We start from the raw sequence: 57,671 nt of genomic DNA on the forward strand, positions 1-57,671 counted from the left end.
AATCTCGCTCGACTTGCATGTGTTAAGCACGCCGCCAGCGTTCGTCCTGAGCCAGGATCAAACTCTCTAAATAAATTGCTGGCTTGTTACATTTTGTTACTTTAATGTTGCTTGTCCTAAAGACTCGCAACTAATTTGCTTGGGTTTGTGTGCACTATTCTATTTTCAAATACCTTTTTCAATACTCGGCTTGTCTCTTTCGAGTCAGCTTTTATAGCTTACTTTATTTTGTTTCTTTTGTCAACTACTTTTTATTTTTTACTTAATTTTTGTGTTATTGTTACAATTTCTTGTGACTTTATTTATTATAAAAACATTTTTGCGTTTTGTCAACCACTTTTTATCTTTTTCCATCTTGATTTTAAAATATTAGATACTGTGGCTTGTTTCGACTTTTCCTATTATAGAGACTATCCTTGTTTTTGTCAATAGTTTTTTAAAAAAAGATAAAAGCTTAATCAAGTAGATTATGCCCTTATCTTCTCTACTTGCACATAAAGCACACTGTTACTCGAGATCTTACTTTATATCAGATGTTGATTCACGCTCAATTAGTTTATGTGGAACGTATAAACTTTTTACCTCATCTTTGTGACCGTCAAGCATTTTTATTAACATTCTTGCGCATAGTGCTCCTATATCGTACATTGGTTGAGCAATAGTAGTAATAGATGGGGTTAACCATTCAGAAACTGTAAAATTATTAAAACCTGCAACGCTCATATCTTGAGGCACTTTCAATCCTTTTTCTTCTAATTTGCGAATAGCTCCTAGAGCCATCTCATCATTAAGGGCAAAAACTGCTGTCGGTAAATCCTCTAATTTCAGCAATTCTTCCATTAAATCGAATCCCCCCTTAATAGAGTATTTACCATCAAAAACATACTCTTTTCTATAAGCGATACCCTGTGATTCTAATGCTCTTTTATACCCCTTTTTCCTCTCTATTCCAACAAAAGATGTTTCATCTTCATCATCAAAAAAGGCAATCCTTTTATGTCCATTTTCAATAAGGTGCATTGTCAAATCATAACTTGCTTGCTCATTATCTATGGAAACACTAGGGATTCGATCCTCGCTATCTGTTAATGCTCCAAGCACAACAGGGATTTTACTGATAGCTATTTGATTGATCAATTCATCCTTCAATGACTTGCCAATAAATAAAATTCCATCACATTGCTTTTCAATAAATACATTAAAATACTTTAATTCTTTTTGGGCATCCGAATCTGTATTACATAAAATAATATTATAATCATATATATTACATACATCTTCAACACCTCTTACAACATTAGTGTAAAAGGCCTGAGATATATCAGGTATCATAATTCCTAAAGTATTTGTCTTTTGCATTTTAAGACTTCTTGCAATGGCATTAGGTTTATACCCTGTTTTTTCAATAGCATCTAGTACTCTTTTTTTTGTTTCTTCATTAACCAATGGTATATTATTTAGTACTCTTGATACAGTAGCTACAGATACATTTGCCTCTCTTGCTACATCTTTAATTTTTACACTCATTAAAATCCTCCTCTTAATTAAGTATATATCGTACAAATTACTGATTTGCTATATACTGTCGATACAATCTTATTTACTACTTTATCAATAAAGAAAACGATATTATCAAATATGATATTTATTAAATCGTCTGCATTATCCCTAACTGTAATTTGATCTGCTTCATCTAGAGTAATATCTTCATCAGATAAAATTGATGTTGATTCTATGTCTAAGTTTGTTACTTTAGGACTATTGAAATCTACCTCTAATGGATGAGATGATATAATTCCACCAGCTAAATTAATGCCGTAGACTTTAAATACTTTAGGGCTATTTACAAAGCGATCCGTGTAAAACATTGTAGCTTCACCATCATTTATTCGAATACTTCCGATTACAGCTTCTAAAGGTTCTCCCTTTTTTACTGTTTTTATAGGGATAATCTCATTACCCTCTAAATCTGTGGCTATTAATGTATAATAATCCACTTCTCTGCCATTTTCATCTGCACTTTTACTCCATTGTAATGTATGGCGAATTTTGTCATATCCTAAATTTTCAGCATCTACTAAGGCTAGATTTGGTCTTGAAACAATCTTATGGGCAACTTCAACACCAGATGCTCTTTCCCAATATTCAATTAATTTAGGCAATTCAAGAGCAAGAGGAATTTGCCTGTTTTCTTGGGGGTTTATATTATATATAGAATAATTATAACTACTACTTTTATTTATAGTACCAGAGTAATATCTACCCATAATATCTTCAAAATAGTATATACGTTTTGCCGTTGGCGAACCATAAAATTGGACATAATCCTCAGCTACAATTTCAGTGATACTCCATTCATGGCCATTGACATAGCTTTCCGTTACCTTTTGGAACTCTTCTAGATTTCTAGCTCTGTATAATTCTGTGTCTTTCCATTGTTCAAAGGTTTTATTCTCATATTTTATCAGATAGTATAAAGTGAAGTGATGACCGTATTCATGGGATAGCGTCTTTGCAAAGTCCTCTACTTTATCTTTATCTTTTAGATTGTACAAATCTATGAAGTTGTTTTTACTAAGAACTACTTTTTCTTTACCTAATAGCTGCACCTTCTTGTAAGAAGCATTGTATAATCCTTCTTCCTTTCCACCACTCGGATTACCACTGTATAGATTAATGGTTTTTAAGTAGGCTAATTCTTCGCCATGAGTATTTTTTACTAATTCTTCGTAAACTTCTACTAATCTATTTTCTGTCCAATTATCTGTATAACTTTTTATTGTAATTCCTGTGTCTGATGTGTATTCACACTGTAATACTTCTTTCCCTTGAGTAATACTCGGAAAAAAAAACAATATAAAAAGAGCCATTAGTATTGGTTTATATTTCATTTCTTTTCCTATTTATCTTATCATTTGACATAATCTTATAACTTAGTAGTATATTTATTTTCACAGCACGACTTTCATATTTCATAGTATCTTTCATAATTTTATCCTCCTGCTGCTATTTTATATTATGGATATATTTACAAGCAATACAACTACCCTTATTATACTATATTAATGCTATTTTTATTGAAGATTTTATGATTTAATATTCGAATCAGCAGATTAGCTCGCAGAAATAAGGATATTTTCGTGCTCGCACGAAAAACAAGAAAGGGCCTGCAACGCATTAGTCGTTAGTCACGAGCGTTAGGATATTCCTTTTGGGTCAAGATCCTTCGCTTGCGCTCAGGATGATGGGCAGGAGTTAAGGACAAAAGCAGGACTTTCCTATTACAAAATGAAAACACAGGCTCCAAAAAGAACCTGTGCATCTACTTTACTACGGTATACTGATCCCCATAATTTACTTCATCAAACACAAAAGAATCTCTTATACCTGATGTGAGATATATTTTATGATCTTTTGTAACAAAAATTCCTTCTACATCATCAATGCTTTCGATTAACTTCATACCGTCTTTTAGACCTAAAACAAAGGTGCTCGTAGAAAGACCATCTCCGTCTACAGAAAGTTTTGATAATATGGTTACTTGCCTTATTTCATTATCCGCAGGGTATCCTGTCGCTGGATTAAGAATATGATGGTATCTCTTTCCTTCCACTTCAAAGTATCTTTCATAATCGCCAGATGATACTACAGATAAATCTCTATCGTCAATTACACCAAGATATGCGCCTCTATCTGAATTAGGATCTTGTACACCTATTTTAAAGCCCGAATTGTCTGGCTTGCCTCCAACCAGTAGAACATTACCACCTAGATTGATAATCGCATTTTTTACATCGTTTTCTACTAGTATTTCTTTTACCTCATCAGCAATATATCCTTTAGCAATAGCGCCTAAGTTCGCTATCATGCCTTTATCTTTCAAGAAAATAGTGTTATTTTCTTCGTCAATAATCATATTATTATAATTGACTTTAGATAATGTGGTTTGTAATTCTTCCTCTGTTGGTACGTAACCATTTGGAGGATTAATTGCCCACAAATCTACTAATGGTCCTGTTGTGACATCAAAGAGGCCATTTGTATACTCAGAATACTTTAAGCTTGCTTTCATGACTTCCATCGTTTCCTTAGAAACTTCAACAGGCTTGATCCCTGCATTTTCCTTTACTTTCCATAAGTCACTACCTTCAATGTGTATACTTAGTATTTCCTCTAAAGCCCCTATTCTTTCCATAGCTTTATCAATAACTTCTGCGCTTTTATTGTTGGGATTGTATATTTTTATATCTACAACCGTGTCTAAGTAGAAATCTGTTTTTGACACATACTCCTGTTGTACATCTTGATTACTTTTGTTATCTGTGCATCCAGCAATAGTGAACAGCGTGGTGATAATTGCTAAAATACAAAATAGTTTTTTCAATAAGTACACCACTTTCTCTTTCAAAATAAGGCTTTAGTAGCGAGGGGTCCCTACTAAAGCCTTAATATTTTATAACATTAGATTTTTGCTGTCAAATATTATTTATTTGTTGCAGATTTGAATAACTCTTCATATTCATTTACATGAATAGAAACCCCTGTAATTGCATCCGTGTGACCCTTGTCATCAGTATAGTTTACTTCAAACCCTTGGTTTTCAATTACGAATGCATCCACCTTTTCAGCATTTCCTTTCCAGTCCATACCATAATCCATACCTAGTTCAACCTTACCTAATGGTGCAGTTTCATCTGGGTTGCCATCTTTATCTGCTTTGTAGAACTTAGCAGTATCGTCGCTGAATTCTCCAGCAAAAATAGCATTTAAATTAGAATCCATAATTGTTCCATTTACGATAATTAGGTCTAATCTGTATTCCCATGCATTAGTAGGATCAAATTCTGGATCAGCTTTGTCAACTGGAATCGTTGCAGTTGCTACGTAATCTTCAGGAGTTGTATATGTACCTTCAGCAACTGGACCTGCTTCTAAAGCTTTCTTTGCTAAATCAAAAAACTCTACTACGTGAATTGATACAGTAGAGCCTGCATCTGTCTTAAGTGCATCAGTGTGTCCTTCATCATCTGTGTAAGTGATCTTAGAAGGATCTTGGTTTTCAATTAACCATTTTTCAGCTGCAGCTGCTTGATCATGCCAAGCACCAGCTTTTGCTACTGCTTCCATTCCGTATTCGCCTTTTTCAGAAAGTGTTCTCTTATTGCCTACAGGTTGAACATTTGTTCCACCCCAATCAGCATCAGTGATTTTTCCACCTTCAACTTTTAAAACAACAAAATATTTGTAGCCACTTCCTTCTGCAAAAGAATCCTCTTCAGCAAAGTAGACACCATCTTGTAGAGTAGCATCTGCTTCAGAACCTTTTTCCTCTGGTGCTGTAGGAGCTTGTGAAGCTTTTTCCTCAGTAGTACAACCAACTACAAAAGAGCCTACTAGAAATACTGATAACAGTAATACTAATAGTTTTTTCATTGTGTTTCCCCCTTATTGAATTATATTTATCGACAATGTTATTTTAACATCACTATTAGGGTTGGTCAATATATTTGAACTCATTTCCGCATATTTTTTTTACCCAACTTTAACCATGTAACAAAAGTGTAACAGTAAACGAAATCATGCAAATATTTTACAATAATATACCTTGACAAAGATATTCATTAAGATTAAACTAACATTTAAATAGTTGAATATAAACAATGCAATGAAGAGGAATAGTAAGATTTCTAAAGCTTTAAGAGAGCTGTTGTGTGGTGCAAAACAGTAGCCTAAGCAATCCGAACTCACCTCCAAGTATCGAGCTGAACAAACAGTAGGCGAGACGGTTTCCAACCGATACATTGGAAAGATATGAATATTAAACTCATATCTACAGAGTGCATACAATACCCGTATGAATCAGAGTGGTACCACGTGAGAATATAATCTCTCGTCTCTAGTAATTTAGAGACGAGAGATTTTTTTTGCGCGAACTCAACGAGAAAGTGCCTTTGGCACTTTAGTCACTAGCGTGTGGGTATTACTTTGGGGTCAAGATCCTTCGCTTACGCTCAGGATGACTGCCGGGAGCTAAGGTCTTTACCTCACGTAAAGGCCAATATGCTTTTTTCAGCTTTCTGCTTTCAGCATTTAGCTTTTAGGTTTTTCCCATCCAGCGAACCAACGGACCAACAAATAAATAAATGAAAGAGAGGAATTAGAATGAAAAATTACGGCAAATACAGTAAATCCTATTTTATGCCACCTGTACCGAGTACAAATTGGGTACATAAAAGCCATATAGAGGATGCTCCCTTATGGTGTAGTGTTGATTTAAGAGATGGAAATCAAGCCTTAGTAATTCCAATGGATTTAGATAAAAAGGTAGAATTTTTTACTTATTTAGTTCATCTAGGTTTCAAAGAAATCGAAGTTGGCTTTCCAGCAGCTTCGGAAACGGAGTATAATTTTTTAAGACGACTAATTGAAGATGATCTAATTCCTGATGATGTAACTATTCAAGTGTTGACTCAATCAAGAGAACATATCATCAAAAAAACCTTTGAAGCTTTGAAGGGTGTAAAGAATGCTATCGTCCACTTATACAATTCTACCTCACTTGCTCAAAGAGAACAGGTATTTAAGAAATCTCAAGATGAGATCATTGAGTTAGGTGTTTTAGGAGCTAAGTTGCTAAAAGAGTATGCCGAGAAGGAAGAAGGAAATTTCCGGTTTGAATATTCACCTGAAAGCTTCACCGGAACCGAGATGGAGTTTGCTCTTAAAATATGTAATGCAATTTTAGATATATGGCAGCCTAGTAAAGATAATAAAGTCATTATCAACCTTCCTTCGACAGTTCAAGTTTCCATGCCTCACGTATATGCTAGCCAAATTGAATACATGTCCGAAAACTTAAAATATAGAGATCATGTTATTATTTCTATACATCCACACAATGATAGAGGTTGTGCTATTGCAGAAGCAGAAATGGGCTTACTTGCTGGCGCACAAAGAGTTGAAGGTACCTTGTTTGGAAATGGCGAACGAACAGGAAATGTAGACTTAGTCACAGTTGCTCTAAATTTGTTCTCCCATGGAATAGATCCAAAGCTAAATTTTGAGAATATTCCTGATGTGGTTCACTTTTACGAACGAATTACAGGCATGTTTGTGCCACCAAGACAGCCATACAGTGGTGAATTGGTATTTGCCGCATTTTCAGGTTCACATCAAGATGCTATTGCCAAAGGAATGCAATATAGAGGAGATCATCAAATTACAGGGTGGAGCGTACCTTATTTACCTATTGACCCGCAAGATATCGGCAGAGAGTATGGAAGCGATGTTATCCGAATTAACAGCCAATCTGGAAAAGGCGGCATAGGCTTTATTTTAAATGAAAATTATGGCTTTGATTTACCACCAAAAATGCGTGAAGATATAGGCTATACTGTCAAAAATGCTTCTGATCACCTAAACAAGGAATTAAAGCCTAATGAAGTTTATGAAATATTTAAAAAAGACTATGTGAATGTAGAGGATAAAATAAGATTGATAGATTATCACTTTAAACGCAATGGAGAATTTGCAGTTGAACTTATCTTAAATGTAGATGGCGAGGAAAAAAGCTTTTTGGGACGTGGAAATGGTCGATTAGATTCTGTTGCTAACGCGATTAAGGAAAATCTAAATATCTCTTATACTATTCAGACCTATACAGAGCACGCCTTAGAAAGAGGATCCAACTCCTTAGCTGCTGCCTATGTAGGTATAACCATAGAAGATAAGATTATCTGGGGTGCTGGAGTAGACACAGATATTATCTTTGCATCCATCAAAGCATTAGTAAGTGCTTTAAATAGAAAATTTAAAGAGAAGTAAAAAATGGAGCTGTCGTATTTGACAGCTCCATTTTTTTACTTCTCGGTTGGTTCGTTGGTAAGCTGGACGGGAAAAACTTAAAAGCTGAAAAATCAAGCCACCAGCAATCAGCTACCAAAACTTATGCGTTTGTTTGGGGTCCTTTAGTGCCGAAGGCACATTATTTTTTTCCTCTTTCAACATTCAGCTTTCCGCTAACTTTCCAAAATTCACTCAAATTCTCATCTAGTTCCCCAACGGACTTAACAAGCCTTGCCTTTGACCAGTGCTTCGGAAATAAGTTTTTATAGCTGTATTGAGCAAAGCGAGTATCTATTAGAAGAATAACACCTCGATCTTTTTCACTACGTATTACCCTACCCACACCTTGCATTACTTTATTAAATCCTGGATACATATAAGCATACAAAAAACCCTTACCATTGATTTCGTCGTAGTATTCTTTTAACAGGTTTCGCTCTTCACCTATTTTAGGTAAGCCCACACTGACTACCACTACGCCAATCAATCGGTCTCCTCGAAGGTCGATACTTTCAGAAAAAAGCCCCCCTAAAACAGCAAAGGCGACAATGTTTTCGCCTAAGTCAAATTGATCTATGTATTCTTTTCTTTCCAACTCTGTCATAGATTTAGATTGTTTTGCTGTTTTTACTTCTGGGTGGTTTTGTACAAATATATCGTATACTTTTTCCATATATTCATAAGAAGGAAAGAAAATCATATAATTACCTTCTTTTGCTTTCATAGTATGGTAAATATATTGACAAATATCTTCGTAACTATTTTGTCTATTTTTATAGGTGGTACTTATTTGATTACATATCATCATGCACCCATTCTCTTCTGGAAATGGCGATTCTAAAATCATATGATAATCTTCATTGATGTGCCCACCTAATAATTCAATAAAGTAACTCATAGGCAATAATGTTGCAGAGAAAAATACGGAAGATACTCCTTTTTCTACGCTTTGTTTAATATACGAAGAACTATCGAGGCACACTAATTTTACGATAATCTCATCTTTATTTTTAACTTTTATAACTTTATAATTTTCTCCGTAGTACTCGCCTATGCGAATAAAATTATTTACCTCAAAATAGTACTGCAAAAGCTCATCATAAAAGGATGCTTCGCTATTGTGCTGAGCTAACCATTTGTCTCCCTTATATATAAATTCGTTGACACCAGCCATAAGATCTTCCGGTAGTTTTTCTTTATCAAATTCCTCGTCTTTCCGTATGGAAATAAAAGCCTTATTGATTTTGCCCAAAGTCTTGTATAAAGGATGTTCTTTTCCAATGAGTTTTTGAAGGCTTAGGGTTTGTTTTTTCCCAAGTTCAGCTGAGTACATATCTCGAGACCGATCTACTAGATTGTGGGCTTCGTCGATTAAAAACACGTACTTTCCCTTTTCTTCTGTAAATCGCTTTAGTGAAACTCTAGGATCAAAAATATAATTGTAATCACAAAGAACGAAATCGCTCCATAAAGTCAAATCCAAAGAAAATTCAAAGGGACAGACTGTGTGCTTTTGAGCATATTGACTAATAAGCTCTTTGGTATACGTATTTTCATTATTAAAAATATCTTCTATAGCTTCATTCAAACGGTCAAAATGCCCTTTAGCATACTCACAATATTCTGGATTACACTTTGTTTGTTCTTTAAAACATATTTTTTCTTTTGCCGTAAGGGATGTGTATTTTACTTTTAACTGTTTTTCTATCAAAGAATAAAGGGTAGACTCAACAATCTCTCTCTGAGTATTTTTAGATGTAAGATAAAAAATCTTCTCTACATTGCCTTCTGTCATAGACATAATAGATGGAAAAAGAGTAGATACGGTCTTTCCAATTCCAGTAGGTCCATTTACAAAAATTTTCTTTTGTTCTTGTATGGTCTTGTAAATAGAAATAATCAATTTTCTTTGCCCCACCCTATAGCTGTCATGAGGAAAAGATAAGGTGCTAATGCTCTCATCTCGGAGTTCTCGCCATTGATAAATCATAATTGCCCACTTAATATAATTCTTGATTAAATTCTCGTAAACATATTCTTTTAACTCATCATGAACGAAATCTCTCATAATTCTTTTTATTTCCTTAGATTCTAATTGGTAATAGGTTAATTGAACACTAATCTCTTCTAAATTGTTTTCTAAAGAATATAAAAATGCATAGACCATCCCCTGAGCCCAGTGGACCTGACTAAAATCCTCATCAATCTCATCTAAAGGAGCTCGAGTGCTCTTAATCTCATCTATGATAATTTGCCCTTCATCAAAGATAATGCCATCAATTCTACCTTGTAAGGTTATATTCATACCTTCATATTCAATTGTTCTAGATATGCTCACTTCTGAAAGATCACCTTCTTTGTATTTCTTTTGAATGCGTTGATGAGCTTTCGTTCCTTGAGCACCTCTTTGTCTTCCTGTATAACGAAAATCAATATCACCTTTTCTCAAAGTAAACTCTACTAATTCTCTAACAGGTATGGTCATTTCTTTCATATTTGTACTACGACTCCATTTTAGATACTCGCTTTAAAGCAGTCTTATAACCGTTCCCATGCTTTAGACATCTACTAACTCTACTTACGGTTGTAGAGCTAGCTCCAGTCAAATCTTGAACTTCATTAAAGGTTTTTCCCTTATTTAGTAAATCTGCTATTTCTATTCTGTGAGACATGTCCTCAATTTCATTAATCGTACACAAATCCTCTAAAAAGACCAGACACTCTTCTTGTGTTTCTAAGGTTAAAAAACTCTTAAGAAGCAACTCTACTTTCTTTTTGTCCACCTAAAGTCCTCCTATTTCTTACTTATCGCAAATCTTCTAGTTCTTTCATCCAAATGGCATTTGATGCATCACTAGGCATCCTCCAATCCCCTCTTGGAGATAGACTAACAGTACCTACTTTAGGTCCGTCTGGCATACAAGATCTTTTAAATTGTTGGGTAAAGAATCTCCTATAGAAATTTTTTAACCATTTTAATATGATTTCATCACTGTACTGTCCTTTAAAGGCTATCTTTCCTAAATAGTATACTTTTTTTGGAGAGTAACCACAACGGATTACATTAAACAAGAAAAAGTCATGTAATTCATAAGGTCCTACTAAATCTTCTGTTTTCTGTGCAATCTTTCCACTTTCATCCGGTGGAAGCAACTCTGGAGACACAGGAGTATTACAAATATCGTTTAAAATCTCTCCTATTTCTCTATCTTCATGAGTATCTGCAATCCATTGAACCAAATATCGAACTAGGGTCTTCGGCACACCAGCATTGACTCCATACATAGACATATGGTCTCCGTTATAAGTTGCCCAGCCAAGAGCTAATTCAGATAGATCTCCTGTACCGATGACAATACCACCGCTTTTATTCGCTAAATCCATTAGTATTTGCGTTCTTTCACGAGCTTGTGCATTTTCATAAGTAACATCTTGTTGATCTAAACTGTGTTCAATATCTTTAAAGTGTTGAATGCAGGCATCTTTAATGGAGATCTCTTTTATGGATACATGCAATTTTTTCATAAGCGCAATAGCATTATTATAGGTTCGATCTGTAGTACCAAAACCAGGCATAGTCACTGCTAAAATATTTTTGCGGTCACTCTTTAACTGATCACAGGTTTTAGCGCATACTAGCAAGGCAAGAGTGGAATCTAACCCTCCTGATATCCCAACTACCATTGTAGGAAATCCTATATGAGTTGCCCTTTTTCCTAGTGCCATAGTTTGAATATTAAAGATTTCTTGACAGATTGTATTTCTAGCTTGCGGGTCACTTGGTATGAAGGGATAAGCTTGAACTTTGCGCATTAGTTCATGTTGTACATCTTTTGTAGTAAAGGAAATAAAATCGTAGTATTCTTCCTTATTTCTTAAGTGTTCTCTTAGAGGCGTAGCTTTTAAACGATCGTGGTTGATTTTATCAATATCTACATCGGCAATGATCATATTTGATTCATAACAAAATCTCTCACTCTCTGCTAAGAGGGCGCCACTTTCGCATATAAGCCCATGTCCACCAAAAACTAAATCCGTAGTAGATTCTCCAAATCCACTTGATACATAAGCGTAAGCTAATATACCTCTTGCCGATTGTTGTTCAACTAGTGCTCTTCTGTATTCACTTTTTCCAACCACCTCATTGCTCGTGGATGGATTTAATATAAGAGTAGCACCTGCCTGGCAATAATAGCTGCTTGGTGGTATAGGGGCCCATAAATCTTCACAAATTTCAACGCCTACAATCAGTGGCTTATAAGTATCGTGTTGAAACAACACATCACAACCAAACAAGACATCTTGCCCGCAATACGAAATCTTTTCATTACTATCTATATTGAATCCACTTGCAAACCATCTTTTTTCATAAAATTCACCAGAACTAGGCAAGTACTTCTTAGGTACTACGGCTAATATTTGACCCTCATTAATGACAATAGCGCAATTATAAATTTGGGTTTTTACTCGTACTGGAGCTCCAATAACCACCATTAACGGATGTGGGGAAAGAAAATCGCAAATCTCTCCTATGGATTCTTCAACTTTATTTAGCAAAATATCCTGATAAAATAAATCCCCACAAGTATACCCTGATATACATAGTTCTGGGTATACTACAACCTCAACATTCTTTTCAATTACGTCTTCAATAGTTTGAATAATTTGCAATTTATTGTATTCACAATCTGCTACTTTTAATTTGGGTGTAACTGTAGCTACCCGAACATAACCTTTATCATGCATGCCCTTCACCTCTTCTTTTGGTTAATATGTACTTGCTTTTTATATTAAGCTTTTATGTATTTTTACGCAATAAATTAAACTGTTGAAAGTTGAAAGCAGAAAGCTGAAAGCGGAAAGAAAAAAATCAGTCACTAGCAATCAGCGTTCAGCTATCAGAACTTATGCATTCCTTTGGGTCTTAAGATTCTTCGCTGCGTTCAAGAATGACTGGGCTGAAACTTGGGTGGGCTTTAGAGCCTTTTAGTGCCGAGGGCACATTGCTTTTAACCCTAGTTACTGTATATCTCACCCTTGAGGCTTTAAGCGAAGGATTTTACGCTTTTAGGTTTTACTGACCACCCGACCACCCGACCACCCGACCACCTTTATTCACCTGTTCCACATACTTTCTCACTTCATTCGCCGCAATAGCTCCATCGGCTGTTGCTGTCGTTAGTTGTTTGAGCACTTTTTTTCTTACATCGCCTATGGCGTATAGACCTGGGCAAGATGTTTCCATTTTTTCATTTGTAATGATTCCACCTTCTTTGTCTATATGCACGAAATCTTTAACTAAGTGAGTATTCGGCGTGAATCCGATAAATTCAAAACAGTAATCGCAGATCATTTCAAAATACTCTTTTGTATTTTGATCTTGCAATATTGCTTTAGTTAAATGATCTTCTCCCAAAAACTTATATACTCTCGTATTCCAAAGGAATTGAATTTTGTCCTTTGGCAACATTTTTAATTTGTCTTTATCACTACAATCCATTTGACCTATGGGATTGATACTAGAAATCACAACAGATTCTGCAAATTGTGCAAGAAAAGTAGTTTGATCTACTGCGCTATCTCCTGTTCCAATTACCAGCACTCTTTTACCCTTTGTGTCAGCGCCGTCACAAACGGTGCAAAAAGAGATACCTTTCCCAATAAAATGTTCTTCATTGATAGCTCCAACTCTTTTAGGCCGACCACCTGTGGCTAAAATCACTGCACACGTCTTGTAGGCATTGTTATTGGTTTCTACTAATTTGATTGATTCATTCATATGCAAACACTGTACAGATTCATATTGAAATTGTACACTAGAATGAAAGGCTTGCTCATAGAACTCATCCATTAAATCGACGCCATTGACTCCACCAGGAAACCCAGGATAATTTCCAATGTGATAACTCTTATTGGCTAAACCACCAATAAGATCTTCTTCTATAATTAGGACCTTTAGTCCGCTTCGACCACAGTATATTCCCGTGGTTAAACCTGCTGGGCCTCCACCTATGATAATAACATCATATATTGTATTATTCATTGTGAAATGAAATAATATATCTCATAGTATTCTTATCTATTCTGTATATTTCTAAACGGTAGTTTTTTTCCATACACATTCGCCTAATTTTTCCGGACACACAAGAAGTATCACAATTGACGATTAAGATTTCATCATGGGACATCGTATCTACGGCACTAATCACTCTTTCCATGGCTGGAGTACAACCGAATCCATACAAATTTAAAGTTCTTTTCTTATCCACTTTATTCATCCTTTCATTGGGTATATCATTTCCTATTAATATATTCCAATGGGAGAACTTTGTTTACCTTATAAGACTTAGACAGGGACAATTTCTCGTAAAATACGGATAAAAGTATTCATTTCTTCTTCACTACCTATTGTAACTCTTAGGTGATTATCAATTCTAGCATGATTAAAATGTCTTACTAATATGCCTCGCTCTCTTAAAGAATAAAGCAGTTCTTTTGCGTGTATTTTAGTATGACTCATAAAAATAAAATTTGTTAAAGATGGGATTACTAGAAAACCCATACTTTTTAGTTCTTGACTTACTTTTTCTCGTGTTTCTATAATTTTATTTTTTGTTTCTTGAAAATATTCTTCATCCTTTATAGCCTGCACAGCCCCACATAATGCTAGGCGATCAAGAGGATAAGAATTGATAGAGTTTTTTACATAATTTAATGCTGAAATCAAATCTTTATGACCTAAAGCAAAACCCACTCGAAGACCTGCTAAAGATCTAGATTTGGATAGAGTTTGAACGACCAAAAGATTTGGATATTGATCAATGAACCCTACTGCGCTATTTCCACCAAAATCAATATAAGCTTCGTCGATTATCACTATCTTTTCTTTATTAAATTGTAGTATCTCTTCGATGCTTTTTAGAGAAAGGCATATGCCCGTAGGCGCATTAGGATTAGGAAGAATCACGCCACCCTTTGAATGATGCAGTTTATTTATTGGAACAGAAAAATCTTTATTTAGTTTCACTTCTTCATAAGGAATATTGTATATATTGGAGTAGACCTTATAAAAGCTATAAGTGATATCTGGAAAAAGGATAGGTTCATTTGGGTTAAAAAAAGCCATAAAGGAAAAGGCTAGAACTTCATCGGATCCATTTCCAAGAAAGACTTGTTCATCCTTTAATCCATAATAATCTGCAATGGTTTTTCTAAGCTCATCGCCATTAGGATCTGGATATAATTTTAAATTGTCATTTGCTCCATCCTTTAGAGCTTCAATTACCTTAGAGGATGGTCCATATGGATTTTCATTTGTGTTTAATTTAATATATTTCTTATCTTTAGGCTGCTCTCCAGGAGTATACGGTTCTAAGCTCTTTGCCAACTCACTCCAAAATTTGCTCATCTACACCACTCAACTTTCTTATATGATCTTAATCATCAACTACCAGCCGCTAGTCACTAGTGCTTATGCATTCCTCTTAGGTCACTTTAGGCTTAGTTTCCTAGCGGCTATTTTACAGACTCTGGGTCATTCTCTTGGTAATAATGTATTTATAGCTAAAGGTAAATACTTCAACAAATCAGTAGAAAGCATAGAGTATTGTCCTAGGTCTTTAGCACATAAATCTCCGCATAATGAATGAAGATATACGCCTATTTTAGCGGCCTCAAGAGGTGCAAAACCCTGACCAGCTAAACTTGCAATGATTCCGGTAAGTATGTCTCCCATCCCTGCTGTCGCCATTCCAGGGTTTCCTTGTTCGCAAAAATAAATTTCTTCTCTATTACCTATAATCGTACAAGGACCTTTTAAGACAACAGTCATTCCAAATTTATCTGCGAGCTGTTGAACATAAGTTACAGAATCATTGGCAATCGTATCGCAGTCTACCTTTAATAAATTTGAACATTCACCTGCATGAGGTGTAATGATTATATGGCTATAATCTTTCCCCTCTTGTAGTATGGCTTGAAGATAATAAATTCCGTCTGCATCGATTACCATAGGAATCTTTTTTTCTATTAATATCTCTAACAATGGACCATAGGAGTCTTTTCTCCCTAAACCTGGCCCAAATGCAATAACATTTTTCTTGACGAGAAGTTCCAAAAGCTCAGCTTCTCCTTCGTAGCCTCTAATCATGATTTCTGGATGAATATTATTCATTCTGTGAACGTATTTATTTAGGATTCCAACGGTCGATAAACCAGAGCCTGTACGCAAAGCAGAATATGCACTCATAATAGGTGCTCCTGTCATGAAGTCGCTACCACCAAGAACAAGTACACTGCCATAATTGTATTTATGGCTGTTGTTTTTTCTTTTTGGCATTGGCAGCAGACAGGAAGGGTCTAGGTAGTACTTGTTCGACTTGTTTTCATCTTCTACAATACCGATATCTAATAAAACCTTTTTTCCTTGAACATCTTTAGCATCATTTAGTAAATTGCCAATTTTATAATTGTTTACGATCATAGTCAAGTTTGCTTCTATACAAGTCCCAGCTATTCTACCATTATCTCCTCTTAATCCAGATGGAATATCAATACTCGCCACATATGCAGTACTTTGATTGACTTTTTCAATAGCTTTTTGAAAACCCCCTCTAATTTCTTTATTTAAGCCAATACCGAAGATTCCATCTATAATTAATGTAGACTTATCGATAATTCTTTCAAATTCAGAATAAAACCTTTCGTCTTTATAATAAAAAATCTTTGCACTTAATGTAATAAGCCTGTCTAGATTCTCCTTTGTTTCTACGGTCATAGCCGAAAGATTTCCAATTAGGATTACATTGACATCAAATCCATCCTTTAGGAGATAACGAGCAATAACGAGTCCATCGCCGCCATTATTTCCCACACCAGAAAGTACGACAATCTTGTCCTCATTCAAACTAAGCTCTCTCTCTTCTAGAAGACAATGATAAAGCCTTATTCCAGCTTCCTCCATCAATTCTGTAGATGTAATCCCCTTAAGTTGGCAAGTAAAAGCGTCCGCTCTCTTCATTTCATTAGTAGATAAGATTTTCATTTTATCCCAACCTTTCTGTTATAGCAATAGCATTGGCAATAGCATATTCTTTGCAATGAGAAATGGATAAGAAAATATTGTCAATATTCTTTTCCTGAGCAATTTTTTTTGCATTGCCGTATAAATTTATAGAAGGCTTATTAAAAGAATCTTTTTCTATTTCAATATCTGTAAACCGAAAAAATCGAAAACCCGTGCCAAGTGCTTTGCTAACCGCCTCTTTTGCTGCAAAATATCCAGCTATAGATTGAGGATTATTTTTTTTAGACATAAAATAAAGATTCTCCACCTCGGTAAAGTGCTTGGATAAAAAAGTAGGATGTCTTTCAACAGCCCTTCTAATTCGATCTATTTCAATGATGTCAATACCTGTTCCACAAATCATCTCATATCTCCTATATATAAATATAAGTCATTATATCATAAATTTGTATATGTAGATTATTTTGCTTCAATTTATTCGACGCAGATTGTCTCTATTTATTCGAGGCAGATTGCTCATAAAAGTTATAAATTCTTTAAATAATGGAAGAATAATAGTACTGTTATTTTTCGAAAGGAAAGAGTCCATATGAATAAACTCATCGCAATAGATTTTGGCACATCTAATACATTAATCCATTCAAAAGAAAAGGGAATTATTTTTCAAGAACCTTCTGTAGTGGCAATAGACAATAATATTAACAAAGTATTAACCGTAGGTAATGAGGCCCAACAAATGATTGGAAAAACTCCTACAAATATCAGCGTTATAAGACCTTTAAAATACGGTAGTATCGATAAATTTGACATTGCTATTCGAATGTTAAAAATGATGATTGATCACACTAAAGAGGGCAATCGCTTTTCTAAGGCCTTTGCAAAGGCTTATGTCCTCGTAGGTGTCCCAAGTATGATCACTCAAGTAGAAAGCAGGGGCATAGAAGAAGTTATTCACGAATCAGGGGCAAAAAAAGTTGTTCTTGTTAAAGATGTGATTGCAGATGCCGTCAGCTTAGGAGAAGATATATTCAAACCTAAAGTATCCTTTATAGTAGATATAGGTGGTGGCACAACAGATATTGCCGCTATTGCTTTAGGCGGTATTCTAGCTGAAGAATCTATTAAAGTAGGTAGCAATGATATTGACCTAGCCATTATCCAATACATTAAAAAAGAATATAATGTAGAAATTGGCGAATTAACTGCTGAACATTTAAAAATTCAATTGGCAAATGTAATCATCGAAAAAGAACAGTTTATGGAAATCATAGGTCAAGATTTAGCAAGTGGGCTTCCGATTAATCTCAATATGAGCAATCAAGAGATTTATGAAGCAATTAGAATCCCTATTGAAAAGATATGTTCTAGTATTAAGTCGGTTATAGAAAGCTGCCCTGCAGAAAGCGTAGCAGATATACTCTCTAATGGCATCATGTTAACAGGCGGAGGTGCCCAACTAAGAAACTTAGACAAACTGCTTTACCAGGAATTAGGCATACAGGCTTCAATCGTTCCTTCCCCAGAGTATTCAACGATAAATGGTTTAGGAAAACTATTAGATCATATCGATACTATTCACAATATGGTCATAGAATACAGCCCCTATATTAGTAGAAAAGACCTTGATAAAACCACCGAAGAGTAAGTTCTATGTTCTACGTTCTAAGTTCTATGTTATTTAAGTCACCCATGGTGACTATAATGCTTTTACTTAGAACTTAGAACTTACATCTTAGAACTAATATGCGATGATAATTCCACCATCATCTGCATAAACTGCACTTAAGCCATTGGCTTCTGTAATGATAATCTCTTTAAAATTGTATCTTTCTTCAATGAGCTTCTTTACATATAAAGCTCTTTCTAAAGCATTGCAATGAGCAATTCCTAACTTCTTATTCTCACTAACAACACCTTGCTTTTCTATTTGATCGACTAATTTCTTTAAAGCTCCTTTAGACCCTCTACTTTGATCAATCATTTTGATTTCACCATTGCCATCTTCTGAGAGTATGGGCTTTATGTGAAGAAATTGTGCAAATCTTCCTTTTAATTTACTTAATCGACCATTCTTCATAAGATTATCTAAACTATCTAGGACAAATATTGTCTTTAATTCAGATATATACTGCTCCACCTTTGAAACAATATCCTTTACTCCATCCCCTTCATCAATTAACTCTTTAATTTTTATAGCGATCATGGTCTCTCCAATAGCAGCAGTTAAGGAGTCAAAGACATGTATTGCCTTATCTTCAAATTGTTCCATGTACATCTTCTTTGCAGTCATAGCACTATTGTACGTACCACTTAATTTAGATGAAATTGTCACTACAAAAATATTTTCATCGCCCTTATACTTTTCTAAGAATTCATTAGGAGAAGGACACGCTGTTTTTATGGCGCTAATCGATTCTTTCATCTTTTGAACAATCTTCTCACCCGTAAAACTCTCATCATCTACATAATCTTTTCCATCTATATTAATTGTAAAAGGTACTTTTGAATGATGTATCTCCCTTCCATACTTTTCGTCAAAGTCACAACTACTTCCTACAACAATTTTATAATCCATGTTTAACCTCCTCTTTATGTTAATATTATCATATTCGCTATGTTTTTTAAATAAAAAGCAGTTATAATATAAATGCACAGAATGTTATATACAAAAATGGAGGAATAAATATGTCAAATTACATTGATTGTACAAATTCATTTATTGAAGAGCGTGAATTAGAGAATATCTTGCCTATAGTCCAAGTATCGGACAAGTTATTAAAGGAAGGCATTGGAGCTGGAAATGGTTTTCTTGGCTGGATGAATTATACGGATCATATAAATACCGAAGAACTTGAAAAGATAAAAGATTCTATTGAAAAAATCAAAAAAAATTCAGAGGTACTCATTGTAATAGGAATAGGTGGTTCTTATCTTGGATCAAAGGCTGTTATTACGGCTCTTACTCATACCTTCTACAATGAATTAGATCAACAAGAAAGAAAGACACCTAAAGTTTACTTTGCTGGTCAAAATATAAGCCCTACCTATTTAAAACATTTATTTGATATCATAAAAGGTAAAGATTTTAGTGTCAATGTGATTTCAAAATCAGGTACTACAACAGAACCTGCAATTGCTTTTCGATTTTTTAAGGATATACTTATTAAGCAATACGGTAAAGAAGAAGCTGCAAAGAGAATCTATGTAACTACAGATGCTCAAAAGGGGGCCCTTAAGACTATGGCAGATAACGAAGGTTATACTTCATTTGTCATCCCTGACGATATAGGTGGACGATACTCTGTATGTACTCCAGTAGGCTTACTTCCTATTGGATGCGCTGGAATTAACATAGATGAGTTTTTAGAAGGCATTAAAGAAGGCGTAAAAGAGTTTAGCGGCGAAAATATGGATAATCCTTGTTACACTTATGCTGCAATTCGAAACATACTGTACCAAAAGGGTAAGGATATCGAAATTTTAGTCAATTACGAACCTAATTTGCAGTATTTTTCGGAATGGTGGAAACAACTTTATGGAGAAAGTGAAGGAAAAGATCAAAAGGGAATATTTCCTGCATCTGTGAATTTTTCTACGGACCTTCATTCTCTTGGTCAAATTATTCAAGATGGAAGAAAAAATCTATTTGAGACCATCATTAATATCGAAAAAATGGAAATTGATTTAGAGGTGCCTATGGATGATGATAATTTAGATGGTTTAAATTATTTAAAAGGAAAAGGCATGAACTACGTCAATCAACAAGCGATGAAAGGCACTTTATACGCTCATTTAGATGGCGATGTTCCTAATATGATGATTAATATTCCAGATTTAACTCCACGATCAATAGGGAAATTGATTTACTTCTTCGAAAAATCTTGCGCACTAAGCGGATATATTTTAGGGGTGAATCCTTTTGATCAACCAGGAGTAGAGTCCTATAAAAAGAATATGTTCGGCTTATTAGGAAAGCCTGGTTACGAGGAGATTGGAGAAAAACTCAAGAATAAAGCAGCTAGCAAATAAATACTAGCCACCAGCTATTAGCAATCAGAACTTTGCTACCAAGGTCGCTATTAAAACTGAATGTTGGTTGCTGGACGCTGATTGCTATAAAAAATGACATCCCCCAGGATGTCATTTTTTATCATAGAAAAGTGCAATCAGTTCAGGTCCTGTATGAGCTCCTATGACTGCTCCTACGGATCTGGTAATAAACTTGCTTGTTTGAAACTTTTCATTAAAGATGTCTTTTAATTCGTCGACGACTTCTACATTATCTCCATGGATAATACCTACGGTTTGATTTTTTAGGTCATAACCTGTGTCCTTTATGATTTCAAACATCCTCTTGTATAGCTTTTTTCGCCCTCTTGCAGTCTCTAAAAGCTTTAAACTCCCTTCTTCCACGTGGAGTATAGGATAAACATTTAGTAGATTTCCTAGTATAGCTGCACTCTTTTTAAGTCTACCACCTTTATGAAGGTAATTTAGGTCAAAGACAGTAAAGACTTGACCCATCTTTAAAGATTTTTCTATAACGATATCTCTAATCTCGTCTAAGTCTTTTCCTTTTTTTGCTTCTTCTGCTGCCCTTAAGACAATCAAACCAAAGCCAAGGGATGCACTTTTTGTGTCAACAATGATTACTTTGCATTTTTCTTCGCCGTATTCCTGGATAAGTTGATTTTTTGCAAGGATAGAAGCCTGATAGCACCCAGATAATTCACTTGAGAAGGCAATATAGATACAAGGTCGATCTTTTAGAATATATTCTTCAAATTTTAGATAATAATCATGTGAAGTCACTTGAGAAGTGGTAAAAGTAGTTCCCTCTCGCATTTTCTTGAAGACTTCCTCTGGCGTAATACTTACGCCTTCTTTGTATTGCATGCTATTCTCAATAACAGCTAATGGCAATACATCAATATCATATTGCTCAACAAGCGCCTTAGGTAAATCACTAGCACTATCCGTAATAATCTTCACATTTTCCATATGTTCGCTTCCTCTCGATCCCATTTTATGTAAAAACCCCTCTAGAGGGGTCTTGCATTTACATCTTTTCAGGCAAATCGTATTCCACGCCAAAAGTATCTACAGTCATTTCTTTTATTACTACATCCTCTGTTGGTCTATCATTAAAACCAGTTTGTACATCCGCTATTTGATCTACTACTTCAATGCCTTCAACCACTTTGCCAAAACCAGCATATTGACCATCTAAATGGGGAGAATTTTTGTGCATGATAAAAAATTGTGAGCCCCCACTATTAGGGTTCATTGCTCTTGCCATAGAAATGACGCCTCTATCGTGTTTTAGATCGTTATTAAATCCATTGCCATTAAATTCGCCTTTTATAGAGTATCCTGGGTCGCCCATGCCACTTCCTTGAGGGCATCCCCCCTGAATCATAAATCCTTTTATAACCCTGTGAAAGATTAGTCCATCGTAAAATTTATCGTTGACTAAACTGATAAAATTCCTTACCGTATTTGGTGCCATTTCTGGATACAACTCCACTTTCATTACATCACCATTGTTCATGGTTATTGTGACTACTGGTTTCTTTTCCATAGATTCATCTCCTCGTTTCATTATATTAAGAAAGATTTATATATTCTTTCCTTTATTCTTTAAATAATTTAGTAATTTGTCTACACTAGTATTTAAAATCAATTCTTCAGGTAATTGAATTTCTTCTAACAGTTTCGTTACAACAGAAAATTCACCTACATAAGTGCTATAATGAGCATCACTACCTAAAGAAATCGGTAGTTTATAGTCTCTGCACTTTTCTGCAATCATTCTACAATTATCTTTACTTCCCTTTCTACTACCTAAAAAGGAACTATTATTAATTTCAATAAAGGTATTAGTGTCCTTCGCCGCTTTAAACACATCATCATAATCTAGTTCATAAGCTGGGTTTCCAGGATGAACAAGAATATCTACAAATTCTTTTTTCATTGCCTTTACTACTGCCCTCGTATTTTCTTTTTTTGTTCCAGGCATTAATACTCCCTCATGTAAGCCAACTAATACGATTTCCATTCTGTTTTCTAAATACTTTGGTAAGTCTAAATCCCCATCAGTATTTTTAATATTTGCTTCTATCCCCTTTAGGATTCTTACTCCATGAATTTCTTTTGGTAGAACTCTCATATTACCAAAGAAATACTCGTGAGGTCCTCCTGGTAGTAATGGACCATGATCTGTCATGCAGATTAGCTTCAAGTTTTTCCGAGCAGCCTCGGCAGCGTTTTCCGTTATGGTGCTATACGCATGTAGACTTGCTACCGTATGGGTATGTGTATCTAATTCAATATTCATTTCCTATTATCACTCCTCTTTATTACCCGTTGCTTTATTTACCTTATCTAAAAAATCTTGGGCTGAATTAATTCCCATGGCCTTTTGTCTATTATTTCGAGCCGCAGTTTCTATAATAATAGCCAAATTTCGTCCTGACGTAACAGGAATCGTTACTTTATCAATGTCTACACCTAAGATATTCATATATTGATTGTCGATACCTAATCGGTCGTAATAGGATTTTGCTTCCCAATGTTCTAAGTGAATACACATCTCGATATCAACAGATTCTTTTACTGCACCAATACCGTATAATGTTCGAACATCAATAATCCCAACGCCTCTAATCTCCATGTATTGTTTTAGAAGTTCAGGGGCAGTACCCAAAAGCCTGTTGTCACTTACTTTCTTAATATCAACTACATCATCAGAAATCAAGCGATGACCTCTTTTGACGAGCTCTAGAGCTGTTTCGCTTTTTCCAACGCCACTTGAGCCTGTAATGAGCACACCAATACCAAAGACATCAACTAATACGCCATGAATAGAAACGGTAGGCGCTAAATAGTCGTCTAAATACTGTATGGTCTTCATCATTATCTTCATAGTATTTAGTTTAGATTTTAAGAGAATTTTATTGTATTTTTTAGCAGCCTCTAGAAATCCTTCATTCTCAATATCCCATGCTATAATCAAACAAGGCCAGGAATAAGAGAAAAAGGTGGAGATCTTTTCTTTTCTCTCTTCATGTGAGAGATGTCTCAAATAGCTGTCTTCCACTTTACCAATAATTTGTACCCGGTCTTCATCAAAGTGATTATAAAATCCGTATAGCTGCAAACCAGGCCTATTTATACTGCTATTGGTAATGGCAACCTCTTTGCAGTCTCCATCATAGACAATTTCTAAATCTAAATTATCGCAAAATTCATTAAGAAACATTTTTCTCACCTTTCAACTTTAGTACAAACTTTTACTGGAAATGTTGCACTATATTCCTTGCTATTTTATCATTTATTCCATCAATCTGCAAAAGTTCTTCTGTAGACGCTTTTTTAATATTATCTACGCTTTTAAAATACTTTAATAAAGCTTTGCGTTTTACTGGACCAACTCCAGGTATATTATTGAGCTCTGAAGCCAACATATTGTCACCTCTAATTTTTTGGTGATACGTAATGGCAAAACGGTGAACTTCTTCAGATATGCTGTTTAACAAATAATATATAGGTGTGGAAAATGGAATTTCAATGGTTTCGCCTTCATAAATGAGGGCTCTTAGCTTGTGTCTGTGATCTTTTACCAAGCCACAGATAGGGATATTTATAGTAGGGTAATGAGCTAATATATCTTTTACTGCATTTATATGCCCCAAACCTCCGTCTAGTAGGATAATATCTGGGAAAGGTAAGAATTTCCCATCTTGACCTATCTCTAGCTCCTTCACACCCCTTTCTATTCTTCTAAAGAGGACTTCTTGCATACTGCCATAGTCATTTTGTCCTGTTATGCTCTTAATCCGAAATCTCCTATAGGCTTTTTTATTTGGTTTAAGCCCCTCGTAAACCACCATAGAGCCAACACTATCACTTCCTGATATATTGGAAATATCGTAAGATTCTATTCTATTAGGCTTCTCCTTTAATGAAAGCTTTTCCATAAGCCAATTATAGGACATATCCTGTTTTACTTTATTCATAGTCATCTTGTGTTTATAGTCTTCAAGGGCTAGCCTTGCATTGTCCGTAGCCATATGGATTAAGTCCTTTTTACTCCCTCTCTGAGGTACTTTAAGAGATACTCTACTTCCTCTTTTTTTGCTCAACCATTCTTCAATAATATCCCCATCATCTACTTCTCTCTGCACGATAACTTCCTTGGGAACAAAGGATGTACTGTGGTAAAACTGTTTCATAAATCCCGATAAAAACTCTTGTTCATTGTAAATATCAGCAAAGAAGAAGTTTTCCCTTCCTAATATCTTTCCCTTTCGAATGAAGAATACTTGTATACAGTAGGTAAAATCTTCACCATAAAAGCCTATGATATCTTGATCCTCATCAGAATTGGATACAATTTTTTGTTTTTCGGTAATATGATTGATTCCATTAATTTGATCTCGTATTTTTGCTGCTCGCTCAAAATTTAAATTTTGAGATGCTTCCTTCATCTCTTTCTCTAATTTGTGAATAATATTTTCGTATTTTCCATTGAGAATTTGTATGATTTCTTGTATACTTTCATTATATTTTTCAACAGACACATTACCTTGACACATGCCTGGACACTCTTTGATGTGGTAGTTTAAACAAGGTCTTTCTACTTTTCCATTTTTAAACTTCTTAGAGCATCTTTTTAAAGAATAGAGCTTGTTTAATAATTCTACTGTTTGTCTTACAGAATAAACATTGGTAAATGGCCCATAGTATTTTGCCCCATCCTTTTTTACTTCCCTAGTCAAGATTACCCTGGGGTATTTTTCATTTGTAGTCACTTTTATATAAGGATACGTTTTGTCATCCTTTAACAAAATATTAAAACGAGGCATATTTTTTTTGATTAAATTACACTCTAATATCAGAGCTTCCATTTCTGTATCAGTTATAATAAGTTCGAAGTCAGCTATATGATCTACCATTGTTGCAACTTTTATAGTCTTTTCTGAAGCATTAAAATACTGCCTTACTCGATTTTTTAAGTTTCGAGCCTTGCCAATATATATAATCTTCCCATTTTCGTCTTTCATTAAGTAAACACCTGGATTTTCGGGAAGGTCTTTTAATTTGTTTTTATCAATCATTATTTTTCTCCCATTAATATAATAAGTACTATTATGAAATTTTTTGGTTTTATTAAAGTGATAGAAGGTATATATATAATAACATAAATTTAAATTTTAAGAACATGATTGCTGGAGGGATTCTATGAAATTAATAAGACAATTAGGATTAACGATCTTAACGAATGATCAGTATGAGGTTCGAATTCAAAAGAAAATTTTTGGAGGATACAGCTTGAAAAAGTATATTATCAATTCGCCTTTTGATTTGCTCGAAACAAGAGAGGTTCGCTTAGATATATCTGAAGAGGAAGCCATAGAATTAGGTAAAGAACTCTTAGAAAAAGTATATCGCACTGCAAAACAATATAAAAAATTAAATTATATTCCTAGTTAATGAAAGTGCGTACGACGCATTAGTCGCTAGTCCTAGTCTTTAGTCCCTAGCATTAGAGTATTCCTTTTGGGTCAAGATCCTTCGCTTACACTCAGGATAACTGGGCAGGAGCCAGTGTCAAAAGTGCAACTTGCCTATTATAGAACAAAGAGAGATTGCTATAAATCTCTCTTTGTTCTATGCTAAAAAAATCTTATTCTCTACTTTAATTATTATTTAAGTCATCTTTATATGCAGGGGTTTAATCTTTGACCCAAGAGACTTGACCCTAGCACTGATGGCTGGGGGCTTATCGCTGATGGCTAAAGTGCGATTCGCACTTTTATACACTTTTATCTTTACATCTTCTTTAAGAACATTCTCTTTAAGGCGTAATTTGTAGTCATACATATTTTCTTCTGCTTTTCTTTGAATTTGTTCAATATCTTCATAATCTGTCATCTTTGTTGCCCAACCAAAGGAAACAGAAAGAGGTCTAGCTTCTACATAAGTTATATTACAAGTCCTTATTAACCGACTGATGATTTTTTCTGTATCTTTATGACTAGTTTTAGGTAACAATATCTTGAACTCATCGCCGCCTACCCTTGCGATAATATCTCCTTCACGGCAACAAGATTTTAATACCTCTGCTGTCTTCTGAAGAAGTTGATCTCCTATATGATGACCTAAGTTGTCATTAGTATATTTTAAATCATTTACATCAGCCATAATTACACTAAGAGGTAGCTCTCTTTCTGTTGATAATCTCTTTAGTTCCACTTCAAAAAAGGCTCTATTGTAGAGCTTAGTCAGTGAATCGTGAAAACTCATATATTTATAGATTTCTGCCTCTTGCTTTAACTCTTTTAATTTTTGTACTTCAACAGAAATATCTTCAAGATACAACAAAATATGCTCTGAATCCCAAGATAAGTTCTTTACCCCTAAGCGAAACCAACAATTCAAATCTTTAGAATAATGTTCTATGTTTATACTTTGTCCCTTTTGAATGAACTCTTTGCACAAATGGATCCACTCTATACCATTTTTAGAGAACTCACTATTGCCTACTAAACTCATTTTTTTATGTAATACTTTCTCTCTTCTTAAACCTGTAATATCTTCGAAAGCATTATTTACATTTACATATTCAAAATCACAAAATTCATTCCTCTGATCTCGTGTTACTTTAATACAAGCACATGCAATAGGCAATTCATTCAATATACCTTCACAAAACTCCCTCTTCACCCATAGTCCATCCCTTCGTTCAGAATGAAAGCTTTTTTCCTAATAAAATTTATTAATATCAATCTAATATTTTAGTTATAGCATTAGAAAGCAAAGATATAAAATTTTACTTATTTTAATATTAACTTTAACTCGCCTTCATTTTTAATCTCTTCATTTTCTATTTCTAACTTTAGCCAAAAGGATATATTTTCCTCTGAGCTTTGAGCACATAGATAATATATACCATTGGAAATATTTGACATTTCAAATTTTCCAAATTTGTCTACTGTAAAAACTCGAATAGGCTTTTCATTTTTTTTCTTGCAGAGCAAAACTTTGATCTCTAGATGATTTAGTTCAACCGGGTATTCAACATATCCACTTACTATTAGAGGCTCCTTCTTTTTGAGATTATTTGTTTTATCTAACACTTTATCAGAAACAATTAATGTAAAATCAGAATCAGAAGATATACGCTGTTCTTCTATAGAAAAGGACACATAACTACTTTTATACTCTTTCCCATTCGCATTTACTGCTGAAAGAATATAGTTTCCATCTTGCGTAATAGTAAGAAAATAATTTCCATTTTCGTCTACATTTGAGACAGCCACAACTTCATCGCTATCCGCTTCTCGAAGATGAATATCAAATTTTTCATTAGCTATTTTAACATTTAATAAAACCTTGCCCTTTATAGAAATAAGGTTCTCCTGATTCTTTTGTACAGAACAACTGCATAAGACTAATGCTATTAGCAAAACAAATAATTGTTTTATCTTCATTCTACCGTACCTCCATTAAAAAAACTTAAAAAAAATGACGAATAACTTTATATTATTATTATTTTAAGAATAACCGATTTATGACTAATCCATGTATAAGGGGACAAGGTTCATAAAAACAAGCTATAGCAAACAAATCCATCGCTTGAGACAATTTCTATAAAAATAAATATAATCATTGCCAAGGATTGCAATTAGTGTTAGAATATATGTTGTTGAAACTGCGCGCCTTTAGTTCAATTGGATAGAGCGTTTGACTTCGAATCAAAAAGTTGGGGGTTCGAGTCCCTCAGGGCGCGCCAAATATGCGACTTGCGTCGCAATGAATAGTGAACAGTGAACTATGAATAATTTACAATATATATGACAAACTGCTTAAAAAGTGTCGCATATTTGTATTGTTCAATGTTCAGTGTTCATTTTTCATTTTTCAATAAAATAAGCCCCTTCCATTATCGGATTGGGCTTTTGTTATTTTTCTATAAATAAAAAAGAACTCATAAGAGTCCTGTATAATCATTTGGAGCGAAAGACGGGATTCGAACCCGCGACCCTCGCCTTGGCAAGGCGATACTCTACCACTGAGCCACTTTCGCATATATCATTTACGTTCTTGTCCTTTTTCTTAGGAACGAATATCATTATAACATATCTAGAATAAAATGCAAGACTTTATCTTGTTTTTTTAAGAAAATATTTTAAGAAGTTAATTATAAAACTAAAAAGAGCTAAATTACTAAAGAGATTTTTGACATAAAGTCACCCGTAGTGAACGACGCAGCGTCGTTCACTACAGGTGAGAAGTTGGAGGTTAGATTAATCTTTCCAACTTTCTAAACACTCAAAGCCTGCTCTAAATCCTCTATTAAATCAGACACATTCTCTACTCCTACAGACAGACGAATGAGTCTATCATTTACTCCTAATTTGTTTCGAATCTCTTCTGGTATAGCTGCATGGGTTTGTTTTAATGGATATGTGATTAGTGTTTCTACTCCACCTAGGCTCTCAGCATACATAATCAACTTAATATTGCGAAGTATCGATTCTACCATTGAAGGGTCTTTTACTGTAAATGAAATCATTCCTCCAAAGCCACTGCTTTGTTTCAAATTTACTTCATATCCTATATGATTTTCAAGTCCAATATAATAAACCTTTTCAATATTTTCGTGCTTTTCTAGCCATTTTGCAATTTGCAAAGCGTTTTCTTGTTGCTTTTCTAAACGAACTCCTAATGTTTTAATTCCCCTAATAATAAGCCAACTATCAAAAGGAGACAGTACGGCTCCTGATGTCATTTGAAGTAGCTCAATTTGAGCAGCAAGTTTTTCATCTTTTACTACTAAAAAACCAGCTAAGGTGTCATTATGCCCACCTAGATACTTTGTTCCACTATGAACTACGATATCTCCACCTAATTGTAGTGGTCTTTGATAATATGGCGTCAAGAAGGTATTATCTACGATAAGCAGAGCATTTATTTCTTGGGCAATATTAGATATCTCTCTAATATCTGTCACTCTCATCATTGGATTAGAAGGCGTTTCAATGTAAATAGCAACTGTATTTTCTTGAATCACCTCTTTAACAGAATCAATATTACTCGTATCCACATAAGTAAACTCTAGTCCGTAGTTTTTAAATACCTCTTCAAAAATACGATAAGTCCCACCGTATAAGTCTTCTGAAACAACAATATGGTCTTTAGGTCTAAATAGGGTTAATACCGTTGTAATAGCTGCCATACCACTAGAAAAACCAAATCCACGGATTCCTTTTTCTAAATTTGCTACAACACATTCTACTTCTTCTCGAGTAGGATTTTGTTGCCTAGAATAATCATAACCTGTAGATTCGTTAAAATTCGGATGGCGAAAAGTAGCACTTTGGTATATAGGAAAACTGATGGCACCTGTCTTTTCCTCATAAGATTTGTTTCCATGAACGACTAATGTATCTACATTAAACTCTTTGTTCTGCATTTTTGATCACCTTTTGTTCTTTAATTTGTTGGGTATAAAATCGTTTTGTTTTATAGCATATTATTTCTATATGTTTTATATATTTTATTGATTATAATATAATCTTTGGATTCTTTTGTCAAGGACAAAAATAGCTTCACTTTTATGTCAATATACTATCTTACCTCTTAATATATATTTCCTCATCCTTCTGAAGATTTGATTCCTTCATCATTATATTCTGATTTCAAAAATAAAAAACATCCTCGCCAAACAACGAAGATGCTTTTATTAGTACGGATGGCAGAAATAAATGCTTCACAATTTCGTCATTTTCAAGGTTTGATTGCTGTCATTTTTATATTTAATTTCCAAAAAAAATAAAAACACCCTCGCCGAACAACGAAGATGCTTTTATTGGTGCGGATGACAGGAATCGAACCTGCACGTCATAGACACTAGATCCTAAGTCTAGCGCGTCTGCCAGTTCCGCCACATCCGCACAAATTTTAAAATGGTGATCCATCCGCGACTCGAACGCGGGACACCCTGATTAAAAGTCAGGTGCTCTGCCAACTGAGCTAATGGATCGTATTTCTTACTGCTCAATGTTCATTCTTTTATTGTTACATGTTACTTGGCTGGGGTAGCAGGACTCGAACCTACGCATGCCAGAATCAAAATCTGGTGCCTTACCGACTTGGCGATACCCCAATATTATTTTTGAGTTTCTATGGGGTGAGCGATGGGATTTGAACCCACGACATCCAGAACCACAATCTGGCGCTCTAACCACTGAACTACGCTCACCATATCTTTAGTTTTGTTGGATGGCGCGCTTGAAGGGATTCGAACCCCTGGCACACGGCTTAGAAGGCCGTTGCTCTATCCTACTGAGCTACAAGCGCATGCTTTGAAAAAATGGAGCGGGTGAAGGGAATCGGACCCTCGCGACTGGCTTGGAAGGCCAGGGCTCTACCACTGAGCTACACCCGCATAGTTAGATATTATTTTTTATTTTTCGACTTATTTCGATTGACGACTCATTTATTATACAATGTTCTGTTTTTGGAGTCAAGAACTTTTTTGTTTTTTTATAATTATGTTTTGTCTCCAAAAGTCGGAAGTCATCTATTTCTTAAGGACAAGCATTAGTATACAACAGGATAAGATTTAAGTCAACACTTTTCCTACTCTTTTTTCAATCTTTTTTCTTATCAATATATACTTATCTTTAAAGGACTGAGAGGAACGTTTTACTCGTTCCCTTATTATACGTCTAAAATTCTAGCTTCTAATAGCCCACTTTCTGTAATTTCAATAACTCCATATGTTTCTTTAGGTTGCCATCTCTTGTCACCAATACTTCCAGGATTTAAGAATAAAATTCCATTTACTATCTCCTGATAAGGCACATGGCTATGGCCAAACAAAACCACATCCGCTTTTTTCTCTTGAGCAGCGTAATATAAATTGTTTAGATCTAATTTTATTCTATACTGATGTCCATGAGTCAAAAAGAATCTCTTTCCGCATATATCTTCGATAATTTCCAATGGTCCTTCACACAAATCTGTATTGCCCTTTACATATTTAACTGGACAGGATACCATCTCTTGAATTTTTATAGCATCTCTTACATTATCCCCTAAATGAAAAATCAAATCCACATCTTTACATATTTCAAGTATCTTTTTCGCTCTAAACAAATTTCCATGACTATCACTAAAAACTAATATCTTCATATTCCCTCGTTCTTCATTAGCATTTCTGTTAACTTGTCCAATGCTAATGCTCGATGACTAATTTTATTCTTTTCTTCCGCTGAAAGCTCTCCAAATGTTTTCTTAAATCCATCAACAATAAATAATGGATCGTATCCAAATCCATTTTGCCCATTTAATGTAAAGTCAATATACCCCTTGCACTCGCCTCTAAAAAGATATTCTTCTCCATTAGGAAGAATCAATGCCATAATACATACAAATTTAGCACTTCTATTTTCCATGGGCACATGTTTAAGCTGGGATAATAGCTTTTCATTATTCATATCATCTGTAGCATTTTCTCCCGCGTACCTGGCAGAATATACACCAGGTCTACCGTCTAGGGTATCCACCGCTAAGCCAGAATCATCTGCTAAAATGATATCTTCAGTATACTCTTTTAAAGCTCTTGCTTTTATAAGGGCATTTTCTTCAAAGGTAGTACCATCTTCCACAATATCTACATAAATCCCTTCTTCTTTCATAGTTACTACATTAAATTTACTTCCAAGTACAGCCTTAATTTCGTCTTTCTTATGTTCGTTTCCTGTAGCAATAACGATTTTCATTGGTTCACTCCTTTTTTGATAGGGTGGAAAAAGCTGAAAGCGGAATGCTGAAAAAATCATATCGCCTAAAGAAGATGTGATTTAAGATCGTTCGTCGCAAGCTCCTCACGATAACAGCATAGATGTATGAAGCTATACTTTTCCAACAGTCCAACTTTCCCTTATCAATTGTTTAACTATTGTTCCATAAGAGTTTTTCTCTGAAGATTGATTAATTCCATGATTCCCTTTTCTGCATAAGTTAAGAGAGTGCTTAATTCCTCTTTACTCATAGGTCTGGCTTCTCCTGTACCTTGAATTTCCACATATTGACCTGTTTCTGTCATTACTACATTCATATCTACTTCTGCCTTACTATCCTCTTCATAGCACAAATCTAGTAATGGTTGACCTTGTACTACACCTACACTTACAGCCGCTACAAAATGGTCTAATGGAAGCTCTTTAATACGTCCTGCATCTTTTAATTTCTTTACAGCAATCATAATTGCAACGAATGCACCAGTAATAGAAGCCGTTCTTGTACCTCCATCTGCTTGAATGACATCACAATCTACCCAAAGAGTCCTTTCTCCTAATTTTTCTAAATTAATTATTGACCGAAGAGTTCTGCCAATCAATCTCTGAATCTCCATATTTCTGCCATCTACTTTTCCCTTGCTAGAGTCCCTGATTTTTCTCGTCACTGTCGAGCTAGGAAGCATTCGATACTCTGACGTAATCCAACCTTTCCCCTGTCCCTTTAAAAAAATTGGAATTTTTTCTTCTACCATAGCAGTACAAATTACTTTTGTATCGCCAAACTCAATTAATACAGATCCATCTGCATGTTTCGTATAATCCTTTGTAATTTTTATATTTCTTAACTCGTCGTATTTTCTCTTATCGTATCTTTGCATTTTTTGCCTCCAATTGTCATTTATATATATTCGCGAATGCCTCCATAGTATAACTTGCAACATCGTGGTTTCCTTGGGATAGAATAATTAACTCTATATCACTATTTTGACTTATTGTCAAAGACATACTCTTCATAAACCGAACACATGCCTGGCTATCAGTATCGATAGGATTCTTTATCTTTATCTTAACCACATTGCCCTCTATTGAGACCTTTTCTAATTCAAAATCTTCAGGAATTGGTGTATTTGTTTCCTTGAAAAAGCCAATTTGTTCTTGAACGATTTTATCTACCGATGTACTATCTTTGGGAATATTCTTTGTTACTGGTATATAATATGTGTAGTTGTTGCTTACATTATTATAGAAGTATAAAGTACTCTTTACATATTCCCCTTGAACTACATGGTCTAAAGAATTGATATTTCCTCGGGTCAAAGGTTCCCCCACCCTTGTTCCTTGTGCTAGTTCCTCTACAATCTGATTATTTACTAATACTTGCACCTTATTAACCGTTTCAAATTCTGTCAGAGTGTATACAATAGCCTTTATCGCGGTCTCTTCTTCTTTTTTGTCTTTAAATGAATTAATATCATCGTTAAAACTTATTCTCATAAGATTATCCTCTTTTAAAGCCAAATCAAATTCAAGACTTTCCGGCAATACAGGAGATAAACCAATCTCTCTAAGCTCAATTCTATTTTCTGGATTATCTACTAAGGCTTTAATTACAGATTTTGCAATACCTTCCTGCTTTGGAATTTGGCGCATAACTGGAATTAGATACCCTTGAGGGTCTACATAATAAAAAACACCCCGGGTTTTGCTTTCATCTAGTTCTAGTAATCTGATATCATTTAACTCCTTAAAAGTACTCACATAGTCCTTATTGGCTTGTTTATAATCTATATTTTCCACAGCTTGTTTATCATTCAAACCTGTATCTGCGCCTTTTCTACAACCTGAGCATATAATAAGCATGACCATGCATATAATCCACAATTTTCTTTTCAAAACGCCACCCCCTAAGGTAATTATATGAAAGAGGGGGGCTTGTTAGAATACTTAAATATGGTTGGTTGGTTGGTTGGTTGGTTCGTTGGTCGGTTGGACGGGAAAAACCATATCTCGCCCGAAGGCGAGTTTTAAAACTTTAGACTTCAAACTTCATACATTATATTATACGAAGGCTCAACCTAGGTTTTTCCTGACCACCTGACCACCTGACCACCTTACCACCTGCCTTTATACGCTTTATACAATTCATCCGTCTCAGGCGCATCCAAAGGTAGAAGTTGACCGTCTTCTGTAATGATTTTCGATTCTCCTTTTATAAACTCACCTATTACTGCTCCATTAATATTATTTTCTTGTAAACTCTTTAAGAGTGCTTCTTCTTTTTCCTTCGAAACAATCATGAGCATTACGCCACTAGAGATTAGTTTAAATGGATTTATATGAAACTGTGAGGTGATTTTTTTAGTTGTTTCTAATATGGGAATATTTTGAGCCACGATTTGAACTCCTAGTTTCGATTTTTCAGCCATTTCCCATGCAGCACCCAGAATCCCTCCTTCTGTAGCATCATGCATAGATTTTACGCCAATTTGAGCGCCTATAAGACCTTCTTGTATCACACTTAAGCTAGATGATAAATACTGTAGTTCTTCTAAATCTTTTTCTGTTAGACCTTCAATTTGATTCTTAAAATCATCATATAAAATAGTCGTTCCTTCTAATCCTGCATACTTCGTCATAACAAGCAGATCTCCACATTGAACTTTTTCTCCCGGAATTAAATAATCTCTCGAACCCCCTCCTAGTGAGGTGACGGAAAGAACGATTCGATTTACTGCATCCGTTATTTCTGTATGCCCACCTAACAATTCAATCTGAAGCTCATTAGATACTTGTAAAATATCCTCCATTATCTTTTGAATATCTTCTAAAGTAGCGGTAGGAGGTGCTAATAAGGTAACCATAATACCAAAAGGTTTGATGCCCTTAGATGCAATATCATTACATGATATATATACTGCTAGCTTTCCCATATTGCTTGTCGTAGCCGTAATAGGATCCGATGATATAACACATAGCTCATCTTTGAAATCTAGAATGCTACAATCTTCACCAATACCTGAGCCTACTAATACTCTTTCATCTTTGTATTTTATCTTTGAGAAGATAATCCTATCTAGTTGTTCATTTGAAAGTTTTCCAATTTCCAATATTTTTCACTCCAAAAATTCTGAATTTGTCAAATACTATTATAGTATAAACTAAATTAATCTGAAAGAAAAATAATGGAGGGCTTAAACTGACGACAATTAATTGTACTTCAAATTGTATCTATCAAGAAAACGGAAAATGCGCACTTCAAAATGTACAAGCTATTACCAGTTCATGTAGTGATGATTGTGCATATTTTATTTCAAAAAAGCAAAAAGAAAACAAGAAAATTAGTCCTTAGTCACTAGCATTAGGGCATTTCTTTTGGGTCAAGATCCTTCGCTAGCGCTCAGGATGACTTAAGCAGCAAATAGGTCAGAAAGTACAACTTTTCTAATCAAATAAAAAAATGCTATCACCATAAAAGGAGATAGCATTTTTATTTATACTTGCATAGTATTTTCAGCTTTCCACTTTCAGCTTTCCACTTTCCGCATTCCGCTTTCAGCTTTCGGCTTTCCGCTTCTAATACTATATTTCACCTATACGATGACAAGCTGCGTAATGACCTGGTTCACGTTCTTGAAAAATTGGTGTAACTTGTCTGCATTTATCAATTGCATAACTGCATCTGTCCACAAATCTACATCCTTCTTTTGGATTTATTGGACTAGGAACATCTCCATCTAACACAATTCTTTTCTTATTTCTCTGAATATCAGGATTAGGAATAGGAATTGCAGATAATAGAGCTTTTGTATAAGGGTGAAGAGGATTGTCATATAACTCTTCTGACTCTGCCAATTCCATCATATGCCCCAAATACATTACCCCTACTCGGTCTGAAATATATCTAACCATGGATAAGTCATGAGCAATAAACAGATATGTTAAACCTAGCTTGTCCTGTAATTCCTTCAACAAATTAACCACTTGCGCTTGGATAGAAACATCCAAGGCCGAAATAGGTTCGTCGCATACAATAAATTTAGGGTTTAAAGCCAAAGCTCTAGCAATACCTACCCTTTGACGTTGTCCACCAGAGAATTCATGTGGGAAACGCATGGCATGTTCTTCGTTTAATCCAACCAATTCTAGCAATTCAATTACTCTTGCATTCTTTTCTTTTTCAGATTTATAAATTCTGTGAATCTCTAAAGGCTCCGCAACAATATCTGCTACTGTCATTCTTGGATTTAACGAAGCATATGGATCTTGGAATATCATTTGCAAATTCTTTCTCACATCAGCCATATCATGCCTTGAAAGATTAAAAATATTTTTTCCATTAAATATGACTTCACCTTCAGTAGCATCATACAATCTGGTGATAGTCCTACCAGCAGTGGATTTTCCACATCCTGATTCACCTACAAGACCAAAGGTTTCTCCATGAAATATATCAAAGCTAATACCATCAACAGCCTTTAGCTTATTACCATTACCAACATTAAAAAACTTCTTTAGATTTTTTACACTAATTAATGGCTCTTGCACTATACTTCACTCCCCTTCACATCTTTTGACATAGGATGGTTCAACCAACAACGGCTACTATGAGTTGAACTGTGCTCCGTAAATTGTGGCATATGATCTTTACAAACTTTCATAGCATAATCGCAACGATCATAAAAAGCACATCCCTTTGGAGGAATATATAAATCTGGCGGTGTTCCATCTATCGAAAGTAAAGCCTCATCTTTATTCATATCTAAACTAGGTACAGAAGCTAGTAGTTTTTTAGTATAAGGATGAGAGGTGTTTTTAAATATTTCATCTGTCAAGCCTTGCTCTACGATTTGTCCTGCATACATTACTACAACACGATCACTCATATCCGCAACTACACCTAAATCATGAGTAATCAATATAATTGACATACCTAATTTTTCTTGTATATCTTTCATTAAATCAAGAATTTGAGCCTGAACCGTTACATCTAATGCTGTTGTAGGCTCATCCGCAATTAATAATTGAGGATTGGATACCATAGCAAGCGCTATCATAACTCTTTGTCTCATTCCTCCAGAAAATTCATGAGGATATTGTTCTATTCTTTTTTCAGGTTGAGGCACCGATACAAGTTCTAGTGCTTCAATTGCCCTTTTTTTTGCTTCTTCTCGTGATAAACCCTGGTGATTTATCAAACCTTCTATAATTTGTTGTCCGATTTTCATTGTTGGATTCAAAGAAGTCATAGGATCTTGAAAAATCATAGAAATATGATTTCCTCTAACCTTTTGCATCTCTTTATCTGTCTTTGCTATTAAATTTTCACCATTGAATTTGATTTCCCCTGCTTTAAAATAGGCAGGAGGCATTGGCAGCAATTGCATAATTGAATTCGCCGTAACACTTTTTCCACAACCTGATTCTCCGACAATTGCAACTGTTTCTTGCTTGCCTACATAAAAACTGATATCTCTAACTGCTTCAACCTCTCCAAAAAAAGTTTTAAAAGAGACGGCCAAATTATTTACTTCTAGTATTTTATTCATATTCGTCCTAACCTCTCTACTTACGTAATCGTGGGTCTAGTGAGTCCCTTAATCCATCTCCGAATACATTAAATGAGAACATGATTAACGAAATCAAAATGGCAGGAATAAGAATTTGATATGTATTCCCCACTGCCAAACCAGCTAATCCGTCATTTGCAAGTGTCCCAAGACTTGACTTTGGTGCCTGTAAACCTAAACCTAAGAAACCTAATGTGGCTTCAGCAAATATAGCACGTGGAATAGTAAGTGTTACATTAACTAAAATTGGACCTAATGTATTTGGAATAATATGTTTCCTTAAAATCCAACTTTTACTAGCGCCTAGCGATTCTGATGCCAAAGAGTATTCTGTTTCCTTTAATTGTAGTACTTGTCCTCTAACCAATATAGCCATTGGCACCCAACCAGTCAAACTCATAGCAAGTATTATGACAAACATAGAGCTACCTGAACCTTCTGTCTGTAAAACGACTGATAGTAATATTACAATGAGTAAATATGGAATGCTGTAAATAATCTCAGCAAGTCTCATCATCATACTGTCTACTCTTCTAGAAGCCATACCAGCAACGCCACCATAAATAACACCAATTAAAAAATCAATAAATGCTGCAATGATCCCTATTGCTAAAGAGTATCTTGCACCAAACCATACTCTAGTAAACATATCTCTACCTAATTCATCACTACCAAACCAAAAAGTAGAATTTGGTTTTAGATTTGTCATATCTAGATGCTGTTCAAAATATGCGTATCCTGACATGTATGTACCTACGAAGGACATAATAGCCATTACAATAATTAAGGTTAATCCTAACATAGCTAGTTTATTTTGTTTAAGTCTTCGCCAAACATCAGGCCAATACTTAATACTAGGACGATGAATTTTATCTGCATTTTGATTAGATTTGTCTGCTTTTTCAAATAGCTCTGGTTTAAGATTTATATTACTCATCATCGTCCCTCCTTTGTTAACTTAATTCGTGGATCGATAAGCATATATGCGATATCTACGATTAATAACATAACAATCAATATAGCTGCATAAAAAATAGTTGTCCCCATAATTAAAGTATAATCCCTATTGCTGATAGATTGAACAAAAAACCTACCTAATCCAGGTATTCCAAAAATCTTTTCAATTACAAAACTTCCAACTAGCAAATTAGAAATGGTTGTCCCAAGAATTGAAATAACAGGTAAGATCGCATTTCGAACTGCATGTTTTAGGATAACAGCTGACTTTGCAATTCCTTTTGATCTTGCAGTCTTTATATAATCTTGTCCTAGTACTTCAAGCATTGATGATCTCATAAGTCTTGCCATTGTCGCTAATGGCATCAATGCCATTGCAAAAGAAGGAAGTAGTGAATGTCTCCATGTACCCCATCCTCCGATAGGAAAGAACGATACATTCCTCGCCACAAATTGTATTAACAATGTTCCCATAATAAAGGATGGAACTGAAATACCAATGATTGCGATTATCATAGATATATAATCAGGAAATTTATTTTGATATAGTGCTGCAAGAACTCCTAATGCTGGTCCAAATACAATAGCAATAAGTAAAGCTTGCAATCCTAATTGAGCTGAAACAGGAAATCCTCTCGAAACCATATCATTAACGGTCTCTACTCTTGACTTCATAGAATCACCCAAATCTCCCTTCAATAAATTTTGAAGATAGATTACATATTGTTCAGATACTGGCTTGTCCAGACCATACTTAGCCTGTAAGTTTTCATATACGGCTGGTGGCATTTTACTTTCTGAACGAAAAGGATTGCCAGGTATTGAATGCATTAACATAAATGTTATGGTAATAACAGCCCAAATGGTAACCAGTGCCAAACCAATCCTTTTTATAAGATATTTTGTCATAATAGTTCTCCTTTATAAAGTAAGCTACTCTATATTTATGTTAATGAATGAAAAACGAGCTCTATAAACAAGTTCATAGAGTCTCGATTTTCATTTAACATATCTATTTATTTATTATTTTAGAACTTGTCAACATCCATATCGGCATAGATAAAATATGGATATCTGTTTACAGGTTTAAATACTCCGCTTACATAAGATTTTTGTGCATATGGTTGTGTATAGAAGTAGATTGGTAATACTGGCATCTCTTCCATTAATAATGTTTCTGCTTTTCTCATTGCATCCATACGTACTTTTTGATCAGCAGTTGTTTTTGCTGTCTTCACGTATTCATCGTATTCTTTATTGCTGTAATTCGCATCATTGTATTCACCATTTGTTACCCAAAGATCGATAAATGTCATTGGATCAATATAATCGCCTATCCAACCTGCTCTGGATATTTGATAATCTCCAGCTTTTTCTCTATCTAGCTTAACTTGAAACTCTACATTTTCTAATTGAATCTCAATACCTAGATTTGTTCTCCACATTTCCTGTACTGCTTGAGCAATTTTTTTGTGAGCTTCTTGTGTATTGTAAACAAGAGTGGCATTTTGCATATCAGCAACTGTCATGCCTTCTTCAGCTAAGCCTTCTTCTAATAATTTTTTCGCTTCGTCAACATCATATTTGATGAAATTACCTACTTCACGGAACTCTTTTCCATTTTCATCAAGTATCCCATAAGGTACAACACCTTCTGCAGGTAGCTGACCACCTTGTGCTACATTATCAATGATTTTTTGTCTATCAATTGCCATAGATAATGCTTTTCTTACTTTTGCATTGTTAAAAGGTTTTACTTCATTATTTAAATTATAATAATATGTAGCTAAATCTGCTCCTATTACTAATTCAGAGCTCTTTTCAGCATTAAGTTGAGCTACTACTGTTTGTGGAAGAGGTGTTAAGAAATCAAACTCTCCACCTTCATATCTTTGCCATGCTGTATTTTCATCGTCTAATATTGCAAAATCTACACCATCTAGTTTTACTTTATCAGCATCGTAATAATCTTCATTCTTTTTGATTAAAATTTTAGCGTTGTGTTCCCATTCAGTCAATAAGAATGGTCCATTTGATACATATGTTGAAGGATCTTTTGCCCAATCTGGATTCGCTTCAACAACATCCTTACTTACTGGGAAATAACAATAAAAAGATGTTAATTCTGGAAAGAATGCAGTAGGACTTTCTAATACAACTTCTAGAGTTTTGTCATCTAAAGCTTTTACTGCTACATCTTCTACAGAACCTTTACCTTCATTATATGCTTGCCCACCTTTTATATAGTAGAATTGATAAGCATAATATGCTGCCGTTTCTGGATCAAGAGCTCTTTTCCAAGAATATTCAAAATCATGAGCTGTAACAGGCTCACCATTTGACCATGTAACATCATCTCTTAATGTAAATGTATAAGTCACTTCATCTTCAGCCAACTCATACTTTTCAGCCATACCCCCGACAATATCACCATCTTCACTTTTTTTCATTAATCCTTCAAAAATATGGTCTAGAACCCATGATTCGTGAGTACCTTGTGCCAAGGCTGGATCAAGAGATCCTGGTTCACTTGTATTATTCGTTCGAAGAATTTTTTCTTTATCTTTTTCTGAAGCACCTGAACATCCAGAAATCAAAAGTACAACTGCGAGAATAATACTTGTCATTGTTATTAGCTTTTTCTTCATAAATTTCCCCCCTATTTTTTTCACGTCAATTATATTGATCTTACTTAATATATCATTTTTATCAGAACATTTCAATAATTAATGTTCATAAACAATTTATACCAATTATGCCAATAAATCTATTATCTTTATCCATTCCTTTTAATTAATATAAAATAAATTGTACACACTATTAGAAAAAGAAGAATACTCTTAATTTCAGTGTACTCTTCTTTAAACAGTTGTATTAAAGCCTTACTAATCCTTTACTTTAGATGATTAATATGCCTCTATGAATGGGTAATTACTTTAGATATTCTTCTTAATCATATCATTTACTACTCCTGGATTCGCCTTGCCTTTTGTCGCTTTCATTACTTGTCCTACTAGAAATCCTATTGCTTTGTCTTTTCCACTTCGTAAATCTTCTACAGATTTCGGATTGTCTGCTATGACCTTTAGGACTATTTCCTTTATGGCATCTTCATCGTTCATTTGGACTAGACCTTTTTCTTTGACGATATCCTCTGGCGTTGCACCCGTTTCAAACATCTCTTTTAACACGGTTTTTCCTGCAGAATTGCTAATTTCCTTTTTATTAATCATATGGATCATTTTAGCCAAATCTTTAGGGCTAAATTTAACTTGGGTGATTTCGATTCCTACTTCATTTAATAGTGCGGATAAATCGCCTAATATCCAGTTTGAAACAGATTTTGCATCATCACAATACATTACTGACTCTTCAAAGAAATCTGCCATTTGCTTTGTAGTTGTCAGAATTTGTGATTCTGTCTGGGTTAAATTCCACTCTGAAGTATATTTTTCTATTCTCTCCCATGGAAGAATTGGAATAGAGCCTTTTATAGATTCGATATACTCTTCTTCTAATATAACTGGTACTAAATCTGGATCTGGGAAATATCTATAATCATGAGCTTCTTCTTTACTTCTCAAAGAGAAGCTTAATCCCTTGTCATCATCCCATTTACGGGTTTCTTGAATAATTTTATTTCCCTTTTCAATTTCTTTAATCTGCCTTTTTGATTCTGATTTAATAGCATTTTCTAGAGATCTAAAGGAGTTTAAGTTTTTCATTTCTGTTCTCGTACCATATTCTTTACTTCCCATAGGTCGAACAGATAAGTTTACGTCAAAGCGCAAAGAACCTTCTTGCATCTTACAATCGGAAACTTCTGTATATTCTAAAGTAGCTTTAACTTTTTCTGCAAAGACTCTAGCTTCTTCAGCGCTTCTCATGTCAGGTTCTGTGACAATTTCAATTAAGGGAACACCGCATCTATTGTTATCTGCAAGAGTACCTTCTGAGCCTTCGTGAATCAACTTTCCTGCATCTTCTTCAATGTGTATTCTCGTAATGCCTACAAATTTATCAAAGCCCTCTCCTTTAATGTGAATCTTTCCCTCTCCGCAAATAGGAAGGTCGAATTGAGAGATTTGATAGGCCTTAGGTAAATCAGGGTAAAAGTAATTTTTTCGGTCCATCTTGCTAAAACGTGCAATTTTACAATCCATAGCAGTACCTGCTGTTACGGCATATTCTACTACTTTTTTATTTAATACAGGCAAAGTACCTGGAAGCCCTAAACATACTGGACAAGTTTGTGTGTTTTCGTCTGCGCCAAATTTTGTTGAGCAACCGCAAAATATTTTACTTTTGGTTTGCAATTCACTGTGTATTTCTAATCCTATTACGATTTCGTATTCCATATATTCTAACCTCCTTTATAGACTTGCTCTTCTTTTATGATAATCCGTAGCTTGTTCAAAGGCATAGGATGCTTTTAACAGAGTATCTTCTCCAAAAGCTTTACCAATAAGTTGTAGTCCTATAGGTAAGCCTTCTGAGTCAAATCCACATGGGATAGAGATACCTGGTACACCAGCTATGTTCACTGGAACAGTATAAATATCAGACAAGTACATTTCTAGTGGATCATTACTCTTTTCCCCTAACTTAAAGGAGGTAGTAGGACAAGTCGGAGAAAGAATGACATCGCAAGTTTTAAACACATTGTCAAAATCTTCTTTTATTAATGTACGAACTTGTAGGGCTTTTTTATAATAAGCGTCATAGTATCCAGAGCTAAGGGCATATGTGCCTAGCATAATACGTCTTTTCACTTCACTTCCAAACCCCTCGCTACGAGATTTTTTATATAAATCAACGAGGCCATCAAAATCCTCAGCACGGTAACCGTATCTTATACCATCATAACGAGCTAAATTAGAGCTAGCTTCTGCTGAAGAGATAATATAATAAGCAGATAATGCGTATTCTGTAGTAGGCAAACTCGTTTCAATAATTTCAGCCCCTAGATCCTTATAGACTTTAATCGCTTCTCGAACAGACTGCTCTACTTCATTGTTTAACCCTTCTTGAAAATACTCTTTTGGAACGCCAATTTTTAGTCCTTTTATATCCTTAGTTAAATAATTTGTAAAATCCTTTTTCTCTGTCACTACAGATGTAGAATCTTTATCATCATGACCGGAAATAGCATTTAAAACAATGGCACAATCCTCTACATCTTTTGTCATAGGGCCTATTTGATCTAAGGAAGATGCAAAGGCAATAAGTCCATATCGAGATACCATTCCGTAAGTAGGTTTTAATCCTACAACGCCACAAAAGCTTGCAGGTTGACGAATAGAACCGCCTGTATCTGTACCTAGAGCAAAAGCTGCTTCACCAGCTGCAACGCAAGCAGCAGAGCCACCAGAGGATCCTCCTGGTACTCTGTCTATATCCCAAGGATTATGAGTCTTTTTAAAACTTGAGTTTTCTGTAGAAGAACCCATAGCAAATTCATCCATGTTCATTTTTGCAAGAACAATAGAACCAGCTTGTTCTAATTTTTCAACTACAGTGGCATTATAAGGCGGTTTAAAGTTGTAAAGTATTTTTGATGCACAAGTGGTCTCTACATCCATGGTGCACATATTATCTTTTAAACCATAAGGAATACCCATTAAGCCCTTTGCTTGAATTCCATTTTTGTCTAGATTTTCTGCCTTTTCTAAGGCTTCTTCGCCCATAATTTTAAGAGTAGAATTTACCTTGTCTTCTACATCGTCTATTCTCTTTAAATAAGCTTGTACTACATCTTTATAACCTACTTCTTTTTTATTAATAAGATCTACTGTATCGTGTAATGTTAAATCAAATAATTCCACTATCAACCCTCCTACTCTATAACTTTTGGCACTTTAAAGCAGCCATTTTCTTGAGATGGTGCATTTTGTAGTACCTTTTCTCTATCTAAAGATGGGGTTACTACGTCTTCCCTTAACACATTATTTACTGGTAAAACATGAGCAGTAGGCCTGACATCACTCGTATCTAATTCATTTAGCTTTTCAGCATAATCGAGAATACTAGTCAATTGATCGCCAAAAACTTTTAACTCATCGTCATGAAACTCAAGTCGCGCTAATTCTGCAACATAAACTACATCTTCTTTCGTTAATTTCATCGTATTCCTCCTCTATTTACATGGAGATAGGAGGTTTGAGCTTAGAGGTAAGATTTTCCTTACCACCTTACCACCTATATTCCAACTTTTCAAACCTAATCACCTTACAATTATATGCCAAGTTCTTCCTCTAATCAAACTTATTTGCCAATCATAGACAAAAATTGCTCTTCTGTAATGATTTCTATACCTAGCTCTACAGCCTTTTCGTATTTAGAACCGGGGTTTTCACCAGCTAGGACATAATTTGTCTTTTTACTTACAGACCCAGCAACCTTTCCACCGTTTTCTTCTATCAGCTCTTTTGCTTGATCCCTCTTAAGACTTGGTAGTGTTCCTGTAACAACGAATTTTGCTCCTTTTAGTAGATCTTGGCCAGTATCTTTTTTCTGTTCTTTCATATTTATATCTAGACTTTTTAATTTCTCAACAAACTCTAGATTGGATTCTAATTTAAAAAAGTCTATGATTTCGTCGGCCATTTTCTCGCCTATGTCTTGAACGGAAAGGAGTTCTTCCTTAGGAGCACTTATAAGGTCATCTAAAACATCAAACTTCTCTGCTAAATTTTTTGCTCCTTTTTCTCCAACATAGGGAATCCCTAGGGCAAAAATCAGTTGATGAAGAGAACTCTTCTTTGATACTTCAATAGACTGGAGGAGATTGTCTACAGATTTTTCTCCTAGCTTTTCTAGTTTAGTTAATTCTTCACGTCTTTCATAGAGCAAATATAAATCACTTGGATCTTTTACAAAGCCTTCTTCCCACAATTTTGCTACAAGGGAACCTCCAAGACCTTCAATATTCATCGCATTTTTAGAAGCAAAGTGAGCAATTCGCCTTATAACCTGTGCAGGGCAACTTAAATTTACGCATTTACGAGCAGCTTCTCCTTCTATTCGAAAAGTTGGCTCTTTGCATGTAGGACAAGTCTCAGGCATGTGAAAAGGCATCTCTTGCCCTGTCCTCTTGTCAAAGTTTACCTGAAGAACCTCTGGAATGATTTCTCCAGCCTTTCGAACTAAAACCATATCTCCAATTTTAATATCTTTATCTTTGATGAAGTCTTCGTTATGCAAGGTAGCTCTAGAAACTTTTGTGCCTGCTAATTGAACTTCTTCTAATTCTGCAACAGGAGTCAAGCTACCTGTTCTACCTACCTGGATAGTAATATCTAATAATTTTGTTTCTTTTACTTCAGGTGGGAACTTATAGGCAATAGCCCACCTAGGATTTCTTGCAGTAGTGCCTAGGATTTCTCTCGTCTTTAAGTGATCTATTTTTATAACGATGCCATCGATATCAAAAGGTAATTCATATCTTTTTTCATTCATTTCATTACAAAAACCAATGACCTCTTCAATGTTCTTACAGATGAAATAAGGACTTACCTTAAATCCTCGAGAAGATAGATAATCTAAAGACTGGTGATGGGTTTCAAAAGAACCCTCTATCTCTTCTACATTAAACACATACATATCTAAGGGGCGACGAGCTGCGATCTTAGGGTCTAATTGCCTAAGAGATCCTGCTGCAGCATTTCTAGGATTAGCAAATAATGCCTGCTGAGCTTTTTCTCTTCTCTCATTTAACTTCTGGAAGTCTTTTCGATTCATAATCACTTCGCCACGAACTTCAAGGTTATCTTCCCCTTTCAACTTAAGGGGAACAGAGCGAATGGTTTTTAAGTTTTGTGTCACATCTTCTCCCGTAACGCCATTTCCTCTCGTTGCACCTTGGACAAATAGGCCATCTTCATAATTTAAAACAACAGTCAAACCATCGAATTTATACTCTACTACGTACTCATAGTCTTGAATGACCTTTCGAATTCTATTGTCAAAGCTTCTTAGGTCTTCTGGACTAAAGCCATTTGCCAAGCTTAACTTAGGCCTCCTAAAGCTTACTTTACTAAAAGAGTCAAGAGCCTTTCCCCCTACTCTTTGACTAGGAGAATCAGACGTCATATGCTCTGGGTATTTATTTTCTAAATCCATTAACTCATTCATAAGAAGATCATACTCATAATCTTGAATTTCAGGTGCATCTTGTTCGTAATACAGTTTGTTGTGATATTCTATTTCTTGTCTTAATTTTTCGATTTTTTCTCTAATATTCATGTTTTTCCAACCTTCATATTTTAAAACTTGATTTATCCGAAACAACGAGGGCATCATACCCTAGTTTTGCGGGCGGAGCAGAATCCCGCCCCTATTTACCACCTGACCACCTTTTTCTACACTTTAGAATTCTAACTCTACACTAAAAACTTCTACAAAATACTGCCTATTCAACAATGACAATCGGCGCCATACTTAAAGCTACTTTTTTAATCCCCATTCCTGGGAAGGCTATAGAGGCGATGGCATTATCCCCATGTCCTGAGATATTGATGACCGTACCCATTCCCCATTTAGCATGATTGACTTTTGTCCCTTCTTTTATATCTCCTTTGCTGGATTTTTTTTCTGATTGATGGGGATAAGTATGTTGCATTCGGTTTAATTGTTGATAAATGCTATTTTTATTGATAATTCCTTTTTGAGATGTTTCCGTTTCCGTAAAGGTAGATTGCTTTTCTACATCTCCAGAGATGAAATCAGCAGGGATTTCATCTAAAAATCTTGATCTAGGATTGTAGCTCGTTCTTCCGTATAGTTTTCTGTAATTGGTATAGGTCATATAAAGCTTTTCTCTTGCCCTAGTTATACCTACATAACAAAGTCTTCTTTCTTCATGAAGTTCATTGTCGTCATTTAATGACCTAGAATGTGGAAATATACCATCTTCTAAGCCAGGCATGAAAACTACTGGAAATTCTAAGCCTTTAGCATTGTGAAGGGTCATAAGCTTAACTTGACCTTGACCTTCAGAGTAATCATCTATATCTGCAACTAAAGATACATTTTCTAGAAAAGCTGTTAATGATACATCATCGCTGTTACTCTCAAATTCTACCGCACTAGAGATTAATTCTTGTAAGTTTTCAATTCTGCTTTGACCATTCTCTACTTTGCCCTCTTTGAGCATATCCATATACCCTGTAGTATGCATAATATTATCAATTAATTGGCTAAGAGATAAGCTATTCTTTATTTCTATAAACCCTTTCATCATGTCTGAAAATATTATGAGCTTATTCATAACAGCCTTTGATAATCCAACCATTTCTTCGATGTTTAATACTACCTCAAATAAACTCATGCCCTTAAAATCTGCAAATTCTTGAAGTTTTTCTATTGTAGCATTTCCGAGACCTCTTTTTGGCATATTGATTACCCGTTTAAAACTTACATCGTCCTTGTGATTTTCTATTAAAGTCAAATATGAGAGGATATCTTTGATTTCCATACGAGAATAGAATTTTAAACCGCCAATAATTTGATAAGGAATACCTCTTCCCATAAAGGATTCTTCAAATACCCTAGACTGCGCATTAGTACGATACAGTATGGCTATAGAACCGTAGTTGCAATCTGTCTCTCTAACAAGTTTAGAAATTTCTGAAGCAATATAATCCGCCTCTTCCCTTTCACCAAATAATTGTTTAATTTCTATCCGTTCACCTTCTGGATTGTCCGTCCACATTTCTTTTGCTTTTCTCTTTGGATTGTTTTGAATGACGCTATTAGCAGCATCAATAATAGTAGAACTAGAACGGTAGTTTTGTTCTAAGCGTATAATTTCTGCATAGTCAAAATCTTTTTCAAATTCTAAAATATTTCTTATATCTGCCCCTCTAAACCCGTAGATGCTTTGATCATCATCTCCACACACGCAAATATTTTGATGGTTATCGGCTAACATCTTTACAATGTGGTACTGAATAGGATTTGTATCTTGATACTCGTCCACTACAATATACTTAAATTTATCTTGATAATACTGAAGTACCTCTGCATTTTGTCTAAAAAGATTCACAACATTTACAAGCAAATCATCAAAGTCCATAGCATTATTGCTGATAAGCTTATTTTGATAGAGTTTATAAATTTGAGCAATCTTTTCTCCTTTAAAATCCCCTTCATTTTCACGCAAGAATTTTTCAGGTGAAGTCCCCTTTTCTTTGGCTTGGGAGATTGCACTAGTTACGGAACCAATGGTGAATGATTTTTCATCGATATTTAGCTCCTTATAACAGTCTTTAATAACGTTTTTTTGATCTGCTGAATCGTAAATAACAAAACTTCTCTCATATCCTAAAAGGTGAGCGTGAAAACGCAAGAGCTTTGCACATAACGAGTGAAAGGTGCTCATCCAAATTCGGTCTACATGAGATACCTCCATTTTTACCATACGTTCTTTCATCTCTTGCGCTGCCTTATTTGTAAAAGTCAAAGCTAATATCTGATCTGCTCGACCTTTTCCGCTTTGAATAATATGTGCTATACGGTGAATAATCGTTCTAGTCTTTCCTGAACCTGCTCCTGCTAATATAAGCAGTGGTCCTTCTGTATGAAGCACAGCCTTTTGCTGCATTTGATTTAATCCCTCTAAAAGATTCATATCCTTCTCCTTACTCTTTGATTTATACCCTAAGCTTTCTGTAATAATATCGGTTTCTTTCTAAAAAAGAATCTTACCATAATAGATGGATTTTAATACTTTATCCATCTCTTCTCTAGTCATTTTTACTGGATTCGCTCTAGTAGAGCCTAACATGGCATTATCTAATACTACATCATAATGAGATAAAAACGCTTCTTCTGAAATTCCCATTTCTTTAAAACTCTTTGGAATATTTAATCTGTCGTTTAGGTTTTTGATGCTTTCTATAAAGTTACCTTGTCCAATAGCCTTTGCAAGCTTATCTAATCTTTCCTTTACTAAAGGATCTCTTGAATTATAGCTTAAAACATATGGTAGACCTACTGCATTGATTAAGCCATGCCCATAATGAAACATGCCCCCAATGCTATGGGAGATACCGTGATCCATCCCAAGACCTATATTGTGAAAAGCCATAGCCGCCATAGACTGATAATTATGCACCTTTTGCCTACTTGTAATATCCCCTTTTTCATAGGATAATGGCAAGTACTCAAAGAGCCCTTCTACAGCGCCCCTACAGAGCACTTCACTAAAATCCTCTAATTTTTTATTGGTATAGCATTCTACAGCATGAGTCATTGCATCCATTCCCGTTTGAGCGACCACCTCTTTAGGCATAGATAAGGTAATCTCTCCGTCTAGTATGGCGTAATCTGGAATAAAATTATATGTCTTTAATCCAATTTTAATATTGTCTTCTCCAAAACTGATGACTGAGGTTTTTGTCATCTCAGAACCTGTACCCGAGGTAGATGGAATGGCAATAAGCCCTATATTTCTGGAAATATTGATATCGAGGGATTTTCTGATGATTTCGAAATTGAGTTCAGGATGTTCGTATAGAAGTGCCATAACCTTGCTTGCATCAATAGCGGAACCTCCTCCTAAACCAATTACAGCATCAGGCTTAAAAACTTTCATTTCATTGACTCCTGCTACAACTTCACTAGCTGTAGGGTTTGCACCTATGCCCGAAAATACACTATACTGGCAATTATCTTCCTCTAATATCTTCTCTAACCGAGGGATCGTTCCATTTTTAAACATAGATGACTTTCCTGTGACAATGAAGTATTTTTTATACTTTAACTCCTTAATATATTCTAAGGATCCAGGATAGGATACATATTCAATTCCATGTAATCTCATTTTCATAACCTCCTGTGATTTAGTTCTAAGTTACATCTTTAAAACATTAATATGGTGCGAATCAATACTTTGATTCAAGATTTTAATTATTACTACACATTATAGCATTAATCGCCGTAGAATTATTCTGAAATATTTTCACTAGACATATAATACATATATAAAAAGAGCTTTTATGCTCTGAGAGAGGTGGGGGTTATAATACATCAAAAAGAAATAATGATAATAATATCAATTCTATCCATTTTGATTATTACATCATCTTGCGTAAAAAGCGAAGAAAAAGTAAACGAGGAAATTATTCAAATGACTACTAATTTACTTTCTTGTAATTGGCAAATACATAATATTCAAATGACTTATGAAGATTATAAAGAACAAGTTGCTGATTATTTTATAGATAAAGATGCCTTTAATGCTCATATAAAACACGATGATTTAAATCCAATTATCTTAGAGGATGTAACAAAGAACGATGCTGCATTGATCGAAAAATACAAGACAAAGAACATTTTCAATTATGACCTTTTAAACATTCAAATATCTAAAGTTTATGGCGAGGCTACTTCTTCAAGTAAATATTGCTATATTCATATGATTGTGTCTCCACATATTCCCCTGCAAAAGGAGAATGGAGTAGCATATACAGGTACAGGATACACCTTTAAAGAAGAGCGAAACATAATGATCCTATGGACAAAAGAAAATAACAATTGGAAAATATCCGATTTCCAGGGAAATGCCTATTTATTAGATTTAAAAGATAAACTATCTAAGGAATTCATCAGCAGGTACACCACCTACAACAACACGCCCGTTGAATACATACATACGTTTGAATTGATAAACGAATAAAAAACAGCTGTCAGCCACCAGCAGCCTTATATATCTAATATACAAAGATTCTTCGCTAGCGCTCAGAATGACTGGGCAGTAGCTAGAGTCAAAAAACAGCTATCAGCATTAGAGCCACCAAGGGTGGCTTTACTTTTTCTGACCACCTTACCACCTTAACACCTTAACACCTTACCACCTTAACACCTTACCACCTTAACTAGCATTTTCCACTAATTTTGGCGAGTTAAATAGGAGAGTTTCTATTTTAGGATCTTCTCCTTCTGTAAAGTAGACCGTGACGGCAACATCTGATGTTTCTTTTGAAAATGTAGCTTTATAAATTACCACAATGTAGTCTTCGTCACCTTGTGACACTTTATCTACTTTTGCTAGTTCTTTGCTTTCGTAATTACCAATAATCTCTTTTATTTGTTTCTTAATGATTCCGTCGTAATTTTCTGCATTTAAGGCATCAAGCATTATAGGACCAAAGTCCTTGCTAAATTTTTCATAATTGTCTTCATTCATTCCTTGTAGTATATTTTCTATCATAGGATCTGCATATTCTTGGACTTTTTCTTTATCTATCCCGTTGCTACAGGCTGGTAATAAGAATAAGAGCAAAAAAAGGATTGCTATTCTTTTCAAATTCCATCCCTCCTATATTACAAATTTCCACAGACTTTTTTTACGGTGTATATATATTATGCTAAGGATAGCTCCTATACCTATTATGCCCTCCACAATCCATATATTAGAGGATATGAGCAAGATAGATACATTAAGTAAAGTATGAAGCCCTATGGCTACAATAAGGCCTGTTACTTTCCCAACGCGAACAGATCCTAAAACAAGCAAAGAAAGACCTATGTGAATAATTATAGTAAATAGCCGTTCCATACCAGCTAGCAAATAAAGTGTAGGGGCAGTTTCCTGTAATAACGGAGTTACTGTATCAATATTAGGCAAGAGACCTACTATATTTTCAAATAAACCAAAGTTCAAATGTAAGGATATAAGAATAAAAGCTAAATAGTTAACGCCTACTAAGATAATAGACTCTACTCCTCCATGGCCAATGCCAAAAATCACCCCATTCTCCCATTCACGTTTATCTACTAGCAAAAATTTAAAGGCAACATATCGTCCAATCTCTTCAAAAATACCTGCAGTCAAAGCTAAAATCACAATATACAGTTTTTCATTTTGAACGATATAAGTATAAAACCAAAATTGACCTCCAAGCCAATTTAACAACGGGATCCGTATGAGCAATTGAAAGATGGTGAATACCAAAGCACCAACAACAAGATATAATAAAGAAGCGTTGTAATTTCTCTTAAAATAGATAATCATGACAATTGGAAAACCTATAGAAATTAACGCTGTAAGGGCAATAAAAAATAAAGATAAACCGCCCATTTTTTCACCCCCAATGGAATTCTCAAATACAGTATAACATATAATATCAAAAAATATTGCATATTGGTAAGGTTTAACAAGTGTTTTTAACAATAGTTAATCGAAATACTTTAGCTACCAGCGGCCAGTGTTCAGTCATCAGTGCTAAGGTCAAATCTTACGGATCAAAAGTAGAATTTTCTCACGAAAATAAACGACCAAATCTTCATCATACCTTGTGTATGTATTTCATAGAGGTTTCCTAGTACATAAAAAATAAAAAGCAGGAACAGTTTGTTCTTGCTTTTTATCTCATAATTATGCTTGCTCTTGTATTAGTTTTTCTACTCGATCGATTGCTGTTTGAAAACCATCTCTCCAACCATCTGAATACTTATAATCAGCTTCTGAACCCATTAACATAACGGACTTTTTCATATTTTCTAATTTTTCTATTATTGCTTCCATGCTATAGCATCCCCCTTAGAAAAACAATATTTACTATATTGTATACCTTTGTTATGATAACGTTACCATAACTTGTATTTATTATTGTAGTCCTTTATACTCAAAAAATCAAGTGCAATAATCAACTTATTATCGGTATAATATGTCATTTTTGATTCTTTTTCAAAAGAATCATATTGTTCCAATAATCAAAGTGTTATACTACATAATTAATAATGCACTCGAATGAACCAAAAAGTAATTCCAGATCGATTCCACCCTATATCCCAAGGTACTCTATAACGGTCTACATTATGACAGTTTACGAGAGGATATCCTTTTGAGTCATAACCAGATACAATAGACACGTGACAAATCTTCCCCTTTTCTTCGTAAGCCACAATATCTCCTGGTTGCAATTTGTAGGCAGATTGGTATACATTCTCATAATTCCCTACAGCTATTCTTGAGCCTCTCCCGCTATTTAAAAAGTAATTCGTAAGATTTTGAGCCTTTATCCAAGCTAGGCTTCCCCCTTTATGGTAATTCCATAGGCTATTTTTCTTAAATCCTCCTTCGTGAAGGATTTGAGAAGCAAAATTAGCGCAATCTCCACCAACAGGATTGTAATTTCGGTAATCTTTATTGTAACTACTATCTTCATGAGCACTACAATATTTGTCTGCATATTTAATGGCCTTTTTTCTGCGACCTTTTAATTTATATTTTTCAGGAGCATACTTACTAATATACTTCGTTATCTCTTCTTTTTTTTCATCTTTTAAGGAAACGCTATCTGCCATTGGATCAGATGACCAATCCTTTGTAATAATCCAGCGATCTTCTTTCATTTCAATTCTCATATAGTGATATACTGCAATCTTATAACTGTTTTCTTTGTCCTCACCTTTGTACTTATAAATATATTCATCTATAGATTTTACAGTTAAATTATAGGTAGAATCAGAGCCTGTTATTTGGGGAAACTTATGATAACTCTTTATATCTATATATTCTATTTCTTGTTTTTCTGCCCATTTATTAAGATAATCTTGCTTTTTTATCGCGTATTCATATGCCCATTTTCCGTGAAGAACATCCTGATCATAAGCCTGTTTAAGGAGCTCTTCATCATTATTTAAATATGCTATATTGATATCATTAAGAAGTTGACCTGCTATTTTTTCTACTTCTTTATCTTCAAACAATCTAGAATACATACCTAGGGTAGCTGTAATACAGCCAATTGTAATAAGTATAAGTAGAACTCGCACTATGTATTTGTAGCTACGCATCATCACACCTCATAAAAAATCACCTCTTACTGAATATTATTAATAACTATTCAGCAAAAGGTGATCTCATTACAAATAAAACAAAACTAATCAATTAATACACAACCTACATAAGTCAGGGTATTAGGGCCGTAGTAGTAAGGTATATTATTCGCAGAGCAAATATCGCTTACTACTATTCCATAAGCTTCCATAGAAGCAATCATTTTATCTGGAAAACGGCAGGGCTCATCCGGATATGTACATTCTTTACATATAGTACAGGCGCCAGCTCCTAAGACCATAGCCTCAGGATAAATTCCTCCTATTTTTTTTGCAAAATCAGCAATTGCTTTGCCATGAGCTTCATTAATCTCTGTCATAGCTTCAAAATCAAAAGAATCTTCAAGTTCACCAGTAGTTTGCAGAATCAATCCTTTTTTAAACTTGCGAATCTTATCTTCGCACTCTGATAGAGTTCCACACCCTGGTGGGCATGACCAGTTCTTTCCGTAAGACTTACATTTATTCTCGGCACACATATCTCGCACTTCTGTTCGCAGTTCAATAAGGTCTGCATCCAGATCTCCAATATGCGTAAATCCACTCTCTAAAGCAAGCTCTTTAATTTTGTCGTAATCAACCATATTCCATACTCCTTTATTTTAGAATTTTGTATTCGTTTGTTCATCATAAAACGCTCCAGATTGCTTCAGTTGCTGATAGGAATATTATATCACGTATAACGATTTCATAATAGCACTTTTAACTATAGTTAAACCATAATCTAACGGTTGCTAAACAATGGCTGAACAGTAGTTGAACAATTGAGAGCCATCGGGAAACAAGCGTCAAAAATTAAATTTTATAACCAAAGGGACAAGTTCTGCTTTCAGCTTTCCGCTAGTTTATCAAGAATTTCCTTTTGCCTATCTAAAAACATCAACTTCTTATTGTGTTTGTAGTAATCTTCAGATCCTTTATTGCTAATAAATTTTGCGCTGTAATAATCAGCTGTCAATTCTGTTACTAATATGAAAATTTCTTGTCCTTCCCCATATACCTGCTCTACGAAGGCAAACATATGATGCATCTTCTTTTGAACCTTACGGGTTTCTTCTCTCATATTTTTTACAGATTCATCAAAATTCTTCTTAATATATTCATAAACCTCTAAATGCTGGGTGATATTTTCATTTTTCATCTGAGTTCTATTTTCTTCTAATATTTTAATAATCAGTTGGTAGTTTCGTTTTTTTTCATAAGATAGACTATTAGCCTTTTTCTCCTTTTCTAGACATAAAGTAAGCTCGTCAATATGTTCGTCTAATACGTCTATGGGGGGATTTTTACTTTCATTTAAATCCACCTTTATTTGTTTTAAAACTTTGACCAAATCCATCAAATAGCTCTCTGTAAAAAGATTCTTTCGGATGTCTCTTTGCATAGCTTCTAATAATAGGTTTATTAGGGATAATCTCTCATCAAATTTTGCTTCCTTTGCACGCTTTTTAATATTCTCGTCTGCATACCCCTCAAGGATTTCCCCTATTTTATAGTCTTTTTTATACTTTTGATATAAGTCATAGTAAATAGCATAGTTTTTTGCTATTTTCTTATTTCTAATATATTGGCTCACTAATACTTCATTTACTGTAAGATTCTCCTCTTCATACAAAGCAATGGCTTCTGATAGATCTTCCCAACCTCTTGCTGTTACATAAGACTTTTCTCCTATGGCTGTCTCTACCAGATAAAAATCATCTTTTTTAATATCTAAATAGGTTAGTATAGAACCATGTATGCCCTTTTTAGATGCGTATTTTTTCCAAATCTCATATTCTTCTGTCACTTCAAGGATTTTCAAACGATCCATAGTCACAATATCAAACTCCCGAACAGATTTATTATACTGAGGTGGATTGCCTGCAGTCACTATCACCCATCCTTCAGGAACTTTGTGGCGTCCAAAAATCTTATATTGAAGAAATTGTAACATAGCTGGAGCTAATGTTTCAGATACACAATTAATTTCATCTAAAAATAAAATCCCCTCTTTTACCTTGCTCTCTTCCATAGTTTCATAAACAGTGGCAATGATTTCACTCATAGTATATTCTGACACGGAATATTCTTGATTTCCATAGAATTTCTTTTCAATAAAGGGCAAACCTAAAGCACTTTGTCTTGTATGATGAGTCATGGAATAAGATACTAGAGCTACTCCCAGTTCCTGTGCGATTTGCTCCATAATAGCCGTCTTTCCAATTCCTGGAGGTCCAAGTAAAAAGATAGGGCGCTGTCTGACAAGTGGGATTTTATAATCGTCATACTCGTCTTTTTTAAGATAAATTCTTACAGAATTTTTTATTTGCTCTTTTGCTTCTTCAATATTCATTTTAAAAAACTCCTGTATTTCCTAAATTTTTAATTCATCTTCTTGTAAAACTAATTTTATGGCCCAAGATGGTATTTTTTTTTCATTGTAATTTTCATCTAAAAAGACAAAAGCCACATCGTATTTGGGTCTCCACTCTGGAAATATCCCATATCCATCTGTAAAGTAAATCAGCCCTTTTAGATTATCAAACTCTCCTTGTTCTATTAGTTGTTCTACATAATAAAAAACAGGTCTAAAGTCTGTTCCGCCAAATCCAAATAATTGGAGATTGTCCATAA

Annotated in this window: 49 protein-coding genes, 8 tRNA genes, 1 rRNA gene and 1 other annotated feature (1 of these 59 running past the window's edge); of the genes, 6 read left to right on the forward strand and 52 right to left on the reverse strand. The window is 34.7% G+C overall.

All coding sequences use genetic code 11. From position 1 onward, the window contains the following. The 5 genes from DES36_RS00005 to DES36_RS00025 all read right to left on the reverse strand — a co-directional run. A 16S ribosomal RNA gene (locus DES36_RS00005) occupies positions 1–73 on the reverse strand; the annotation flags it as partial. Positions 74–519: 446 nt separating this feature from the next. Further along, positions 520–1,527, reverse strand: a complete 1,008-nt coding sequence (locus DES36_RS00010; protein WP_113919175.1) for a LacI family DNA-binding transcriptional regulator — start codon at positions 1,525–1,527, stop codon at positions 520–522. 17 nt (positions 1,528–1,544) lie between these two features. Continuing rightward, positions 1,545–2,891, reverse strand: coding sequence for a hypothetical protein (locus tag DES36_RS00015; protein ID WP_113919176.1), 1,347 nt, complete (start codon positions 2,889–2,891; stop codon positions 1,545–1,547). Positions 2,892–3,322: 431 nt separating this feature from the next. After that, positions 3,323–4,384 carry an FAD:protein FMN transferase gene (locus DES36_RS00020; RefSeq protein WP_170128111.1) on the reverse strand — a complete coding sequence of 354 codons (1,062 nt, stop codon included), beginning with the start codon at positions 4,382–4,384 and terminating at the stop codon, positions 3,323–3,325. 98 nt (positions 4,385–4,482) lie between these two features. Continuing rightward, positions 4,483–5,433 carry a hypothetical protein gene (locus DES36_RS00025; RefSeq protein WP_113919178.1) on the reverse strand — a complete coding sequence of 317 codons (951 nt, stop codon included), beginning with the start codon at positions 5,431–5,433 and terminating at the stop codon, positions 4,483–4,485. Between the two features lie 223 nt (positions 5,434–5,656). Beyond that, positions 5,657–5,901 (forward strand) — a binding site (T-box leader). A 261-nt stretch (positions 5,902–6,162) separates the two neighbouring features. On the opposite strand from DES36_RS00025, the gene DES36_RS00030 reads away from it, so the two are divergent. Next, the gene (locus DES36_RS00030) at positions 6,163–7,824 is read left to right on the forward strand and encodes a 2-isopropylmalate synthase (protein WP_113919179.1); all 1,662 of its coding nucleotides are present in this window, start codon (positions 6,163–6,165) and stop codon (positions 7,822–7,824) included. A gap of 160 nt (positions 7,825–7,984) precedes the next feature. On the opposite strand, the gene DES36_RS00035 is transcribed toward DES36_RS00030, so the two are convergent. The 8 genes from DES36_RS00035 to acpS all read right to left on the reverse strand — a co-directional run bounded on the left by DES36_RS00035 (position 7,985) and on the right by acpS (position 17,273). Beyond that, on the reverse strand, positions 7,985–10,339 hold the full coding sequence (locus DES36_RS00035; protein ID WP_113919180.1) for a helicase C-terminal domain-containing protein: 2,355 nt from the start codon (positions 10,337–10,339) through the stop codon (positions 7,985–7,987). Positions 10,340–10,346: 7 nt separating this feature from the next. Further along, positions 10,347–10,628 (reverse strand): YerC/YecD family TrpR-related protein, encoded by a 282-nt coding sequence (locus tag DES36_RS00040; RefSeq protein WP_113919181.1) that lies wholly within the window; start codon positions 10,626–10,628, stop codon positions 10,347–10,349. A 22-nt stretch (positions 10,629–10,650) separates the two neighbouring features. Then, positions 10,651–12,591, reverse strand: coding sequence for an NAD(+) synthase (locus DES36_RS00045; protein WP_113919182.1), 1,941 nt, complete (start codon positions 12,589–12,591; stop codon positions 10,651–10,653). A gap of 328 nt (positions 12,592–12,919) precedes the next feature. Beyond that, the gene (locus DES36_RS00050; protein ID WP_113919183.1) at positions 12,920–13,888 is read right to left on the reverse strand and encodes an NAD(P)/FAD-dependent oxidoreductase; all 969 of its coding nucleotides are present in this window, start codon (positions 13,886–13,888) and stop codon (positions 12,920–12,922) included. Further along, complete coding sequence (locus DES36_RS00055; protein ID WP_113919184.1) at positions 13,881–14,114, reverse strand: hypothetical protein; 234 nt, start codon at positions 14,112–14,114, stop codon at positions 13,881–13,883. Before DES36_RS00055 ends, DES36_RS00050 begins: the two co-directional genes overlap by 8 nt. Before the next feature lie 77 nt (positions 14,115–14,191). Next, positions 14,192–15,253, reverse strand: a complete 1,062-nt coding sequence (hisC, locus tag DES36_RS00060) for a histidinol-phosphate transaminase (RefSeq protein ID WP_113919185.1) — start codon at positions 15,251–15,253, stop codon at positions 14,192–14,194. Positions 15,254–15,379: 126 nt separating this feature from the next. Continuing rightward, positions 15,380–16,888: an NAD(P)H-hydrate dehydratase gene (locus DES36_RS00065; RefSeq protein WP_113919186.1), complete on the reverse strand. Its 1,509-nt coding sequence runs from the start codon at positions 16,886–16,888 to the stop codon at positions 15,380–15,382. A gap of 1 nt (position 16,889) precedes the next feature. Then, complete coding sequence (gene acpS / locus DES36_RS00070) at positions 16,890–17,273, reverse strand: holo-ACP synthase (protein ID WP_113919187.1); 384 nt, start codon at positions 17,271–17,273, stop codon at positions 16,890–16,892. A gap of 186 nt (positions 17,274–17,459) precedes the next feature. Between acpS and mreB the strand changes: the two genes are divergently transcribed. Continuing rightward, entirely contained in the window at positions 17,460–18,515 is a 1,056-nt protein-coding gene (gene mreB, locus DES36_RS00075) for a rod shape-determining protein (protein ID WP_113919188.1), read from the forward strand. Between the two features lie 93 nt (positions 18,516–18,608). Here mreB and DES36_RS00080 read toward each other — a convergent pair whose 3' ends face one another. After that, positions 18,609–19,445 (reverse strand): DegV family protein, encoded by an 837-nt coding sequence (locus tag DES36_RS00080; protein WP_113919189.1) that lies wholly within the window; start codon positions 19,443–19,445, stop codon positions 18,609–18,611. 110 nt (positions 19,446–19,555) lie between these two features. Here DES36_RS00080 and DES36_RS00085 point away from each other — a divergent pair, with 110 nt between their 5' ends. Further along, a complete protein-coding gene (locus DES36_RS00085; RefSeq protein WP_113919190.1) occupies positions 19,556–20,899 on the forward strand; it encodes a glucose-6-phosphate isomerase in 1,344 nt (447 codons plus the stop codon). Between the two features lie 111 nt (positions 20,900–21,010). Here the strand turns inward: DES36_RS00085 and DES36_RS00090 are convergent, their stop codons facing one another. The 5 genes from DES36_RS00090 to uvrC are packed head-to-tail and all read right to left on the reverse strand — an operon-like array spanning position 21,011 to position 25,989. Then, positions 21,011–21,871, reverse strand: a complete 861-nt coding sequence (locus tag DES36_RS00090; protein ID WP_170128112.1) for a DegV family protein — start codon at positions 21,869–21,871, stop codon at positions 21,011–21,013. A gap of 58 nt (positions 21,872–21,929) precedes the next feature. Beyond that, positions 21,930–22,451, reverse strand: coding sequence for a peptidylprolyl isomerase (locus DES36_RS00095; protein WP_113919192.1), 522 nt, complete (start codon positions 22,449–22,451; stop codon positions 21,930–21,932). Positions 22,452–22,487: 36 nt separating this feature from the next. After that, positions 22,488–23,207: a phosphatase gene (locus DES36_RS00100; protein ID WP_113919193.1), complete on the reverse strand. Its 720-nt coding sequence runs from the start codon at positions 23,205–23,207 to the stop codon at positions 22,488–22,490. A gap of 9 nt (positions 23,208–23,216) precedes the next feature. Beyond that, positions 23,217–24,131: an HPr(Ser) kinase/phosphatase gene (gene hprK, locus DES36_RS00105; protein ID WP_113919194.1), complete on the reverse strand. Its 915-nt coding sequence runs from the start codon at positions 24,129–24,131 to the stop codon at positions 23,217–23,219. A 31-nt stretch (positions 24,132–24,162) separates the two neighbouring features. After that, positions 24,163–25,989 (reverse strand): excinuclease ABC subunit UvrC, encoded by a 1,827-nt coding sequence (gene uvrC, locus DES36_RS00110; protein ID WP_113919195.1) that lies wholly within the window; start codon positions 25,987–25,989, stop codon positions 24,163–24,165. Between the two features lie 124 nt (positions 25,990–26,113). On the opposite strand from uvrC, the gene DES36_RS00115 reads away from it, so the two are divergent. Then, positions 26,114–26,365, forward strand: coding sequence for a hypothetical protein (locus DES36_RS00115; RefSeq protein ID WP_113919196.1), 252 nt, complete (start codon positions 26,114–26,116; stop codon positions 26,363–26,365). 216 nt (positions 26,366–26,581) lie between these two features. Here the strand turns inward: DES36_RS00115 and DES36_RS00120 are convergent, their stop codons facing one another. Further along, entirely contained in the window at positions 26,582–27,598 is a 1,017-nt protein-coding gene (locus DES36_RS00120) for a GGDEF domain-containing protein (RefSeq protein WP_113919197.1), read from the reverse strand. Between the two features lie 110 nt (positions 27,599–27,708). Further along, the gene (locus DES36_RS00125; RefSeq protein ID WP_113919198.1) at positions 27,709–28,365 is read right to left on the reverse strand and encodes a peptidase associated/transthyretin-like domain-containing protein; all 657 of its coding nucleotides are present in this window, start codon (positions 28,363–28,365) and stop codon (positions 27,709–27,711) included. Positions 28,366–28,590: 225 nt separating this feature from the next. Between DES36_RS00125 and DES36_RS00130 the strand changes: the two genes are divergently transcribed. Further along, positions 28,591–28,667 (forward strand) — tRNA-Arg (locus DES36_RS00130). Positions 28,668–28,886: 219 nt separating this feature from the next. Here the strand turns inward: DES36_RS00130 and DES36_RS00135 are convergent. From DES36_RS00135 to DES36_RS00250, 24 genes are all read right to left on the reverse strand, one after another. After that, positions 28,887–28,961: transfer RNA gene (locus DES36_RS00135), tRNA-Gly, on the reverse strand. 237 nt (positions 28,962–29,198) lie between these two features. Beyond that, positions 29,199–30,350 (reverse strand): trans-sulfuration enzyme family protein, encoded by a 1,152-nt coding sequence (locus DES36_RS00140; RefSeq protein ID WP_113919199.1) that lies wholly within the window; start codon positions 30,348–30,350, stop codon positions 29,199–29,201. 397 nt (positions 30,351–30,747) lie between these two features. Next, a tRNA-Leu gene (locus tag DES36_RS00145) sits at positions 30,748–30,831 on the reverse strand. A 13-nt stretch (positions 30,832–30,844) separates the two neighbouring features. Beyond that, positions 30,845–30,920 (reverse strand) — tRNA-Lys (locus DES36_RS00150). Between the two features lie 47 nt (positions 30,921–30,967). Beyond that, positions 30,968–31,043 (reverse strand) — tRNA-Gln (locus DES36_RS00155). 20 nt (positions 31,044–31,063) lie between these two features. Continuing rightward, positions 31,064–31,139: transfer RNA gene (locus DES36_RS00160), tRNA-His, on the reverse strand. A gap of 21 nt (positions 31,140–31,160) precedes the next feature. Beyond that, positions 31,161–31,237, reverse strand: a tRNA-Arg gene (locus DES36_RS00165). Between the two features lie 14 nt (positions 31,238–31,251). Then, a tRNA-Gly gene (locus tag DES36_RS00170) sits at positions 31,252–31,325 on the reverse strand. A gap of 275 nt (positions 31,326–31,600) precedes the next feature. Then, positions 31,601–32,074, reverse strand: coding sequence for a metallophosphoesterase family protein (locus tag DES36_RS00175; protein WP_113919200.1), 474 nt, complete (start codon positions 32,072–32,074; stop codon positions 31,601–31,603). Continuing rightward, positions 32,071–32,664, reverse strand: a complete 594-nt coding sequence (locus tag DES36_RS00180) for an XTP/dITP diphosphatase (RefSeq protein ID WP_113919201.1) — start codon at positions 32,662–32,664, stop codon at positions 32,071–32,073. The genes DES36_RS00175 and DES36_RS00180 overlap by 4 nt, the downstream gene beginning before the upstream one ends. 176 nt (positions 32,665–32,840) lie before the next feature. After that, on the reverse strand, positions 32,841–33,563 hold the full coding sequence (rph, locus tag DES36_RS00185) for a ribonuclease PH (protein WP_113919202.1): 723 nt from the start codon (positions 33,561–33,563) through the stop codon (positions 32,841–32,843). Positions 33,564–33,579: 16 nt separating this feature from the next. Beyond that, a complete protein-coding gene (locus tag DES36_RS00190) occupies positions 33,580–34,578 on the reverse strand; it encodes a GerMN domain-containing protein (protein WP_113919203.1) in 999 nt (332 codons plus the stop codon). A gap of 218 nt (positions 34,579–34,796) precedes the next feature. Then, a complete protein-coding gene (locus DES36_RS00195) occupies positions 34,797–35,792 on the reverse strand; it encodes an AIR synthase family protein (protein ID WP_113919204.1) in 996 nt (331 codons plus the stop codon). A 472-nt stretch (positions 35,793–36,264) separates the two neighbouring features. Then, the gene (locus DES36_RS00200) at positions 36,265–37,230 is read right to left on the reverse strand and encodes an ABC transporter ATP-binding protein (RefSeq protein WP_113919205.1); all 966 of its coding nucleotides are present in this window, start codon (positions 37,228–37,230) and stop codon (positions 36,265–36,267) included. Then, positions 37,230–38,231: an ABC transporter ATP-binding protein gene (locus DES36_RS00205; RefSeq protein ID WP_113919206.1), complete on the reverse strand. Its 1,002-nt coding sequence runs from the start codon at positions 38,229–38,231 to the stop codon at positions 37,230–37,232. Before DES36_RS00205 ends, DES36_RS00200 begins: the two co-directional genes overlap by 1 nt. 16 nt (positions 38,232–38,247) lie before the next feature. Then, positions 38,248–39,189: an ABC transporter permease gene (locus DES36_RS00210; RefSeq protein WP_341457111.1), complete on the reverse strand. Its 942-nt coding sequence runs from the start codon at positions 39,187–39,189 to the stop codon at positions 38,248–38,250. Continuing rightward, positions 39,189–40,118 carry an ABC transporter permease gene (locus DES36_RS00215; protein ID WP_113919208.1) on the reverse strand — a complete coding sequence of 310 codons (930 nt, stop codon included), beginning with the start codon at positions 40,116–40,118 and terminating at the stop codon, positions 39,189–39,191. The genes DES36_RS00210 and DES36_RS00215 overlap by 1 nt, the downstream gene beginning before the upstream one ends. A 119-nt stretch (positions 40,119–40,237) precedes the next feature. Continuing rightward, entirely contained in the window at positions 40,238–41,857 is a 1,620-nt protein-coding gene (locus tag DES36_RS00220) for a peptide ABC transporter substrate-binding protein (protein WP_113919209.1), read from the reverse strand. 288 nt (positions 41,858–42,145) lie between these two features. Continuing rightward, positions 42,146–43,567, reverse strand: coding sequence for an Asp-tRNA(Asn)/Glu-tRNA(Gln) amidotransferase subunit GatB (gatB, locus tag DES36_RS00225; protein ID WP_113919210.1), 1,422 nt, complete (start codon positions 43,565–43,567; stop codon positions 42,146–42,148). 15 nt (positions 43,568–43,582) lie between these two features. Further along, a complete protein-coding gene (gene gatA, locus DES36_RS00230) occupies positions 43,583–45,034 on the reverse strand; it encodes an Asp-tRNA(Asn)/Glu-tRNA(Gln) amidotransferase subunit GatA (protein ID WP_113919211.1) in 1,452 nt (483 codons plus the stop codon). Positions 45,035–45,045: 11 nt separating this feature from the next. Beyond that, positions 45,046–45,333 carry an Asp-tRNA(Asn)/Glu-tRNA(Gln) amidotransferase subunit GatC gene (gene gatC, locus DES36_RS00235; RefSeq protein ID WP_113919212.1) on the reverse strand — a complete coding sequence of 96 codons (288 nt, stop codon included), beginning with the start codon at positions 45,331–45,333 and terminating at the stop codon, positions 45,046–45,048. Between the two features lie 140 nt (positions 45,334–45,473). Then, the gene (gene ligA, locus DES36_RS00240; protein WP_113919213.1) at positions 45,474–47,453 is read right to left on the reverse strand and encodes an NAD-dependent DNA ligase LigA; all 1,980 of its coding nucleotides are present in this window, start codon (positions 47,451–47,453) and stop codon (positions 45,474–45,476) included. A 166-nt stretch (positions 47,454–47,619) separates the two neighbouring features. Beyond that, positions 47,620–49,839 (reverse strand): DNA helicase PcrA, encoded by a 2,220-nt coding sequence (pcrA, locus tag DES36_RS00245; RefSeq protein WP_113919214.1) that lies wholly within the window; start codon positions 49,837–49,839, stop codon positions 47,620–47,622. Positions 49,840–49,899: 60 nt separating this feature from the next. Next, a complete protein-coding gene (locus tag DES36_RS00250; protein ID WP_242981665.1) occupies positions 49,900–51,033 on the reverse strand; it encodes an iron-containing alcohol dehydrogenase in 1,134 nt (377 codons plus the stop codon). A 219-nt stretch (positions 51,034–51,252) separates the two neighbouring features. Here DES36_RS00250 and DES36_RS00255 point away from each other — a divergent pair, with 219 nt between their 5' ends. Next, complete coding sequence (locus DES36_RS00255; RefSeq protein WP_113919216.1) at positions 51,253–51,888, forward strand: hypothetical protein; 636 nt, start codon at positions 51,253–51,255, stop codon at positions 51,886–51,888. A gap of 195 nt (positions 51,889–52,083) precedes the next feature. Here DES36_RS00255 and DES36_RS00260 read toward each other — a convergent pair whose 3' ends face one another. The 7 genes from DES36_RS00260 to DES36_RS00285 form a co-directional block, all read right to left on the reverse strand. Further along, positions 52,084–52,518: a DUF3887 domain-containing protein gene (locus DES36_RS00260; protein WP_113919217.1), complete on the reverse strand. Its 435-nt coding sequence runs from the start codon at positions 52,516–52,518 to the stop codon at positions 52,084–52,086. Positions 52,519–52,530: 12 nt separating this feature from the next. Then, positions 52,531–53,292, reverse strand: coding sequence for a YhfC family intramembrane metalloprotease (locus DES36_RS00265; protein WP_113919218.1), 762 nt, complete (start codon positions 53,290–53,292; stop codon positions 52,531–52,533). Between the two features lie 297 nt (positions 53,293–53,589). Further along, a complete protein-coding gene (locus DES36_RS14675) occupies positions 53,590–53,739 on the reverse strand; it encodes a hypothetical protein (protein ID WP_170128113.1) in 150 nt (49 codons plus the stop codon). A 209-nt stretch (positions 53,740–53,948) separates the two neighbouring features. Further along, positions 53,949–55,016 (reverse strand): amidase domain-containing protein, encoded by a 1,068-nt coding sequence (locus DES36_RS00270; protein ID WP_113919219.1) that lies wholly within the window; start codon positions 55,014–55,016, stop codon positions 53,949–53,951. 83 nt (positions 55,017–55,099) lie between these two features. Further along, positions 55,100–55,639 carry a DUF2284 domain-containing protein gene (locus tag DES36_RS00275; protein ID WP_113919220.1) on the reverse strand — a complete coding sequence of 180 codons (540 nt, stop codon included), beginning with the start codon at positions 55,637–55,639 and terminating at the stop codon, positions 55,100–55,102. A 245-nt stretch (positions 55,640–55,884) separates the two neighbouring features. Next, entirely contained in the window at positions 55,885–57,390 is a 1,506-nt protein-coding gene (locus DES36_RS00280) for an ATP-binding protein (protein ID WP_113919221.1), read from the reverse strand. 21 nt (positions 57,391–57,411) lie between these two features. Then, positions 57,412–57,671, reverse strand: partial view of a vWA domain-containing protein gene (locus tag DES36_RS00285; RefSeq protein WP_113919222.1) — the 3' portion only. Its footprint extends 1,102 nt past the window's final position; the window shows 260 of its 1,362 coding nt (coding positions 1,103–1,362); its start codon lies beyond the right edge, outside the window; it ends in the stop codon at positions 57,412–57,414.

This window comes from Alkalibaculum bacchi, assembly GCF_003317055.1.
In the GTDB taxonomy this organism is placed as follows: Bacteria; Bacillota; Clostridia; order Eubacteriales; family Alkalibacteraceae; genus Alkalibaculum; species Alkalibaculum bacchi.

What these genes read in the sequence shown, in the direction of transcription:
- DES36_RS00010 (WP_113919175.1), bottom strand. Translation starts at nt 1,527, where the DNA reads ATGAGTGTAAAAATTAAAGATGTAGCAAGAGAGGCAAATGTATCTGTA.
- DES36_RS00015 (WP_113919176.1), bottom strand. Translation starts at nt 2,891, where the DNA reads ATGAAATATAAACCAATACTAATGGCTCTTTTTATATTGTTTTTTTTT.
- DES36_RS00025 (WP_113919178.1), bottom strand. Translation starts at nt 5,433, where the DNA reads ATGAAAAAACTATTAGTATTACTGTTATCAGTATTTCTAGTAGGCTCT.
- DES36_RS00030 (WP_113919179.1), top strand. Translation starts at nt 6,163, where the DNA reads ATGAAAAATTACGGCAAATACAGTAAATCCTATTTTATGCCACCTGTA.
- DES36_RS00035 (WP_113919180.1), bottom strand. Translation starts at nt 10,339, where the DNA reads ATGAAAGAAATGACCATACCTGTTAGAGAATTAGTAGAGTTTACTTTG.
- DES36_RS00045 (WP_113919182.1), bottom strand. Translation starts at nt 12,591, where the DNA reads ATGCATGATAAAGGTTATGTTCGGGTAGCTACAGTTACACCCAAATTA.
- DES36_RS00050 (WP_113919183.1), bottom strand. Translation starts at nt 13,888, where the DNA reads ATGAATAATACAATATATGATGTTATTATCATAGGTGGAGGCCCAGCA.
- hisC (WP_113919185.1), bottom strand. Translation starts at nt 15,253, where the DNA reads ATGAGCAAATTTTGGAGTGAGTTGGCAAAGAGCTTAGAACCGTATACT.
- DES36_RS00065 (WP_113919186.1), bottom strand. Translation starts at nt 16,888, where the DNA reads ATGAAAATCTTATCTACTAATGAAATGAAGAGAGCGGACGCTTTTACT.
- acpS (WP_113919187.1), bottom strand. Translation starts at nt 17,273, where the DNA reads ATGATTTGTGGAACAGGTATTGACATCATTGAAATAGATCGAATTAGA.
- mreB (WP_113919188.1), top strand. Translation starts at nt 17,460, where the DNA reads ATGAATAAACTCATCGCAATAGATTTTGGCACATCTAATACATTAATC.
- DES36_RS00080 (WP_113919189.1), bottom strand. Translation starts at nt 19,445, where the DNA reads ATGGATTATAAAATTGTTGTAGGAAGTAGTTGTGACTTTGACGAAAAG.
- DES36_RS00085 (WP_113919190.1), top strand. Translation starts at nt 19,556, where the DNA reads ATGTCAAATTACATTGATTGTACAAATTCATTTATTGAAGAGCGTGAA.
- DES36_RS00090 (WP_170128112.1), bottom strand. Translation starts at nt 21,871, where the DNA reads ATGGAAAATGTGAAGATTATTACGGATAGTGCTAGTGATTTACCTAAG.
- DES36_RS00095 (WP_113919192.1), bottom strand. Translation starts at nt 22,451, where the DNA reads ATGGAAAAGAAACCAGTAGTCACAATAACCATGAACAATGGTGATGTA.
- DES36_RS00100 (WP_113919193.1), bottom strand. Translation starts at nt 23,207, where the DNA reads ATGAATATTGAATTAGATACACATACCCATACGGTAGCAAGTCTACAT.
- hprK (WP_113919194.1), bottom strand. Translation starts at nt 24,131, where the DNA reads ATGTTTCTTAATGAATTTTGCGATAATTTAGATTTAGAAATTGTCTAT.
- uvrC (WP_113919195.1), bottom strand. Translation starts at nt 25,989, where the DNA reads ATGATTGATAAAAACAAATTAAAAGACCTTCCCGAAAATCCAGGTGTT.
- DES36_RS00115 (WP_113919196.1), top strand. Translation starts at nt 26,114, where the DNA reads ATGAAATTAATAAGACAATTAGGATTAACGATCTTAACGAATGATCAG.
- DES36_RS00125 (WP_113919198.1), bottom strand. Translation starts at nt 28,365, where the DNA reads ATGAAGATAAAACAATTATTTGTTTTGCTAATAGCATTAGTCTTATGC.
- DES36_RS00140 (WP_113919199.1), bottom strand. Translation starts at nt 30,350, where the DNA reads ATGCAGAACAAAGAGTTTAATGTAGATACATTAGTCGTTCATGGAAAC.
- DES36_RS00175 (WP_113919200.1), bottom strand. Translation starts at nt 32,074, where the DNA reads ATGAAGATATTAGTTTTTAGTGATAGTCATGGAAATTTGTTTAGAGCG.
- DES36_RS00180 (WP_113919201.1), bottom strand. Translation starts at nt 32,664, where the DNA reads ATGAAAATCGTTATTGCTACAGGAAACGAACATAAGAAAGACGAAATT.
- rph (WP_113919202.1), bottom strand. Translation starts at nt 33,563, where the DNA reads ATGCAAAGATACGATAAGAGAAAATACGACGAGTTAAGAAATATAAAA.
- DES36_RS00205 (WP_113919206.1), bottom strand. Translation starts at nt 38,231, where the DNA reads ATGAATAAAATACTAGAAGTAAATAATTTGGCCGTCTCTTTTAAAACT.
- DES36_RS00210 (WP_341457111.1), bottom strand. Translation starts at nt 39,189, where the DNA reads ATGAGTAATATAAATCTTAAACCAGAGCTATTTGAAAAAGCAGACAAA.
- DES36_RS00215 (WP_113919208.1), bottom strand. Translation starts at nt 40,118, where the DNA reads ATGACAAAATATCTTATAAAAAGGATTGGTTTGGCACTGGTTACCATT.
- DES36_RS00220 (WP_113919209.1), bottom strand. Translation starts at nt 41,857, where the DNA reads ATGAAGAAAAAGCTAATAACAATGACAAGTATTATTCTCGCAGTTGTA.
- gatB (WP_113919210.1), bottom strand. Translation starts at nt 43,567, where the DNA reads ATGGAATACGAAATCGTAATAGGATTAGAAATACACAGTGAATTGCAA.
- gatC (WP_113919212.1), bottom strand. Translation starts at nt 45,333, where the DNA reads ATGAAATTAACGAAAGAAGATGTAGTTTATGTTGCAGAATTAGCGCGA.
- ligA (WP_113919213.1), bottom strand. Translation starts at nt 47,453, where the DNA reads ATGAATATTAGAGAAAAAATCGAAAAATTAAGACAAGAAATAGAATAT.
- pcrA (WP_113919214.1), bottom strand. Translation starts at nt 49,839, where the DNA reads ATGAATCTTTTAGAGGGATTAAATCAAATGCAGCAAAAGGCTGTGCTT.
- DES36_RS00250 (WP_242981665.1), bottom strand. Translation starts at nt 51,033, where the DNA reads ATGAGATTACATGGAATTGAATATGTATCCTATCCTGGATCCTTAGAA.
- DES36_RS00255 (WP_113919216.1), top strand. Translation starts at nt 51,253, where the DNA reads ATGATAATAATATCAATTCTATCCATTTTGATTATTACATCATCTTGC.
- DES36_RS00265 (WP_113919218.1), bottom strand. Translation starts at nt 53,292, where the DNA reads ATGGGCGGTTTATCTTTATTTTTTATTGCCCTTACAGCGTTAATTTCT.
- DES36_RS14675 (WP_170128113.1), bottom strand. Translation starts at nt 53,739, where the DNA reads ATGGAAGCAATAATAGAAAAATTAGAAAATATGAAAAAGTCCGTTATG.
- DES36_RS00270 (WP_113919219.1), bottom strand. Translation starts at nt 55,016, where the DNA reads ATGATGCGTAGCTACAAATACATAGTGCGAGTTCTACTTATACTTATT.
- DES36_RS00275 (WP_113919220.1), bottom strand. Translation starts at nt 55,639, where the DNA reads ATGGTTGATTACGACAAAATTAAAGAGCTTGCTTTAGAGAGTGGATTT.
- DES36_RS00280 (WP_113919221.1), bottom strand. Translation starts at nt 57,390, where the DNA reads ATGAATATTGAAGAAGCAAAAGAGCAAATAAAAAATTCTGTAAGAATT.